Genomic DNA, 55,692 nt, shown 5'->3' on the forward strand with positions numbered 1-55,692 from the left:
GCGCCGCCTTGATCAGCGCCTCCATGTCCAGCTGCGGCAACGCGGCCGTGGCCGGGCCAGCAAGCGGTACGGCGCCGACCACCGCCGCACCGGCGGCGACCAGCAGGTTCCTTCTCGTGAGCACGCTTCCTCCGCAAGATATTAACGAATCGACATGACGGAATGAAGCTAGTCTTCAATGTGGGAGCTGAGTTGTCACCCCCGCTGGGGCCTGCGAACGTCCTCGGGATTGCCTCTCGCCGGTCGACACGGATGGTCGGGGCCGGCCGGCCCCGACCATCCGTGTCAGCTAGCTGCCGGAGCCCTGCTGGGTCGGCTCGGGTGCCTGCCCGACCGCCTCGTCGGCCAGGTGCCAGACCTCCCGCATCGGGGCCCACCAGTCCCCCGATCCGGGCTCGGCGATCGACTCCTGACACGGGTCGGTCACCTTCCACCACTCCTGCGTCTGCGGGTCCGCCGCGATCAGCCGCAGGTCGGCCTCGTAGTCGTCGCCCACGTACTCGTAGTAGCCGAAGAGCAGATCGTCGTGGAGGAAGATGGTGTAGTTGCGGAAGTTCGCCTCGCGCAGCGTCTTCTCCACGCTCGGCCAGACGGCGGCGTGCAACCGCAGGTAGGTTTCCCGCTGCTCGGGGCGGAGTCGGATCACGCAGCCATGACGTTTCACGTCGTGCCCTTTCGTGTGAGCTGGTTCAGGGGTGCCGAAGGCACCTGACCGTAGCGGTCGGACCGTGCCTGGAGGGGGCCAGCCGGCCCCCGATGTCGACCGTTCTGCCAGGACTACGCACTGTGGCGCCGGGTCTACCCTCGGGTGATGGAGGGCCGCGTGCTGGTGGTCGAGGACGACTTCTCGATCCGGGAGGTCACCGCCCTCGGTCTGCGCCGCGCCGGTTTCCGTGTCGACACCGCAGTCGACGGACGGCAGGCCCTGGCCGCGTTCCGCGCCCACCCGGTCGACCTCATCGTGCTCGACATCATGCTGCCGGGCCTGGATGGTCTGGAGGTCTGCCGGGAGATCCGGCGGACCAGCCAGGTACCGATCCTGATGCTGACCGCGCGCACCGACACCATCGACGTGGTGGTCGGGCTGGAGTGCGGCGCGGACGACTATCTGCGCAAGCCCTTCGACCTGCCCGAGCTGGTGGCCCGGGTTCGCTCGGTGCTGCGCCGGGTGAGCGTGCCAACCCCCTCGACCGTCATCGAGGTCGGCGGCCTGGAGATCGACCCGGGCGGCTTCGTGGTCCGCCGGCACGGCCGAGAGGTGGCGCTCACCGCCACCGAGTTCCGCCTGTTACTGGAGCTGGCCCGCCGGCCCGGTCAGGTCTTCACCCGGGAGCTGCTGCTGGACCTGGTCTGGAACCACGACTTCCTCGGCGACTCCCGACTGGTCGACGTGGCGGTGCAGCGGTTACGCGCGAAGGTCGAGGACGACCCGGCGCAGCCACGGCTGATCCGGACCGTTCGCGGCGCGGGCTACAAACTGTCGACGGGCTGACGGGGGGGCGGCGATGGCCGGACGCGCGGTGTTCCCCGGACGCCTGCGGCGCCGGCTGACGATCGCGTTCGTCCTGGTCGCCGGCGTCTCGGCCGGGCTGCTCGCCGGCGGGACCGGGCTGCTGCTGCGGCAGTCCTGGTTGGACGCGTCGCTGCACGAGGCCGCCGCCGACGCCCGCTACCAACTCGTTCTCGCTGGGCAGTTCCTGCCGCTGACCGAGCAGCGCGGCACCGAACTGCTCACCAGCTTCGAGGCCAGCGGTCGGCACGTGCTGCTCGTCGACGGCCCGACCCACGCCTCGCACCCCGCGTACGCCCCGGTGCTGGGGACCCGGTTGCGGGCCGTCGTCGCGGACGGGCGGCTCGGCTATCAGCGCTCCGCGCCGGAGGAGCGTCCTCGGCTGCTGGTGATCGGTGGGCGGATTCCCGGCTCGACCGCCGAGCTGTACGTCCTCACCGTGGAGGACGACGTCGCCACCGACCTGGGTCAGCTACGCACAGCGCTGGTGGCCGGCTGGGTGCTCGTGGTGTTGCTCGCCGCCGCAGTGGGTCACGCGTTGGCCCGCCGCACGTTGGAGCCGGTGGGCCGGGCCAGCCGGGCCGCCCGGGCACTGACCGAGGGCCTGCTCGCCACCCGCCTGCCGGTACGCGGGCGCGACGAGTTCAGCGTCTGGGCGGCGACGTTCAACGAGATGGCCGAGGCCCTGGAGTCGAAGATCGCGGCGCTGTCGGCCGCGCAGGCCCGCGAGCGGCGGTTCACCGCCGACGTCGCGCACGAGCTGCGTACCCCGGTGACCGCGTTGGTGGCCGCGGCGTCGCTGCTGCGCGAGCACCTCGACCAGCTGCCCGACGACGCCCGGCCGGCGGCCCGGCTGCTGGTCGGCGACGTGGTCCGGTTGCGCCGGTTGGTCGAGGATCTGATGGAGATCTCCCGGCTGGACGCCGGGCGGGAGCAGTTGGCCATCGGGCCGGTCGACGCGTTGGCGCTGTTGCACGGCATCGTCGCGGCGCGCGGCTGGTCGCCGCGGGTGCGGGTCAGCGGCGAGCCGGTCGTGGCGCGCACCGACAGGCGTCGGCTGGAGCGCGTGCTGGCCAACCTGGTCGCGAACGCGGTCGAGCACGGGGGTGGCGAGATCACGGCCAGCGTGGCGGGCGCGGGCCCGCTGGTCGTCTTCGAGGTCACCGACGAGGGGCCGGGCATCCCGGCCGAACATCTGCCCCGCGTGTTCGACCGGTTCCACCAGGTCGATCCGTCCCGCTCCGGGCCGGGCAGTGGGCTCGGGCTGGCCATCGCCCGGGAGCACGCCGAGCTGCTCGGCGGCGCGCTGAGCGTGCGCAGCGAACCGGGCGAGGGCACGCGGTTCCGGCTGGAGCTGCCCGCTGACGGTCCCGCCGGCCCGCACGGTGACGTGCCGCACCCGGACGACCGCGCCCAGCCGGGTCCGGTTGGGCGTACCGCCGGCACGCCGGGCGGTGTGGGATGACCGGCCGCGGCACGGTCGGGTTGGGCGCGTCGGCGCTGGTCGCGGCGCTCCTGCTCGGCGGCTGCGGCACTCCCCGCTCCGGTGACCTGGGCCCGGCGCCCACCGCGCCGCCGCCGAGCGTCGCACCCACCGACCGCCCGGAACCCACCCCGACCCGGGCCGCGGCACCGACGCCACCACCCACGAATCGGCCGCCGGCTCCGTCGACACCGGCGTCCACCGGTACGCGCCGGGCGGGGCCGGTGACCATCGAGCTGTGGTACGTCCGCGCCGGGATGCTCGTGCCGACCCGGCGCACCCGGCCGGCCACGCTCGCGACGTCCCGGCTGGCGCTGACCGAACTGGCCACCGGGCCGAGCCCGGCCGAGGCCGCCACCGGAATGACCACCCTGCTTCCGGCCGGCATCGAGGTCACCCGCATCGCCGACGGCGTGGCGACGCTGCGGGTGCCGTCCGTCGGCGACCCGGCCACCCGTCGGCTGCGCGAGGCGCAGGTGGTGTGGACGCTCACCCAGTTTCCCAGCGTGCGTCAGGTCCGCCTCGACGGCGCGGCCCCGGTCGACCGGGCGGACTACGCGGACCTGCTGCCACCGATCGTGGTCACCGGCCCGATCCCCGGCGAGCGCGTCTCCGCCCCGCTCGTCGTCACCGGCACCGCCACCGTGTTCGAGGCCACGGTGAGTGTCCGGGTGCTGGACGCCGCCGGCCGGGAGGTGGCCACCGGTTTCGGCACCGCCAGTTGCGGCAGCGGCTGCCGGGGCGGCTACCGGGTCGTGGTCGGCTGGCGCCCGGTCCGCGAGCAGAAGGGCACGGTCGAGGTGTACGAGGTGTCCGCCGAGAACGGCGCGCGGATCAACACGATGGCCGTGCCGGTGGTCCTCGCCCCCGGCGGCTGACCACCCGTTCATCCGCCGGACTCCCGCTGGAAACGCAATCGTTTCGTCGGCTGGGTGCGAGGCAACTCACGAAAGCCTGCACGATCAGCCAACCGCGAACTAGGGTCAGTACGACATCGTTTCGCGGGGGGTCGGGATGCTGGGTGGTCAGCAGGTGGGCGCGGGTGCCGGGGTGCCGGCAGCCCGGGCTCCGCGCTGCACCGACAGCGACCTGTTCACCGTCGTCATCGACACCCTGCGCGAGGTCGGCTTCGACCGGATGACGATCGACGCCGTCGCCGCTCGCGCCCACGTCAGCAAGGCCACCATCTACCGACGTTGGGACGGCAAGGCCGAGCTGGTCGTCGCCGCCCTGCGCGACCGGCAGGTGGGTGTGCACAACCCGCCGGACACCGGCTCCCTCCGCGGCGACCTGATCGAGTTGCTGCGGGCCACGGCCGCGATCTGCACGGCCGACTGCGACCTCATGCAGGCGTTGACCTTCGCCATGCGGACCAACCCCGAGCTGGAACGGCTGGTGCGTCACCAGGTGCTGCCGGCCGGGCGGGTGGCCAGCACCGCCATCCTGGTCCGGGCCGCCGCCCGCGGGGAGATCCCGCCGGAGGCCGGCGAGCGGGAGCTGTTCCATGATCTGGCGCCCGCGCTCACCATGTCCCGCATCGTCGCGCACGGCCTACCCGCCGATGACGCGTTCCTCACCCAGGTCGTCGACCAGGTGCTGATTCCGGTACTCCGCTATCAGCACGACCGTCCGTCGCCGGCCTGATTCACCGAATATTCGCAACACGGAAGGCTTCACCATGCCCGGAACCACCTCGACCGCGCCCGGCGCGCCCAACGCCGGGGCGTCGACAGGCGCACCGCACCCGCGGCGCTGGATCGCGCTGGCGGTCATCGCGGTCTCACAGCTGATGGTCGTCCTGGACGCCACGATCGTGAACATCGCGCTGCCGCAGGCCCAGGCCGACCTGGGGATCACCGACGCGAACCGGCAGTGGGTGATCACCGCCTACACGCTGGCCTTCGGTGGTCTGCTGCTGCTCGGCGGTCGCATCGCCGACTACTGGGGGCGCAAGCGCACCTTCCTGGTCGGCATGACCGGTTTCGCGCTCGCCTCCGCCCTGGGCGGTCTGGCCACCACCGGTGAGATGCTCTTCGCCGCCCGCGCGTTGCAGGGCGCCTTCGGCGCGCTGCTCGCCCCGGCCGCGCTGGCGCTGCTCACCGTCCTGTTCACCGAGGCCACCGAGCGGGCCAAGGCCTTCGCGGTGTACGGCGCGATCGCCGGCGGTGGGTCGGCGGTCGGACTGCTGCTCGGCGGGGTGCTCACCGAGTACGCCGACTGGCGCTGGTGCCTGCTGGTCAACATCCCGGTCGCCGCCATCGCCATCGCCTTCGCGCTGCCGCTGGTGCCGGAGAGCCGGGCCCACGGCAACACCCGCTACGACGTGCCCGGTGCGATCGTGGTGACCGCCGGCCTGGTCTCCCTGGTCTACGGCTTCACCAAGGCGGCCGAGGACGGCTGGGACGCCACCGCGACGCTCGGTTTCATCGCCGCGGGCGTGGTGCTGCTCGCCGTCTTCGTGGTGATCGAGCTGCGCTCCAGCCACCCGCTGCTGCCGCTGCGGATCCTGCTGGACCGCAACCGGGGCGGGGCGTTCCTCACCTCGACGCTGATCGGCGCCGGCCTGTTCGGGGCGTTCCTCTTCCTGACCTTCTACTTCCAGGTGGTGTTGCAGTACAAGCCCCTCGAAGCCGGTCTCGCGTCCCTGCCGGTCACCGCCGGTGTGCTGATCGCCGCGGGTGGCGCCAGCCAGCTGATGCCTCGGCTGGGTGCCAAGCCGCTGATGGTCGCCGGTTCGGCGCTCGCCGCCCTGGGCATGCTGGTGCTCACCCAGATCGACGTGAACACCTCGTTCCTCACCCACCTGCTGCCCGCGCAGGTCGTCCTGGGCCTGGGGCTGGGCTTCACCTTCGTCCCGCTGTCCAGCCTCGCCCTGGTCGGGGTGCCGGAGCACGACGCCGGCGCGGCCAGCGCGACGCTCAACGCCACCCAGCAGATCGGTGGCTCGCTCGGCACCGCGCTGCTGAACACCTTCTACACCAGCGCGGTCGCCGCCTATCTGGTCGGACGGGCGCCGAACCCGGTCAACCAGGTCGAGGCGCTGGTGCACGGCTACCGGGTGGCCTTCGCCTGGGGCGCGGCGCTGATCGTGCTCGCCGGACTGGCCACCCTGGTCCTGGTGAAGGTCCGCAAGGAGGACATCCCGACCGGCAACACCGTGCACATGGGTTGAGCCTGACCACCGTGGCCGCCGTCCGGAGCGCCCCTACCCCGGGGCGGGCCGGCCGGCGGCCACGTCCGGTAGCGTCCCGATCATCGTCGAAAATCTCGTTTGAGGAGATCCATGTCGACCCCTGCTGACCAGATCATCACAGCTCTGCGCGCGGGCCACGAGGAGCTCGCCGCGCTCGTACGGGACCTCAAGGAGGACGACCTGCTCCGGCCGTCGGGGGCCAGCGAGTGGCAGGTCTCCCAGGTGCTGAGCCACCTGGGCAGCGGCGCCGAGATCAACCTGGCGACGCTGGACGCCGCCCGTTCCGGCGCGCCCGGCCCGGACGGGGACTTCAACCGGGGCGTGTGGGCACGCTGGGACGCGATGTCCCCGGCCGAGCACGCCGCCGGGTTCCTCGCCACCAACGAACGGCTGGTCGAGGCGTACGAGGCGCTGGACGCCGAGACCCGGGCCTCGATGCGGATCGACCTCGGCTTCCTGCCGGAGCCCGTCGACGTGGCCACCGCGGCCCGGTTCCGGCTCAGCGAGTTCGCCCTGCACCAGTGGGACGCCGAGGTGGCGTTCAACAGTTTCGCGGCGGTGACGCCGGGTGCGGTGGCGCTGCTGCTCGACCAGATCGGCGGCATGCTGGCCTGGACCAGCCGACCCCAGGAACTGGCCGGCCGGGAGGCCACAGTGCTGGTCCGGCTGCACGCGCCCGAGCGGACGTTCGGGCTGCGGCTGGGCGAGAAGGTCGAGATCGTCGACGCGCCGGAGCGCCCCGACGGGGAGCTGGTGGCCCCGGCCGAGGCGTGGCTGCGGCTGGCCACCGGACGGCTGGGCCCCCAGCACACCCCCGACGGGGTGCAGGTGACCGGCTCGGTGACCCTCGACGACCTGCGCCGAGTCTTCGTCGGCTTCTGACCAGCGGCCGTGCGGGCCGGTCTCCCCGGCCCGCACGGCGCGTCAGCCCTTCACGCAGACCACCTGCTTGAGGTGCGCGACCACCTCGACCAGGTCCTCCTGCTGGGCCATCACCTCGGTGATGTCCTTGTACGCGCCGGGGATCTCGTCGACCACCCCGGCGTCCTTGCGGCACTCCACCCCGGCGGTCTGCGCGGCCAGGTCCTCCGTGCTGAACGTCCGCTTGGCCTGCCCCCGGGACATCCGACGCCCCGCCCCGTGCGACGCCGAGCAGTACGCGTCAGTGTTTCCCCGCCCCCGCACGATGTACGACCCGGTGCCCATCGACCCGGGGATGATGCCCAGGTCACCCCGGCCGGCCCGGATGGCGCCCTTGCGGGTCACCAGCACGTCCACCCCGTCGTAGCTCTCCTCGGAGACGTAGTTGTGGTGGCAGCTGATCGGCTCGTCGTAGCCGACCTGCGGGAAGTGCTTGCGCACCACACCGCAGAGCAGGGCCAGCATGACCGCCCGGTTGCGCCGCGCGTACTCCTGCGCCCACCAGAGATCCCGCCGGTACGCGTCCATCTCCGGCGTCCCGGCGAGGAACACGGCCAGGTCCCGGTCCGGAAGGTCAGCGTTGTGCGGCAGCCCCCGGGCCACCCCGATGTGCCGCTCGGCCAGCTCCTTGCCGATGTTGCGGGACCCGGAGTGCAGCATCAGCCAGACCCGCCCCTCGTCGGCGCCGCCCTGCTCCAGGCAGACCTCGATGAAGTGGTTGCCCCCGCCGAGGGTGCCGATCTGCCGCTGCGCCCGCGTCTCCAGCTGCGCCACCCGCCGGTCCAGGCTGGCGAACCGGCCCCAGAAGTCGTCCCAGCCGGCCTGCTCCAGGCCCCGGATCCGACGCGTGTCGACCGAGTCCTTGCGCTGGGCAAAGCCGACCGGGATGGTGGCCTCGATCGCGGAGCGCAGCCCGGCCAGGTCGTCCGGCAGGTCGGCGGCGGTCAGCGAGGTACGGACCGCCGACATCCCGCAGCCGATGTCGACGCCGACCGCGGCCGGCGAGACGGCCTGCCGCATCGCGATCACCGAGCCGACCGTGGCGCCCTTGCCGAAGTGCACGTCGGGCATCACGGCGACACCCTGCACCCAGGGCAGCGCACCGATGTTGCGCAGCTGCTTGGCGGCCTGCGGCTCGATGGCGTACGGGTCGGTCCAGACCCGGACCGGTGCCCGGGTACCGGCGAGAGGGGTGAATCCCATGGTGGACTCCTTCAGTCGTGCCGTGACCGGTAATGATCAGATTTTGGTCGCCAGCGGCGGTGCGCGGATACGAAAGGGCCGCCCGATCCCGGTGGGATGGGCGGCCGGCGGACGCGTCAGCGTCGGCGTCAGTCGCGCCACCCCGGCTCGTTGCGCCGCGATGGGCAGTAGGCACGGGTATTGGCGGTGAGCTGCAAAGGGGTGTTGGCAGGGAGCAGGCACCAGCGGGCGTCGGTGCGGACGCGTCGCGACATGGCGTACTCCCTCCGGGTTGCTCGGTTGACGGTGCACCGACGACAGTAGGAGGGCTGCGGGGCGTCCGCAATGGATATCGCCGCTACCGGCCGCCGACCCGGCGCGCGACCGCCAGCAGATACTCCTTGCGATCCAGCGGATTGTTGTCCCAGCGGGTCCGCACGGGAGCGGGGCCACGCACCGGCCGGTAGCAGTCGAACTCGGTCTCCAGCACACTCTCCCCTCGGGTCAGCGCAGGCAGGCGACGCTCCAGCGCGTGCACCAGACCGGCCGGGATCTCACCCTGCACCAGGTAGGACGCGCCCTGCCCGGTGGTGTCGGTCGGCACCGCGTCCAGCCGGGTGAGCGCGGGCAGCAGCGTGCCGAGGACGTCACCCGGCACCTCCAGCCGGAAGCGGTGTACCGGCTCGTGGACCCGGGTGCCGGCACGGGCGAGTGCGGCCATCAGCACCAACGGGGTGAGATTGCGGAAGTCCCCCGCCGTGCTGGACATGCTCTTGTCGAAGGTGCCGTGGGAATGGCTCTGCCGTGCCCAGTAACCGGCGTGGGTCATCGTCACCTCGCAGTCGGGGACCTGCCACCCGTGAAGGCCCTGGCGCAGGGTTCGGCGCACGGTCTCCTCCACGGCGGTGAAGAAGGCCGGTGGCATCGAACCCAGCTCGACGCCGAGCCGAAAGGTCACGCCGGCACCGGTCGGCGCCGGCGCGATCCGCAGCCCGACGGTGGCCAGGAACGGGTTGGGCGCCACCGCGATCACCTCGACCGCCTCACCGACGCCGCACACCCGCTCCACGTGCACCGTGCTGGTCTCCCGGAACGTCACCCCCACGCCGAAGTCGTCGACAAGGGTGGCCTGGATGACCTCCTTCTGCACCTCGCCGTAGAGCGACACGGTGATCTCGTGCTGCCGGTCGTCCTGCCGCAGGTTGATGAGCGGGTCCTGCTCAGCGAGCTGGATCAGCGCGGCGTGCAGCGCGACCCGGTCGGCGGGGCGCGTCGGCACCACCACGGTCTCCAGGGTGGGTGGCGCGAAGTGGCGGTCAGTGCCGGCACGTTCGGGTGGTACGCCCACCGGGTCGCCGATCCGAGCGTGCTTGAGGCCCCACAACCGGGCGATGTGGCCGGCTTCGACCGCCGACGCCATCACGTCGGCCCCATGGGCGACGACTCGCACGGCAGTGACCAGCTCCGCGTCGACCGCGCCGACGCGGACCCGGTCGCGAATCCGGATCGTGCCGGCGAAGAGCCGGACCAGGGCGATCTTCTCTCCGGCTGGACCCCGTTCGATGGCGAACACGGTGCCGGAGACCGGGGCGTCGGCGTCACCCTGGACGGTGGGCAGCAGCTCGGTGATCCCGGCGATCAGCGCGTCCACCCCGGCACCTGTGATCGCCGAGCCGGCGTAGACGGGCTGCACCAGCGCGCGGCCGGTCCGCGTCGCCAACGCAGCGCGTAGCCGTGAGTACGGCAGCGAGGACGTGTCCGCCACCCAGTCGGCGAGCAGCACGTCGTCCTGGCCGGTGAGCAGGTCGAGCAGCCGGTCGGTGAAGGCGAGGTCGGTGGGGCCGTACGTCGTGCAGTGGGCGCCACGGGTCCCCGGCATCGCCACCGCGCCCATCGCCACGACGGTCGGCGTGAGCTTCTCCGCGACCGCCTGGAAGACCCTCTCGGGGTCCGCTCCGGCCCGGTCGACCTTGTTGATGAAGATCAGCGTCGGGATGCGCAGCCGGCACAGAGTCCGCATCAGCACCCGGGTCTGCGGCTGCACCCCCTCCACAGCGGAGACCACCAGCACCGCGCCGTCGAGCACACCGAGCACCCGCTCGACCTCGGCGATGAAGTCCGGGTGACCGGGCGTGTCGATCAGGTTGACGGTCACGTCGTCCAGCACGAAGGAGACGACAGCCGAGCGGATGGTGATCCCGCGTTGCCGTTCCAGTGCCAGGGTGTCGGTCTGGGTGCTGCCCGCGTCGACCCGGCCGAGCTGGTCGGTCACACCAACGTCGTGCAACAGCCGCTCGGTCAGGCTGGTCTTACCGGCATCGACGTGAGCCAAAATGCCGAGGTTCAGGGTTTTCACGCAGCGTCAGGTCCTTCAGGTAGGCGACAGATCCCTTCTGGTCGGACATCGACGCAGCGCGCATTGTTGCTCCCTGGAGGTTGGTGGCGGTTTCGGGTAGTTCAGCAGGCCGTCGTCGGGTCGGGCAACCGAATAACCGGCGCTCCCAGACCCCATCGGTGGTCGCTGGCAGACTTACCGGGATGGTGGAGACCTCGGTGCGGCTGCTGCGGTTGCTGACTCTCCTGCAGGTGCGCCGGGAGTGGTCCGGCGCGGAGCTGGCCGAACGGCTCGCGGTCACCACCCGCACGGTACGCACGGATGTGGAGCGGCTGCGGGTGCTGGGCTACCAGATCGAGTCACACCCAGGGGTCGCCGGCGGCTACCGGCTCGGTGCCGGGTCGGCGCTGCCACCGCTGCTGCTCGACGACGACGAGGCCGTGGCGGTGGCCGTCGGGCTGCGGGCCGCGGCGGGCGGCTCGGTGACCGGCATCGAGGAGACCTCGCTGCGGGCGTTGGCCAAGCTGGAGCAGTCGCTGCCGTCACGGCTGCGGCACCGGGTGGACGCCCTGCGCTCGGCGACGGTCTCCGCCGCCGGCGGTGGCCCGACAGTGGACGCCGACACGCTCACCGCCGTCTCCACGGCCGCGCACCGCCGGGAGCGGCTGCGGTTCGACTACGCCGGCCATGACGGCACGGTCAGCGTGCGCGACGTCGAGCCGTACCGTCTGGTCTACACCGGGCGGCGGTGGTACCTGCTGGGGTGGGACACCGACCGGGCCGACTGGCGGACGTTCCGCGCCGACCGGATCCAACCCCGGGTGCCGACCGGCCCACGCTTCGCCCCGCGGGAGCCGCCAGGTGGCGACGCGGTCGCGCACGTGCTGCGCGGCGTCGGCTCCGCGGCCTGGCCACACCCCGCCCGGGTACGCCTGCACGCCTCGGCCGAGACCATGGCGCAGCGGATCCCCACCACGGCGGGCCTGCTGGAGGCGATCGACGAGCGGGCCTGCCTCCTGCACACGGGCGGCGAGTCGCTGGGCAATCTCGCCGCCTTCCTCGGCACCCTGGCTGTCGATTTCGACGTGCTCGACCCACCGGAGCTGCGCGCCGTCATCCGGGACGTCGCCGCCCGGTTCGCTCGCGCCGCTCAGGTGTCGTAGAGGCCGTCCCAGGGCGGATCGAAGCCCAGTTCGTCCGGAACGAACTCGGCGTGGTCCTCGCCGTCGTAGTCCGCTGAACCGTCTACCAGCCCGAAGACGTGCCCGTCGACCTCGACGTGGAACAGCCCGATCGAGATGTCGCCGAAGACCCGGCCGGGCAGCGCGTCGAGCCATTCGACGAGGCGAGCCTCGGCCCGATCGACCGAGGCTTCCTCGTCTTCGCTGGTGCCGGCGAACCAGATGTCCGAGTCGGTGTGCACGCCGTCGGCGTCGAACCGGTGCAGCACCGCGTACCAGCGCTTGTGGCGATACCAGTCGTCTTCGGCTCCGGCACCATCCTCCAGCGTGGCGGTGACGGAGCCGAAGAACTGACCCTTGTCGTACCGGCCGATGTTGCGAGTGTGGTAGTCGGGCTCGTACGCGATCGGCACGCGGTCGGGAATCGCCATGGCGGGAGGCTACCGGGACGGATCTAGGACTGCGGCACCAGCCGGAAGGACTGCGCCGCGGTGCCGTTGCAGGTGTACTGGACGAGCTGGACGCTGTCCGCCGTGGACGCTCCCGGCACGTCGAGACACTTTCCGCTGGACCGGTTGACCAGGCGGTAGTAGCCGCCGCCCTCGGGCTCGGCCCGCCACTGCTGGTTGTTTCCGCCGCTGTAGGACCAGAGCTGGATCGGCGCCGAGTCGGCGGTCGACCGGTTCGTCACGTCGAGCACCTGGGCGCTGTTGTTGCGGTTGTTGACCCGCAGGTACCCGCCGCTGGTCGGCGCGAACTGGTACTGCTGCGCGGTGCTGCTGTTGCACGCGTACTGCTGGATGGCGGTGCCGTTCGCGCTGGCCGCGGCCCGGGCGTCCACGCACTTGCCGCTGCCCCGGTTGACCACTGTGTGCCAGGCGGTCGGCGAGATGCCGTCGGACGGCGGGGGCGTGGTCGGTGGGACGGTGCCGACGCCCGCCAGCCAGTGCAGCCCGTCGATCAGCAGCTGGTTCTGTTGCGCGCTGTCGAAGGTGGAGGACAGCCCGGTGTTGGTGCTGTAGTTCATCGCGTTGTGGCCGAAGTTGGCGTAGAGCATCTTGTACTGCCGGTTGCTCCAGACCAGCGGGTAGTAGCCGCCGTACCAGGACTGGTTGGGGTCCGTGCCGACCGGGAAGCTGGACGGGTCGACCGAGGCGAGGATGTCGATGTTGGGGTTCTGCCGCAGGTCGTTGCTCCAGGAGTACCACTCGCTGATCGACGACGGGAACGTCGCCGGGAGGTTCCGGGTGGCGGCGTGGGTGCGGTTGTCGGCGCGCATCGTGACCCGGGTGGGTCCCCAGGTGTTCGTCTGGAACGAGCCGGTGCCGAGGAAGGTGTTGTAGTACCAGCTCCAGCTCGACGGGTTGTCGGTCCACGCGCTGACGTGGAAGCCCAGCCACGCCCCGCCGTTCTGCATGTACTGCTGGAACGCGGCCCGCTGCGCGGTGGGCGGCGCGTCGTCCAGGAACATGACGACCTTGTACTGGGCCAGGTTGGCGGTGTTCAGCAGGCCCCAGTTGTTTGTGGCCTCCCAGGAGAAACCGTGCTGGGCGGCGGCCTGCGGGAACCAGGCCCGGGCGTCCTTGACGAAGTCGATGTGCGCGGCGTCCCAGGTGCCGTTGTAGAAGGCCAGCACCTTGAACGTCGGCGCGGCCTGCGCACTGCGCGAGGCGTTGACCGCGAGACCGGCGGTCAACGCGACGACCAGGGCGACGAATGCCGACAGGATCCGTCTGGTACGGGAGGAGAGTTCTGCGATCACCTGATCGTCCCTTCGGTCGGGACGCGCGCCGCCGCGTCGATGTGCATCTGTTCACAAGGTTTACAGATAGATGGAAGGTTATGCGCTCCGGTTGGGCGGCGTCAATCGTGGGGCGGCCGATCGGGTGGGATTCCTACGGCAACGGGTACCCCGGCCGGATGACCAGCCCGGACGCCGTCGACGTCGACCAGCCGCTCGCCGTGGACGTACCCGCCGCGCCGCACGACGCCAGCGGAGAACGGGTGCCGACCCGCGACCTGGCCGACCTCGCGCCGCCGGCCCGGCCGGCGCGCCGCTGGACCCCGAGCAGGGTGGTGGCCACCCCCGCCGCGCTCGACCACCCGCACGGCCAACAGATCGTCGAGCGGGTGCGGGCGCTCGGCATCGAGGTGGAACACCTGCGCGCCAACCGGCTCACCGGGGTACGCGGGCAGACCGACCGGGAGACCTACGCCCGGGCCAAGTCGACAATGGCGATCGTGGTGAGCCCACCCTCGCGGCGCGTCCTGCAACCCATCGCGCCCAGCGCGGACTGGCGGGTCGACCTGGCCGAGGGCTGCCCTGCACACTGCCAGTACTGCTACCTCGCCGGATCCCTGTCCGGCCCACCGGTGACCCGGGTGTACGCGGACCTCGACGACATCCTCGCCGGGCTGGCCGCGTACGCCGGGCGCGGCACGGTGACCAGCCGCAACGCGCGACGCGCCGACGAGGGCACCACCTTCGAGGCGTCCTGTTACACCGACCCGCTCGCCCTGGAGCACCTGACCGGCAGTTGGCGGCGCGCGGTGCAGCACTTCGCCGACTGGGACGCCCCCGTGCAACTGCGCTGGACCACCAAGTACGCCGACGTGGACACCTTCGTGGGGCTGCCGCACGCCGGCCGGACCCGGGTCCGCTTCAGCGTCAACTGCGCCCCGGTAAGCGTTCGGTTCGAGGGTGGCACCGCCCGGGTGCCGGACCGGCTGGCCGCGCTGCGCCGGCTCGCCCTCGACGGCTACCCGGTCGGGCTGACCATCGCGCCGATCATCGCGCTGCCGGACTGGCGGGAGCGCTACGGCGAACTGCTCGACGAGGTCCGCGCGGCGGTCGACGGGGTGCCGGACCTCGACCTGACCGCCGAGCTGATCACCCACCGGTTCACGCCGGGCAGCAAGGAGGTGCTGCTCGGCTGGTACCCGCGCACCCGGCTGGAGATGGACGAGGAGTCCCGCACCCGCAAGCACGGCAAGTTCGGCGCGGTGAAGTACGTCTACCCTCGTGAGCAGATGGCCGAGCTGCGCGACTGGTTCACCGCCGAACTCACCGCCCGCGTGCCCGCCTGCCGAATCCTCTACTGGACCTGACGCGTCCCTTTCGCGGGCTAGACGCCGACGGTGCCGTCGACGCCCTCACGGAGAAGATCGGCGTGGCCGTTGTGCCGGGCGTACTCGTGAATCAGGTGCAGCATCACCAGCCGCAGTGACACGGTCTCTCCGGAGCGGGCGTTGAGGCCGGTCACGTCGAGCGACTCGGCCGCCCGCTCGATCCGGCGGGCATGCGCGACCTCACGCTCCCAGGCGTCGAACGCCTCTGCCCGGGTGGCCGAGGTGGCGTCGTACGCCTGCTGGAAGTCGCCGGTCTCCGACCAGACCAACCCGATGTCCTCGCCGTCGATGACCCGCCGGAACCAGGCGCGCTCCACCTCGGCCAGGTGTCGCACCAGGCCGAGCAGGGACAGCGCGGAGGGCGGCATCGACTGCCGACGCAGGTCCTCGTCGGACAAACCCGCGCACTTGAGGGCCAGCGTGGCGCGGTGGAAGTCGAGGAACGCGCGCAGCGTCTCCCGCTCGTCGCCGGTAACCGGGGGGCCGATCCGTTCAGTGGTCATTGAAACGATCATGCCGGATGGCACGGGCGGCCGCGGTGCCGGGACGCGGGTCAGGGCCGCGGGGCTGGACCTGACGGTCAGCCGACCGACGAGCGGGCGACGGGCGCGGCGAAGAAGGTGTCCGGGTACGGCTCGCCGCGCAGGCTGTAGTGCCACCACTCGCGGTCGTAGTTGACGAACCCGGCGTCGGTCATCAGACGCTGCAACAACCGACGGTTGTCCCGCGCCGTCCCGGTGATGCGGGGGTCGGCGGTGTGCGCCCGCGAGTCGAAACAGTCGAAGCCCGTACCCATGTCGATGCTGTTGTCCGGGAAGCGTTGCCCGCGCGGCGCGGTGCAGGCGACCAGCGGTTGCCCGACCCGGTAGGGAGGTTGGCTGGCGGCGGGCTCGTCGACCAGTGTCAGGTCCACTGTGCTGCCGCGGCTGTGCGCGGTGGGCGCGCCGATGTAACCGTCGGCGAAGAGCCGGTTCTTGGCCAGGTCCGGGTAGAACTCGGCCTTGGTCTGCTGCTCACCGGGGTGCTTCGACCAGGCGACGAAGTCGTCCACCGCCGGCTGCGGGCGGTAGCAGTCGTACACCTTGAGACTGTGCCCACCGGCCAGCGCGGCGTCCTGTACGCGGCGCAACGCCTCGGCCGCCTGCCGGGCGAGCAGGCACAGCGGCTCGCGGTAGCCGGTGATCGGTCGGCCGACGAAGTTGTGCGGTGTGGCGTACCGGATGTCGGCGTGGATGCGCGGGTCGAGGTCGGTCAGCACCACGAACCCCGGCAGGGGGGCTGCCACTGAGGTGGACGGGGTCGGCGCGGGTGTGGGGCTCGCCGACGTCGGCTGCGGCGTGGCCGGCGGGGGGCGGGGCTCCGGCCGCGAGCAGCCGCCGAGCAGCGCGGCGAGCGCGAGCACGACGGCCAGGCGGTAGCGCACGAGTCCTGTCTATCAGCCCGGTTGGGGTAACCATCCCAGGATCGATGTGGTCCGCAGACCGAAAGTAACCGGAAAAACTCCGGAACTTTTCCGCAACTCAAGCGAACCTTCGAACGACCTGGCATGTCGTCAACCCCCATCGGTGAGGCAAGATGGCGCGTGGAACGGGCACGCCGTTTCGGGACACACGGTGGGCGACGCCTGACGGTCGTTCTTCCGGCTCGGTGAAGGAGACGCGGGTGGGCGCGGACGACGGACGCAGGGTGACCATCACCGCGATCGCACGGGAGGCCGGGGTGTCGGTGCCGACCGTGTCACGGGTGCTCAACGGGCGCTCCGATGTGGCCCCGGACACCCGGGAGCGGGTCGAGGAGTTGTTGCGCCACCACGGCTACCGGCGTCGCACCAGCCGCAGCGTTCGCCGTGCCGGTCTCGTCGACCTGGTCTTCAACGACCTGGACAGCCCGTGGGCCGTGGAGATCATCCGGGGTGTGGAGGATGTCGGGCACGGCGCGGGCGTCGGCACTGTGGTCTCCGCGATTCACCGGCAGCCCACCGCGGCCCGGCAGTGGTTGCAGAACCTGCGCACCCGGGCCACCGACGGCGTCATTTTCGTGACCTCGCACCTGAGCCCGCCGCTGCACGCGCAGCTGCGTCGCCTCAACGTGCCGGTGGTGGTCGTGGACCCGGCCGGGGTGCCGGCCATGGACGTGCCGACGATCGGCGCCACCAACTGGGCCGGCGGGCTCGCCGCGACCGAACACCTGCTCGCGATCGGGCACCGGCGCATCGGTTTCGTGGCCGGGCCGACGCACCTGCTGTGCAGCCGGGCCCGGCTCGACGGTTACCGGGCCGGGCTGGAGGCCGCCGGGGTGCCGGTGGACGACGCGTTGATCTACCCGGGCGACTTCTACCACGCCTCCGGGTTCTCCGGCGGGACGGCTCTGCTCGACCTCGCCGACCCGCCGACCGGCATCTTCGCCTCCAGCGACCAGATGGCCTTCGGCGTCTACGAGGCCATCCGGCGCCGGGGGCTCCGCGTGCCGGACGACGTGAGCGTGGTGGGGTTCGACGACCTGCCGGAAGCCCGCTGGGCCTCACCGCCACTGACCACCGTGCGCCAACCGTTGGTCGAGATGGGACGGTTGGCCGCCCGGACCGTGCTGCGCCTGGCCCAGGGCGAGGGCATCGACTCGCCCCGGGTGGAACTCGCCACCGAATTGGTCGTTCGGGACAGCACCGCCGCCCCGCTGACCGGGTCGCCTGCCTCGGCGTGACGGCCGGAACTGCGTCGGAAACCGGTTGGACCGGTTCCGGTCCGTTCCCGAAAATTCCGACGAGGCCGGGCCCGACCGAGAGTCACCGACGGTGGACGCGGTGAGCGACCGACGGTCACCCACCGCGCCGCACGGTCAGTGGTGGTGGTGCCAGCGGACGGCCTTGCGGATGGTCACCGGCAGTGCGGGCGCGCCGTCGACCGGTGCCGGGTCCTCGGCGGTCGGTGCCACTCCCCCGGCGGCGATCCGGTCCAGCGTGGCCAGGCCGGCCCCGTCGACCTCGCCGAAGATCGTGTAGTTGGGGCGCAGCGCGGAGTTGGCGTAGACCAGGAAGAACTGGCTGCCGTTGGTGTCCGGCCCGGCGTTGGCCATGGCCAGCACACCCCGGGCGTACACCCGGCGCTCCCCGGTCGGGTCGGTGGGCGCGGGCGGCAGGTCGGTCGGCAACTCGTCGCGGTACCGGTAGCCCGGGCCGCCCTCACCGGTGCCGGACGGGTCACCGCACTGCAGCACGCTCAGCGTCGGGTACGCGGTGAGCCGGTGGCACGGGGTGCGGTCGTAGAACCGCTTGTTCACCAGGTGCAGGAAGCTCTGCACAGTGCACGGCGCGGCGGCCCGGTCCAGTGTCAGCCCGATCGGCCCGTGGTTGGTCGCCAGTGTCACCCGGACGCTGCCCCGGGCCGGGGTGCGCCGCGGGTCGGGCGGCAGCGGCACCGGCCGGGCCGCTGGCTCGTCCGGGGTCTCGGTGTACGCGCACGGACCGTGGGTGGTGCGCGGTGGTCGGGTGGCGGCGTCGGCAGCGGCGGGCGGCGCGGCGGAGACGCGCACCGTGTCGGCTGACGGGCCCGGGGCGGCGAGCGCGGTGGCGGACGAGCCGACCACCAGCGCCCCGGCGAGCGCTGTCACCCCCGCGAGGCGGGTCAGGGCGCGCACCGGCCGGCGGGGTGCCGCCACTGCGGGGCGCGGTTCGAGTTCACTCGGCACAGGGATCCTCCTGGACTGGTGGTGCCAGAAAGACCGGAGTCTATGGAGGGTAGCGCCCGATGTCGATCCGTCAGGGCATCCGGCGGCGACGCCGCCACAGCAGGCCGCCCAACAACGCCACCACCGTCGCGCCGCTCACCGCGGTCACCGACCAGAGCCACTCCGAGCTGGTACGCGCGGGCCCGCTGGCCGCCGCCGGTCGGGGCGCGCCGGGTGCCGCCAGCACGGACGGCGCCGCCGACGGGGTGGCGGTCAGCTCGCCGGGCTCGACCAGTCGACCCACGGCGGCGTCCCGGGGCAGCGTGAAGCCCCAGTCCAGGAGGGCCGCGCCCTGCTGCCAGCCGCGCACCGGTGCCGATTCGGCGCCCAGCAGGGTCACCACCAACCGCCGTCCGCCGCGTTCCGCCGCCCCCACGTAGGTGTGCCGGGCCAGGTCGGTGAAGCCGGTCTTGCCGCCGAGCGCCCCCGGATACCGGTAGATGAGCTGGTTCTCGTTCTGGATCTCGAAGCCCTTGGTGCGTTGCGCCGGCTGGGCCGGAATCGACGTCTGCTCGGTCAGCGCGTACCGGCGGAAGGTCGGCTCGGCGAAGCAGGCCCGGGCGATCAGCGCCAGGTCGTACGCGCTGGTGAACTGCCCCTTGCCGTCCAGCCCGGACGCGGTGACCGCGTGCGTCTGGAGCGCGCCTAGGTGGTGCGCCTGCTCGTTCATGGCGCGCACGCCCGCAGCGCTGTCCGTCCCGCTGCCCAGTCGGGCCAGCGCGTTGGCGGCCTCGTTGCCGGAGTTGAGCAGCAACCCGAGCCAGATGGTCTCGATGGTGTACCGGCCGCCCGCGACCAGGCCCACGGCCGAGGAGCCGGGTTCGATGTTCATGTCCGCCTCGGTGACGGTGACCGTCTGCTTCGGGTCGAGCTTGGGCAGCATCGTGGCCGCCAGCAGGAGCTTCTGCACGCTCGCCGGTGTGCCGTACTCGTGGGGGCCGCACCCGCCGAGCACCTGGCCGCTGTCCAGGTCGGCGACCAGCCACGACGTGGCGGTGACCCTCGGCAGCGCGGCGACGCCGGCCGGCACGACCAGGCCGGCCGTGTCCAGCGCCGCGCCGCCGACCACCCGTTGTTCGGGGACGGCGGGTGGGGGCGACGGCCGGGGTGGACGGGACGCCGCCGGCACCGGGACCCGGGGGCAGCGCACCGTCGGCGCGGCGGACGCTCCCGTCGCACCGACCGGCACCGGAGCGAGCAGGACGGCGCACGTCGTGGCCGCCAGCAGCGCAGCTCTCATGTGCCCGACCCTAGTCAGGAGGATCGCCCCGCGGGACGGGATGCCGGTCAACCCGCGTCGCCGCGACCGCGCAGGTAGTCGTGCAGCGCGGCGCTGCCCCGCAGCCGGCGCAGGCTGCGGGTGTGCAGCTCCTGCTCGCGGCGGGCCAGCTCAGCGCGGACCCGTTGGGCGCTGCCGGTGGTCCGCAGCTCGCCCAGCACCGCGGCGATGATCTCGAAGGGGTACGCGCCCCGGCGCAGTAACGCGATGACCTGCGCCGCGCGTAGCTCCGCCTCGTCGTACACCCGGTAGTTGGTGCCCGGGGTGCGGCCCGGCCGCAGCAGCTCGCGCTCCTCCCACAGCCGCAGCTGCGAGGTCCGGACCCCGACCAGGGCGGCGACCTCTCCGATGCGGGCGCGGTGGCGTGGCGCGGGTCGGGCCGCCGGTGGGCTGGCCAGCACGGTCTCGAAGGCGCCGAGCACCCGGCGGATCTCGGCGCGTTCCCGGTCCAGCTCGGCATGGCCGCCGTCGAGCGCCGCCAGGGCCGCCGGCAGGTCACCCGTGTGCACCGCCGCCATGATCTCCCGGGTACGGCTCCAGCCGTGCCCCTCGGCCAACCGCCGCGCGACGGTCAGCGCCCGGGCGTGCTCACTGGTGAAGATCCGGTAGCCGCTGGCGGTGCGGCGCACCGGGGGCAGCACCCCCAACTCGACGTAGTTGCGCACCTGCTGCACCGAGATCCCGACGGTGGCCGCCAGGTCCACGGCGCGCAGCCGATCCTTCGAGGCGACGTCCACGCGAGTCACCGTACCGCTTACGACGTGATTTGAGACTTTCCTGGACGTGCTGCTGAGCCCTGCGCTGGGATCTCGGCGAAACTCTCTACATGGGGATGAATGAGACAATGGAACCCGCCAGTGCTCGGCGGGGCGAGGTCCCGCCACGATTCCGTGAAGGGTTCGTATGTCGCAGCCAGCATGGTCCGCCGCCGACAGCCACGACATGATCGAGGTACGCGGGGCGCGGGAGAACAATCTTGCCGACGTCTCGGTCGACATCCCCAAACGCCGGCTGACCGTCTTCACCGGTGTCTCCGGGTCGGGCAAGTCGTCGCTGGTCTTCGGCACCATCGCCGCCGAATCCCAGCGCATGATCAACGAGACCTACAGCGCGTTCCTCCAGTCGTTCATGCCGAACCTCAACCGTCCGGACGTCGACTCGCTGCGCAACCTCAGCGCGGCCATCGTCGTCGACCAGGAACGGATGGGGGTCAACTCCCGCTCCACCGTCGGCACCGCCACCGACGCGTACGCCATGCTGCGGATCCTCTTCAGCCGGCTCGGCCAGCCGTCCGTCGGCAGTGCCGGGGCGTTCAGCTTCAACCTGCCCGAAGGCATGTGCCCCACCTGCGAAGGGCTGGGCCGCGTCTCCGACCTCGACGTCAACGAACTGGTCGACGTCGAGCGCTCCCTCAACGACGGCGCCATCACCGTGCCCAACTTCGCTGTCGACTCCTGGTACTGGCAGACCATCGTCGGCTCCGGCCTGTTCGACCCGGACGTCAAACTCCAGGACTTCACCCCGCAACAGTGGGAGGACTTCCTGCACAAGCCAGCCACCAAGATCAAGGTGGGCAGCAACAACTGGACGTACGAGGGTCTGGCCGTCAAGGTCAAGCGGCTCCTCCTGTCCAAGGACCGCGAGTCGATGCAACCGCACATCCGCGCCTTCGTCGACCGGGCGGTCACCTTCACCAGCTGCGGCGACTGCGGCGGCACCCGACTCAACGCGGCGGCGCTGTCGTCACGGATCGCCGGGCTCAACATCGCCGACTGCTCGGCCATGCAGATCAGCGACCTGGCCGCGTTCGTCCGCACCGTCGAGGACCCGGGGGCCGCGCCGCTCGTCGCCAACCTTCGCGACCTGCTGGACTCCCTGGTCGAGATCGGTCTGGGCTACCTCAGCCTGGACCGTGAGTCGGCGACCCTCTCCGGCGGCGAGGCGCAACGGGTGAAGATGGTCCGCCACCTCGGCTCCAGCCTCTCCGACGTCACGTACGTCTTCGACGAACCCACCGTCGGCCTGCACCCGCACGACATCGCCCGGATGAACGACCTGCTGCTGCGGCTGCGCGACAAGGGCAACACCGTGCTGGTGGTGGAACACAAACCGGAGACCATCGCCATCGCCGACCACGTGGTCGACCTCGGACCGGGCGCCGGCACCGACGGTGGTCGGATCTGCTTCACCGGCGACATCCCCGGCCTGCGCCGCTCCGACACGCTCACCGGGCGGCACCTGGACCACCGGGTGACAGTGCGCGAGGCGGTACGCCAACCCACCGGGCAGCTCGCCATCCGCCAGGCCGACCTGCACAACCTGCACGACGTGGACGTGGACATCCCGCTCGGGGTCCTCACCGTGGTCACCGGCGTGGCCGGCTCCGGCAAGAGTTCACTGATCCACGGGTCGCTGCGCGGCCGGTCCGGGGTCGTCATCGTCGACCAGTCCCCGATCCGTGGCTCACGACGCAGCAACCCGGCCACCTACAGCGGGCTGCTCGACCCGATCCGCACCGCCTTCGCCAAGGCCAACGGGGTCAAGGCCGCGCTGTTCAGCGCCAACTCCGAGGGCGCCTGCCCGACCTGCAAGGGAATCGGCCTCATCTACACCGACCTGGCGATGATGGCCGGCGTGGCGAGCGTCTGCGAACGGTGCGAGGGGCGGCGCTTCACCGACGAGGTGCTCACGTACACGCTGCGCGGCAAGAACATCCACGAGGTGCTGACCATGTCGGTCACCGAGGCGTACGCGTTCTTCCCCAGCGGGGCGGCGCACCTCATCCTCGGCCGGTTGGTCGACGTCGGGCTGGGCTACCTCAGCCTCGGCCAGCCGCTGACCACCCTGTCCGGCGGGGAGCGGCAACGACTCAAACTCGCCATCCACCTGGCCGAGAAGACCACCACCTACGTCCTGGACGAGCCGACCACGGGCCTGCACCTGGCCGACGTGGACCAACTGTTGGCCCTGCTCGACCGGATGGTCGACGCCGGAAACACGGTGATCGTCATCGAGCACCACCAGGCGGTCATGGCACACGCCGACTGGCTCATCGACCTCGGCCCCGGTGCCGGTCACGACGGTGGCCGCATCGTCTTCACCGGCACACCGGCCGAGCTGGTCGCCACCGGCGACACCCTCACCGCCAAGCACCTCCGCGAGTACGTCAACGACCCGGCGGTGATCGGCCAGGGCTGACACTGCCCCGCTACCTGCCGGAGCACAGCGGCGAGGTGCCGGCACGAGCGGCTGTGGTCCGGCGGTTCCAGCGGCGGCGGCCGGCCGACGCGGCGTCACGGGTGGCCCGCACGAGCACCGGCGGTCCGGCCGGCGGCGCTCCGACGGCAGTGTCAGGTGACGCGGCGCAGCCAGCGCCGCTGCCAGGGGGTCTCCACCGCCTTCGGGTGGTAGCCGGCCCGCACCCACGGCACCGCCCGCTCGACCGGCAGACCGTCGAGGATCGCCAGCGCGGCCAGGGCCGTTCCGGTACGGCCCACCCCACCCCGACAGGCCACCTCGACACGTTCACCGTCGTGGGCCCGTCGCAGCGCCTCCCGTAGGACGTCGAGGGCTTCGGCGCGGTCGAGCGGCACCCAGAAATCGGGCCACCGGATCCGCCGGTGCGGCCAGGCCGGCTCCGGACCGGGTGCCAGCAGCACGGCGAAGTCGGCGGGCGAGGTCGCGGCAGCGACGCGGCGTCCGCGGACCGTCGCCCCACTGGGGAGTACGAGTACGCCCGACTGCTCGGACCACGGCTGTGCGTCAGTCACCCGGCCATTGTGCCGCGACGCTCTTGACGGATGAGCACAGACAGCGCCGCCCCCGGCCGGTGGGCCGGGGGCGGCGCTGGTGTCGGTGTGCAGGTCGCCTCTCGGCGAGTGGCACGACGCGGCTCCAGCCGAACGGTATTCCGCGAGGGCGATATTAGGTGAGGCCCGGGGACACTGAGTCACACCGACACTGTCCACAACCAGCCCGCACCCGGCGTTGTTCCCGCACCCGCTTGGGCCGTCCCGCCGCCGGGTTCCCTCGCTGGCTGCACGCCGGTCGACTCGCGACCACGACACCCACCATCGCGGCGCGCTTCGGCCGCAACCCACGAGATCTTGGACAGTTTCCGTTCACGCGGAACGGAAACTGTCCAAGATCTGCTGGCAGCCACCAACCGGACCGCGCCATCCGCTTCCGGCGACCCGCCATCCGCTTCCGGCGACCCGCCAACTACCTCCGACGGGCACCTGCCGGCATCGCGGCATCCACCCCCGGCCGGCACCCGGCGCCACGGCATCCGCCCCGGCCGGCATCGCGACGTCCGCGACCAACGACCAACGACCAGCGACCGGCGACCGGCGACCGGCGACCGGCGACCAGCGACCAGCGACCAGGTGCCTACCGGACGGAAACGGCACCCGGCGCCGCAGCGTCCGCTCCCGGCCGGCGTCGCGACGTCCGCGACCAGCGACCTTGTCCCACGGAAACGGAAGTGCCGCTGGCCGGCACCCCGGGTTGGGGATGCCGGCCAGCGGTCGGTGTCGTGCGGTGGTGCTTAGTGCGCTGGTTCTGCGATGTGTCGCGGGTCAGCTGTTCCAGTGCTGGCCGACCAGGTCGGTGGCCTGCTGCTCCCACTGGGCGTAGGCGTCCGGGTAGGCCGACACCTGCACGGTCTGCGCGGCGTCGGTCAGCGGCATGTCCTGCCACCCGTCAACCTGCTTCAGGCCCTTGAGGAACGCGGTCGTCGAGTACTCCGGGTTCGTGATCTGCTCCGGCGTACCCCAACCACTGGACGGGCGCTGCTGGAACAGGCCCAGCGAGTCGTGGTCGTTCATGTCGCCCAGGTGGCCCAGGTTCTCCAGCTTCGACTCCTGCAGGCTCGTCGCGATCGAGATGACCGCGGCCCGCTCCGGGAGACCGGCCTTCTTCGTGGCGGCGATGATCGCCTTGACGTTGGCGGTCTGCTCGTCGTTGAGGCTGATGTGGGACTGCTCGCCCTGGGGCTTCGGCGCTGCCGACTGCACAGCTGCGGCGACGGGCTTGGCGTCGACCGGGTTGGCGTGGGCGGCGATCGGACCGGCGAAGACACCGCCGGCGAACGCGAGACCAGCAACAGACAGCATGCTCTTACGGAAGATCGTGTTCATGGGGGTAGCTCCTTCGGGGGTAGAACACCCGCACCGCCAAGGGGGGCGGCGGCAGGGTGTGAGCACCTCGTCCGGCGCTGCACTAACAAAGGGGAAAGTCTTGGGGTCGGCTGCCTACGAGCGTGGGGCTCGTGGCGCCGGGTCCTGTGTAACGACCGGCGGGCCGGGGTCATTCCGGGGTCGACCCATCTGCCGGGCACCGGCACCCTGATCGGGGCGGCACCAGGTGGTCGTTCGTGGGGACTGTAACGACCGGGGGGCCGGGGTCATTCCGGGGTTGGCCCACCCGTCGGCACCCTCATCAAGGCGGTGCCCGCAGTCGGTCGTTGATGGGGACTGTAACGACCGGGTGGAGGCTGGCATTCCGGCCTGCGCGACCAACCCTCAGGGGTCGGGCGGCGGGTCGGTGGTACTGCGATCGTCAGGGTATGTAACGACCCCGACCCAGCCATGATTCCAGCCCACGGGTGCGCCCAGTCACCACCCACACACCCCCACCAACGGACAAACCACCCACACAACACCGGGCCCAAGGCGTCGAATCGCCTCTCGCCCGCGTGATCCACTCGGGTTCACGGAAGTCGGGGCATCCCGGACGCCCGGACACCCCGACATCATGAAACCCGAGTCGATCATGCTGGGCCCGACCCGCGCACGCCGGGCCTCCGATCCTGCATGCCGTCCCGGCCCGCGCATGCCGGGCCTCCGATCCCGCACCCCGGCCTGGCCCACGGTCCGGCCTCCGATCCTGCACCCCGGCCTGGCCCGCGTGTCCGGCCTCCGATCCCCGCCGTCCCGGGCCCGGGAGGCCCGTGCACGGCCTCCGATCCCCCATGCCGGGGGCGGCCCGTATGCCGCCTACGAGCTCGGCGGGTCAGGTGCCCAGGTAGCGCAGGATTGCGAGGATTCGTCGGCTGTAGCCCGTTGTGTGCGCGAGGTCGAGTTTGTCGAAGATGGCGTTGACATGCTTCTCGACCGCGCTCTGCGATACATGCAGCCGCTGGGCGATGGCGAGATTCGTGTGCCCCTGGGCCATCTCGTGCAACACGTCCCGTTCCCGGGGCGTGAGCCGACCGAACGGGTCGGGCCGGTCCGAGCCGGCCACCACCTGACGGACCACCTCCGGGTCGAGGGCGGTTCCTCCGGCGGCGACCCGGTCAAGTGCGTCGAGGAAGTCGTCCACCTGGGCGACCCGGTCCTTGAGGAGGTAGCCGACTCCCTCGGGACGGTCCGCGAGCAGCCGCCCGGCGTAACGCCGCTCCACGTACTGGGAGAGCACGAGGACGCCGGTGTCGGGCCACCGACGACGGATCTCCAGGGCGGCCCGTAGCCCGTCATCGGTGTGGTTGGGTGGCATCCGGACGTCGGTGACGACCACGTTGGGACGGGATTGTTCGACCGCCTCGACAAGCTGGTCGGCGGTCCCGACCGCCGCGAGCACCTCGTGGTCCTCGTCGGCGAGCAGCCGCGTCAGGCCCTCCCGGAGCAGTGTCGAGTCTTCGGCGAGGACTAGTCGCACGGCAGCTGCGCCAGCACTGTCGTCGGACCGCCGGCCGGGCTGGTCACCAGCAGCCGGCCGTCCAGCGCGGCGACCCGTCGCGCGAGCCCGGACAACCCGCGTCCGGTCGGGTCCGCCCCGCCGACGCCGTCGTCATGTACGCGCATCCGGATCCACCCATCCCGTACTCCGATATCGACCGTGACCAGGGTAGCGGCGGCGTGTTTCGCGGCGTTGGTGAGCGCCTCGCAGGCCACGAAGTACAACACCGTCTCGACCTGCCGCTCGGGGCGGACCGGCAGCTCGCAGCGGATCCGCACCGGCACCTCGGATCCGCGGGCGACGATGGCCAGGACCTCGCCCAGATCGCTGTCGTCCAGCGCTGACGGGTAGACCCGCCACGCCACCTCGCGCAACTCTTCGATGGCCCGCTGCACATCCTCGTGGGCCTGGGCGAGCAGTGCGTGTGTGCGATCGGCGTCGCGGGCGCGCCGGGCCCGGCCGAGCAGCATGCCGAGGGCGACCAGCCGCTGTTGGAGTCCGTCATGCAGATCGCGTTCGATGCGCTGCCGTTCGGCGTCGACAGCGGCGATGACCCCGGCCCGACTGGTGGTCAGCTCATGGACGCGCCGCGTCAGCTCGGCCCGACTTCCCGGCCCGAGCAGTCGTCGCGCCAGCCGGATGTCCAGCGCGGCGATGCTGGCAACGGCCTGAACGTTGAGTAGTAGCAGCACCGCCCCGACGCCGACCTGGGACAGGGCGTCGAGGAGGGTCAGCTCTCCGCGCACCGCCGCGCGCAGCACGATCCCGGCCAGCACCAGGCCGACGCCGAGCACGGCGTACGCCAGCAGGCCGAGCGTGCCGGGTAACAGTCGGGCGGCCAGGTAGCCGAGCTGCCGCCGGGTCGCCACGGTGTTCGGCGCGGGCAGATCCTCCGCAGCGAGCAGCCCGGCGAGGCGGCGATGTTCCATCCGCACCAGCCGCTCCCCGTACCGGTCGGTCAGGCCAGCAACGCGACGGCCGGCCGCAGGCGCTACCGGGCGCACGCTGGATGCGACGGTCGCGACGGCGAGGAAGGCGAACTCGACGGCGGCCGTCACGATTCCGACGGCGACGCCGAGCGGCAGCCGGAGCCACCACCTGCCGGTTCGCCGTTCCGCCACCACCCCGCCCGCCTTCCGCATCACGCCTGTTCCCCCTTGCTCTGCGTCGTCTGACCCGCCCGCAAGCGACCCGGTGGCGCGTGGGGTGAAGTAGAAGACAAGGGCTGGCTAGCGCTCGTCGGAGGCCCACGATCCGCTTCGGTAGAGGGTGCCGCGACCGCCCGGGTCGGGCATCCCGTTCAGTGCGTTCTGCTCGGGTTCGGTCGGCTCGGGGTTGCGGGCGGCGCGGCGGGCCTTCAGCACGCGGGACCCGACGAACCAGGCGGCCGCCGCCACGCAGACCACGATCACCACTTTCTGGAGCGTGCCGACGTAGCCCTCGACGAGGTGCCAGTTGTCGCCCAGCAGGTAGCCCGCGAGCACGAAGGTGGTGTTCCAGATCAGGCTACCCAGCGTGGTGTAGAGCAGGAACGTGGTCACCGGCATCCGCTCCACGCCGGCCGGAATGGAGATCAGGCTGCGGAAGATCGGGATCATCCGGCCGAAGAAGACCGCCTTCACACCGTGCCGCAGGAACCACGCCTCGGTCCGGTCCACGTCGCTGAGCTTGACCAGCGGAAGCCGGGAGACGATGGCGCGCATCCGGTCGCGCCCCAGGGCCGCGCCGATCAGGTAGAGCGCGAGCGCGCCCACCACCGAACCCAGCGTGGTCCAGAAGATCGCACCGACCAGACTCATCCGTCCCTGCGCGGCGACGAACCCGGCCAGCGGCAGAATCACCTCACTGGGGATCGGCGGGAAGAGGTTCTCCAACGCCACTGCCAGACCGGCACCCGGCCCGCCGAGTCGTTCCACCAGGTCAGTGACGTAGCCGACGATCCCGTCCTGTGGTGGTTCCGCTGCGGCGGCGGGGGTTCCGGTGGCGAACACGGCGTGGGACGTTCGAATCATGCGCCCACGTTACGAAGTCATCCTGAGAGTCGACCATGGGGCCGACCGCCCGACCGCGCGGGTCGACCACACCGGTGGGGGTGTGGAAAGCCGCACCCCGCTGCGGCTCGCGGTGGTCCAGCCGCCGTGCGTACCCCTGGATGTCGCGGCAAACGCGCGGGCGCACGCCGCCGCGGTCCGCGCGGCGCGCGCCCGGGTGGTGGTCTTTCCGGAGCTGTCGCTGACCGGGTACGAGTTGGACGCGCCGGTCGTGTCGGTCGACGACCCGCGGTTGGCGCCCCTGGTCGAGGCGTGCGCCGAGGCGGGTGCGCTGGCCCTGGCCGGTGCGCCGGTCACCGGCGACCACATAGCGATGCTGGCGGTGACCGGCGGCGGTGCGACGGTGGCGTACCGGAAGATGTGGCTGGGGGACGCGGAGGCCCGCCGGTTCCGGCCGGGCGATGCCCCGGTCGTGCTCGATGTGGACGGTTGGCGGGTGGGGCTGGCGATCTGCAAGGACACTGGCGTGGCCGCGCACGCGGACCGGACGGCCGCGCTCGGGATCGACGTGTACGCGGCGGGCGTCCTGGAGTCGGCCCGCGACGCCGCCGTGATAGACCAGCGGGTGCACCGGATCACCACCGCGCACCAGGTCTGGGTGGCGGTGGCGAGCTTCGCCGGGTCGACCGGCGGTGGCTACACCGAGGCGGCGGGGCGGTCGGGCGTCTGGACGCCGGACGGCGAGGTGTACGCCCGCGCGGGCACCGACCCGGGCGAGTCGGTCAGTGCCAGCCTCACGTCGCCCGACCGGGGCGGCGGCGGGCGCGGTTAGGGTGACGGAATGATCTCCGGACGGGTCGTGCAGCTGCGGCGGTACCCGGTGAAGTCACTGCTCGGAGAGCGGACCTCGGCCGCCGACATCGGCGAGACCGGCGTCGCGGGTGACCGCGTGCTGGCGCTGCTGGATCGGGCCAGTGGACGGGTGGCCAGCGCCAAGCAACCCCATCGCTGGCGCGACCTGCTCACGCTACGAGCGACCGGCGGGGTGACCGATCCGGTACGGATCACAGTGCCCGACGGCCGACACCTGTCGGTCGAGGACCCCGACATCGACACGGCGCTCAGCGCTGCGGTCGGCCGCCCGGTGACCCTCGTCGACGCCGTACCGCCCGGCGCCACCCTGCTGCGCTCGCACCCGGAGGCGGTGCTCGCCGCCGGCCTCACCGACGAGGTCCCGGCCGACGAGAGCCGGCTCGGGTCGGTGCTGCCCGGCACCTTCTTCGACTTCGCTCCGATCCACCTGGTCACCACCGCGACCCTGGACCGGATCGCCGGGCAGCTGCCGCCCGGGGCGGGGACGCTGGAACGCTACCGGCCCAACCTGGTGCTCGACACGGGCACGGATGCCTTCGCCGAGAACGGCTGGGTCGGCCGGGAACTGCGCGTCGGCCCGGACCTGGTGCTTGCCGTGCTCGCCCCGACGCCGCGCTGCGCGGTGCCCACGCTCGCGCACGGCCCGCTGCCCCGCGAGACCGAGGCGCTGCGGGTGCCCGCCCGGCTCAACCGGATCGAACCCCTACCAGGAATGGGTCCCCAGCCGTGTGTCGGCGCGTACGCCACCGTGGTCCGGTCCGGGCGGGTGGCGGACGGCGACCAGGTTACGGTCGGCCCATGAGCACTGTCCCCTCCCGACTGTCCGTGGTCACCCTGGGAGCACGCGACGTCGCCGCGCTGCGGTCGTTCTACCGGTCGTTGGGTTGGCCCGAGCTGCCGGCCAGTGACGACGGCTGGTCGGCCTTTCTGCTCGGTGGTGTGCTGTTCGCGCTCTTCCCACTACCGGAGTTGGCCGCCGAGGCGGCGCCGGGCGTGCCCGCGCCGGCCGGTGGCTGGTCGGGGGTCACCCTGGCCTGCAACGTCGACAGCCGCGACGAGGTCGACACGGCGTTCGAAGCGGCGGTCGCGGCGGGCGCGACGGTGGTGGCGGAGCCGACCGACCGGTCCTGGGGTGGGCGCTCCGGCTACATCGCCGACCCGGAGGGCAACCGTTGGGAGATCGCGTGGGCGGGCACCGCCCGCTTCGACGAGCGCGGCGCTCTTCTCTCCTTCGGCTGAGCAATGGTGTTTGCGCGTCGACGATGACCTTGGAATGCTTCGGGCATGACCTCCTTTCCTCCGACCTTCGCCGATGATGTCGTCGGCCAGTCAGCGCAGGCACAGTTCGAGGCGTTCATCGACGAGCACCGCAAGGCGCTCAACGGCTACCTGGACGGGCTGACCGAGGAGCAGGCGCGCCGGTCGTTGGTGCCGTCCCGGACGACGCTGCTGGGTCTGGTGAAGCACGCCGCGTTCGTGGAGAAGGTCTGGTTCGACGAGGCCGTCACGTGCCGGTCACGCGCCGAGATCGGCATCCCGGCCACGCCGGACGAGTCGTTCATCCTCGACGACGGCGACACGATCGCCACCGTTCAGCGCGCGCACCGGGAAGCCTGCGAAGCCTCCCGCCGCGCCACGTCCAGCCTGGGCCTCGACGACCTGCTTCGCGGCAACCGGCGCGGCCCGCTGCCGCTGCGCTGGGTCTACCTGCACGTGCTGCGAGAGTTCGCCCAGCACTGCGGGCACGCGGAGATCCTGCGCGAGCAGATCCTGGCCGCCGACTAGCACCGCCGCATGCCCAAGCTGGTCGCGCCCGCCGTCCGCCTGCACGCCGCCTGGCTGGAGGCGCACGACGAGTGGGGTCCCGGCCTCCACGAGGACGGTTTCGGTCTGCAGTCGACCGATGAGGTGCGCTCGCCGGACGGGTTCGCGACCTGGGTTACCCGGCTGGCCGACCGGTCGGGTCCAGACGGGCCGCTGGAGGATAGTCGGGTGCGGTGCACGTACCGATGGATCGTCGAGGACGACCGGGTCCTCGGCGGAATCGCGCTGCGACACGAACTCGACGACTACCTGTTGCGGGTTGGCGGACACATCGGATACGGCATCCGCCCGTCCGCCCGCCGCCGCGGGCTGGCGACCTGGGCACTGGACCGGATGCTCGGCGAGGCCCGAGCGCTCGGGTTGGATCGGGTGCTGCTCGCCTGCGAGGCGGACAACACCGCGTCGGCGAAGACGATCGAACGCCTCGGCGGCGTCCTCGAGGACATCCGAGACACCGAACTCGGCCCAGCCCGGCGGTACTGGATCACGCTCTAGCCCACCCCCCGGTGTCGGCGAAGCGACGCAGCGTCCAGCGGGCCGGCGGCCAACCGCCGGGGTCGTGGTCGGTGGTCCATTCGGTGATCGAGGCCGGGGGCACGTCCAGGTCGAACGCCCGGAAGACCGGCTGCGCGGCCAGCGCGTGGAACGCGCCCTCGACTGTCTCGCTGTGGCCGACCAGGACCACTGTGGAGCCCCGGTGGCGGTGGGCGATCTCCATGATCGCGCGGCTGACGCGGACCACCAGTTCAGCCCAGCTCTCGTTGCCCTCCTCGAACGGTCGGAACACGCCGCCACCCGCCACCGCGTGGTCGGTGCGGAAGAGTGCGGTCGGCAGGCCGTCGGCGTACGGGGGTGTGTGCCAGGTGCAGAGACCACAGTCGGCCACGGGTCGGACGCCGAACGCCGCGCCGATCGGTTGCGCGGTCTCGACGGCCCTGCGCAGCACGGACGAGTAGACCGCCACCGGCCCGTCGGCGGCGACCTCGCCGGTGAGCCGGTTGGCCAGGTCGTGTGCCTGCTCGTGGCCGAGGGCGGTGAGGCCCCGACAGCCACGTGGCCCACCGACGATTCCTTCGAGCTGGTGGACCGACTCGCCGTGTCGCACGAAGATCAGACGTGTCCGCATCGGGACATCATGCCAGCGGTATCGACAGAGGTATCAGTCGTCCGTACGGCTGGTGGAGAAGCTGTCGGCCCGCGCGAGCAGAGCGTCCAGTTTCGCGCCCGTCTGCGCTGATAGGCGGCCCCGCCGCACCAGCTCGGCGATGTGGTCCCGTAGGTCGGCGACACGCTCGGCGCGGTCCCTGGTCCGGCGGTTGAGGTCGGCGAGGTCGTCGCGCAGATCTTCGGCGGTCTTCCGTTCGACGTCACCGCGGGCGACAGCTGTGGCGAGGACGGCGGCGAACTCGCTGCTCACCTCCCGGAAGCTGACCGGTAGCTGCTGCCCGACGGTCGAGGGCGCGGTGCTGGCGGCGGGGGGTGGCGAGGACGGTGCGGTCGGCGTCGGCGAGTGCGTCGTGGGCGCGGGGGCCGGTGCCGAGGTCGACGGCGCGGCGGCGATCTCGGCCGGGTCGGGTGTGCCCGGGTTGCCGAACGGATCCTCCGCGAGCAGGACGCCGACGCCGATCAGCATGGCGAGCACGGCCGCGACGAGCGCGGCGAGGGGCCGACGCGACCGACGTCGGGCCGCTGCGGCGGTTGCCGGGACGGGGCGGGCCACCACCGACCGGTCGATCAGTGTGGGCGGGTGGGCGGCCGGCCGGATGCGCAGCAGTTCGGTGGGCGGCTCGACCGGCTGACCGGCGCCGAAGCGGCGGGCCAGGTGCGCGGCGCTCGGCCGGTCGGCCGGGTTGGCGGCCAGGCAGGCGACGGTCAGCTCGGCGATGTCGGCGGGAAGGCCGGGCACCCGCAGCGGCGGCACCGGGGTGCCCCGCCGGTGCACCTCCAGCGCGTCCTCCCAGCTCTGCACGGGCAGTGGCGCCTGCCCGGTGAGGGTGCGGTAGAGCAGTGCGCCGAGGGCGTACACGTCGCTCGCCGGGTCGGGCGGGCCGGCCTTCAGCCGTTCCGGGGCGAAGTAGGCGGGGGTGCCCATCAGCGGTTCACCGGACTGGCTGTCGAGGCCGCCGAGCGCGGCGATGCCGAAGTCGAGCACCTTGGCGCCGGTATCGGTGAGCATGACGTTGCCGGGCTTGACGTCGCGGTGCACGACGCCGATGCGGTGCGCGGCGGCCAGCGCGGCGGCGATCTGCCCGGCCACCCGGACCGCCTCCGGCCAGGGCAGGGGCCCGGTCCGCAGCCGGTCGGCCAGGTTGTGACCGTCGACGAGCTCCATCACCAGGTACGGGACCACTACGCCGCCGGCCAGGGTCGCCTCGGCGTAGTCGTACACCTGGGTCACGTGTGGGTGGGTCAGCCGGGCGGCCGCGCGGGCCTCGCGTTGGATGGTGGCCCGCAACTGTGGGTCGGTGGCGAACTGCCCGGCGAGCACCTTGATCGCGACCGGCCGCCCGAGCACCTCATCGTCGCCTCGCCACACCTCGGACATGCCACCGAGACCGATCCGCTCATGCAGTACGTAGCGGTCGTGGAGGCGGAGAGTGGGCGTGAGCGGTGACATGGCTTCACCAGTCTGCCTGGTAACACCGCACTCGACCACTCTGCGTGCCCGGACCCACACTGTTCGTCCCGTGCGTACCGGAATGGGATTGGTGCGGGTCAGGAGCAGCGCGGGGTGCCGGGCAGCGGTCGCGGCTGGATGCGGTCGGCGAGCCGGCGCAGGGCGAGGGCGGTGGCCTGCCGGGTCGGGGCGAGCAGGGCCCGGCGGGGGTGTTCGACCTGGACCGGGGCGTTCGGTCGGGCCGAGTTGACGTGCCGGTTCATGACGTCGAGCGCGGTGATGTATCCGGTGGGAAGTTCCATGGTCAACTCCTCGGGACAGGTCCGGTGGAGCCCCGGACGACGAGTGCGGTGGGCAGCAACACGTGACCGGCCGCGGCGTCCGCGGGCGGGTCGAGCAGCAGTTCGGCGGCGATCCGGCCCTTCTCCTCAGCCGGTTGCCGGACGGTGGTGAGGCCGGCCGCGGCGGCCTCGGGGACGTCGTCGAAGCCGGTCACCGAGACGCTGGGACGATCATGGGCAGGCCGCGCGGCCAGGGCGTCCAGCACACCGAGCGCAAGGACGTCGGAGCCGGCCAGCACGGCGGTCGGCGGTGCGGGCTGGTCGAACAGCCCGGCGATGGCTGCGGCTGCCGCCGGGCGACTGTTGCCGGGGACGTTGACCAGTGTCAGCTCGGCCCAGTCGAGACCGACCTCGGCGAAGGCGTCGGCGAACCCGCTGAGCCGACCGCGGGTGGTCGGATGCGGCACCTGGTCGACCCCGGCCACTGTGAGCGGGCCGGCCGGCGCGTCGGGCAGCACGGAGTCGGCGAGCAGCGCCACCCGACGGTGCCCGAGCCCTGCGACGTGCGCGGCGACACTGCGTGCGGCAGCCCGCTCGTCGATGCCGACGAACCGTTCGTCGGCGCCGGCGTCGTCGCGGGCGGCCGTGCTGACGAACGGCAGCCCGCGTTGGCGGATCACGTCCAACGCCCATTCCTCGTCGGCGACGCAGTAGACGCAGAACCCGTCGACGGCGGCGTTCTCCACCGCCCGCCGGGCGTCGGTCACCGCCGGAGGCAGCGGCACCAGCAGCATGCTGGTGCCGTGCCGCTCGGCCGCCGCGCCGACACCGGCGAGGAAGCGGACCGCGAACGGGTCGGTGAAGGCGTACGACAGTTGCGAGGTGAACAGCACCCCGATCGACCCGACGAAACCTCGGCGCAGGGAGCGCGCGGTGGGGTTGGGGCCCGGGTACCCGAGTTGCCGTGCGGCGTCCAGGATCCGCTCGCGAAGGGTGGCGGAGAGCTGGTCGGGGCGGCTGTAGGCGTTGGACACGGTGCTGCGCGAGACGCCGACGGCGTCGGCCACGGCTTGCAGTGTTGGCTTCACCCGGCACCTCTCTGTATCGATCCAGTCTGTATCGATACAGAGACTAGCCCGGCCGGTCGGCATCGGTCAATACGTGGGCTGGAAGTCCCCCATCGGGGCCTCAGCGGTCAGGGCAGGCGGGCTGACGCCGGTCCACTGTCCAGGGTCGTGGACCAGGCCAGGGCCGACGCGGCCGGGAGTCAGGCCGGGTAGAGGTCGTCCAGCAGGCCGCCGAGGATCTCCGCCGTACGCTCCGGCGGCTCGGCCTCGACGCAGAGCCGCTCCATGGCCACCGCGTAGTAATCCAGATCGTCGCGCTTGTCCAGGTAGATGGCGCTGGTGAGCTGTTCGATGTAGACGATGTCCGGAAGCTCCTGGTCACCGAAGCGCAGGATGGTGAAGGCGCCCCCGGCGGCGGCGTGGCCACCGGCGGCGAACGGGATGACCTGCAATCGGATGTGGGGCGACTTGGTCGCCTCGATGAGCGCGGTGAGCTGACCGCGCATGACCTCGGCGCCGCCGATCGGCCGGCGCAGCGCCGCCTCGTCCACCACGGCCCAGAGCTGCGGCGGGTTCTGCCGCTGGAGCAACTGCTGGCGCTGCATCCGCAGCGAGACGCGCCTGTCGATCTCACCCGGACCGGCCGCGCCGTGCCCGAGCAGCACTACCGCCCGGGCGTACTCCCGGGTCTGTAGGAGGCCGGGCACGAACTGGACCTCGTAGCTGCGGATCAGCGCGGCGGCGGCCTCCAGGCCCAGGTACGACTGGAACCAGGACGGCAGAACGTCGCCGTAGCGGTGCCACCAGCCGGGGCTGTTCGCGTCGCGCGCGAGCTTGAGCAGCGCGTCGCGTTCGTGGTCCTCGGTGACGCCGTAGAGGGTCAACAGGTCGGCGACGTCGCGCTCCTTGAAGCCGACCCGACCCAGCTCCATCCGACTGATCTTGGATTCGGAGGAGCGGATCTCCCAGCCGGCGCCCTCCCGGGTCACCCCGCTGGACTCCCGCAGACGGCGCAGTTGGGCGCCGAGCAGAATGCGCAGCACGGTCGGCCCGGTTGTCGGGCCACCCTCGGCGGGAACCATCGTCACGTGCGGACCTCCGGACACCGACCCACGACAGCCGGGCGCCCCGGCCCGGCCGACGTGTAAGCATGCCATGGACCGACAGTGAGGTGAACTCCTCCGCGCCGGTGAATCAGTCCCGTCATCGGGACGACCCACCCCCGGACGGTCAGTTGATCAGGTGGTCGAAATCTCCGTCCCGCGCACCGAGAACGAAGGCGGCGATCTCATCGACGGTGTAGATCAGTGCCGGCCCTTCCGGGTGTCGTGAGTTGCGGACCGCGATGCCCGCTCCCTCGGGCAGTTCGGCCAGTTCGACGCAGTTGCCGCTGGGGTTGCTGCGGCGACTCTTCTGCCAGCTCAGCGGAGGCAACTGGTGGATCGGTACGCCATTGGGTGGCTGCTGCATGGGGGCGTCTTTCTGTTACGAGCCCGCCGGTGGCCGTGGGAGGAGCGGTGACGGCGAGGGGGTGCGGTATCGACATTGGACGGTTCTGCACGTGCATCTGCTATTGCATCTGCATCCGACGGCGAGCATGATAACGCACATGATCGGTGCCCATCCGTTCACTTTGAGTTACCCCCACACGGGCAACGATCAGGCAAAACTGGGCCCGACGCGGCGCGCCGCGTCAACCGAAGGCTGGAGGCGGTCGCGGCGATGGGAGGGTTCGTGCCGGATCCGATGAGTGTCGCCTCCGGCGTCTGCGCTGCGGGCGCGCTGCTCTCCTCCTGGCAACTACGCCGCCGGGCGGTGCGCGCCGAGGCCGAGATCGGTCACCTCCAGGCTGAGCTGGCCGCCGAACGGCACGCCGCCAGTCACGACCCGCTCACCGGGCTGCCCAATCGGCGCGCCTTCTACCGCCTGGCAGCCGCCCTGCTCACCGACGCCGCCGGCCAGCCGCTGATCGCCGTGGTGCTCGACCTGGACGACTTCAAGCAGATCAACGACCGGTACGGGCACGCCGCCGGCGACCAGGTGCTGATCAGCGTGGCCGAACGGCTCGCCGGCTTCGCCGGGGACAACCTCGTGGCCCGCCTCGGCGGCGACGAGTTCGCCGGACTGCTCTCCAGTCCCACCGTCGACCGGCGCTGGATCGAGCACTCGACCCGCCGGCTCAGTGAGACGGTCGCCGCGCCGATCCGGCTGAGCGGGTGCAGCGTCCGGGTCACCGCGTCCGTCGGGCTCGCCCCGGTGACCGGCCCGGCCCAGCTCACCGACGCGCTCAGCCGCGCCGACGCGGCCATGTACCAGGCGAAGAGCCTCGGTGGCGCCCGATCGCCCCGCCAACTGGTCGACAGCGCGTTCCTCGGCGAGCGCTGACCGTTCAGGTGACGGGCGCGCCGAACCACCTGGGCAGTTGGCTGAGCAGGTCGGTCTGATCGTCGCCGACCCACGCCACGTGACCGTCGGGTCGTAGCAGCACGGCGGGCACGTCCAACTCCTCGCTGACGTCGACGACGTGGTCGACCCGCTCCGCCCAGCCGGCGACCGAGAGCCGGCCGGTCTGGTCGAGCAGCAGGCCGCGGCCGCCGTGCATCAGCTCGTAGAGGCGCCCCCGCTTCAGCCGTACGTCACGCATGTGGCGCCCGAGCATGTCGTGGCCCGCGCCGAAGTCGTAGCGGACCCCGATCGCGGTGATCTTCTCGATCAGGTACCGGTTGACGTCCTCGAAGTCCAACAGCTCCGACAACAGTTGGCGCACAGACCGCGGCCCCGGCTCGGGTGAGAGCAGCAGCATCTGCGCCCGGGTGTTGTTCAGCACGTCCGCGGCCACCGGATGCCGTTCGCTGTGGTAGCTGTCCAGCAGCCCCTCCGGCGCCCAGCCGTTGAGCTCGGCGGCCAGTTTCCAGCCGAGATTGAACGCGTCCTGGATGCCGAGGTTGAGCCCCTGCCCGCCGGTCGGCGGGTGGATGTGCGCCGCGTCGCCGGCCAGCAGCACCCGGCCGACCCGGTAACGCTCGGCCAGCCGGGTGGCGTCCCCGAAGCGGGAGAGCCAGCGCGGTGAGTGGACACCGAAGTCGGTGCCCGCGTACACCCGCAGTTGGTGTTTGAAGTCGTCGATGGTCGGTGGGACCGTGCGGTCCTCGACCACCCCCTCGGCCGGGACGAGGACGCGGTACACCCCGTCTCCGAGGGGCCCGAGACCGAATCGGAGTTGGGTCCTGCGGACCTCGGCCACCACGTCGGCCACCGTCTCCGGCGGCACGCCCACCTCCATCTCGCCCAGCAGCGTCTCGACGCTGCTGGGCTCGCCGGGAAAGCCGACACCGAGCAGCCCGCGTACGGTGCTGCGACCGCCGTCGCAGCCGACGAGATAGCGCGTACGCAACTGCGTGCCATCGGCCAATCGCACGGTCACCCCGTGGTCGTCCTGGCTCAGCCCGACGAGTTCGCTGCCGCGCCGGATCTCGACGCCGACCTCGCTGGCGTGCTCGCTCAGGAGACGGTCGGTGGTGGTCTGCGGAATGCCGAGGACGTACGCGTGTGCGGTGTCCAGGCCGCCCGGCGACGGCTTGGGAATCGCGGCGAAGAAACCCCCGACCGGGTGCTGCTGTCCGAGGGCGAGGAACCGCTCCAGCAGACCTCGCTGGTCCATCACCTCGATGCTGCGTGCGTGCAGGCCGAGCGCACGGACGTAGCTGGTCGGCTCGGTTTCCTTCTCAAGCACGAGCGCGTGCAGACCGTGCAGCCGCAACTCACTGGCCACCATCAAGCCGGTCGGTCCGCCGCCAGCAATGATGACATCGATCATGGAATCCCCCGATTTTCCCAGATTTGGGCGTCGGGTGGAGATTCTGCGGCACCACCCGGGTCTTGCCGCAAGGCCCCCGGTGCGATATATGTTGGAAGTGGCAGAGAGCGAATCCGCTCTTTGCCTTACTTTTTGTCAGGCGTAGACGACGTGGTCGCCGCTCAGGGCCGCCGGTCACTGTCGCGCAACGCCGCGTGGGCGAGAGTGACCAGACCCGCCGGTGACACCAGCCCCCGCACGATCCGCGCCGCCCGATCCCGGTCGGCCGCCTCAGCGTCGAGGTCCAATGCCTGACGGGTCCAGTCGCTGAGGTCGTCGAGCGCGCGGACCGCGAGGAACCAGGCCAGGCGCACCCTGTCGACGTCGGGTTTGCCGTAGCCGGCGAGCACCGCCTGCTGCTGCTCGGCGGTGATCGGCGCGAAGGCGAGCACCCCACCGAGGACGAACATGAGGTCGCACTCGGGAGGGGCGAGCACCGCGTCGTCCCAGTCGATCAACCACACCTGCCCGTCCGCGCCGAGCAGCAGGTTGCCCAGGTGCGGGTCGCCGTGGCAGACGACGTTCGCACCGGGCCGGTCGCGCTGGTCGACGGCGCGGCGCTCGACCTCGCGGGTCAGCACCCCCAGCCGGTCGGCCACCGCTGACCACACCCCTGCCAGCTCCACGACCAGCGGATCCGCGAGGTCGAGCGGGTCCGGGTCGCGCAGCCGCGCGGCCATCGCGCGGGTCGCGGTCACGATCGAGGGGTACGCGGCACCACCCGCCGGTAGCAGCCGGCTCAGCTCGTCGGTCACCGGCACCTCGTGCACGGCGGCCAGCACCTCGCCGTACGCACGCCAGTGCGCGCCGGTCATCGGACCGTCGAGCGCCCGCTGGTCGGAGACCCACGGCACCACCGAGAGGCGGCGGCCGTCGCGGTCGATCGACAGCCGCCCGTCGTCGGCCCGCAGCGGCGCGGCGATGCCCGGCACCCCCTGCTCGGCCAGGTACGCCGTCACCACCAGCCCGGCCGGGGTGCCGCCACCGCTCAGCTTGACCGCGTACCGAGAGCCGTCGGCGGCCTGAGCGAGCCACAGTCGGGCGTGCTGGTCCGCGCCGAAGGTGATCGACTCCATCGTGGACAGCCGTAGGCCGAAGCCCGTCCGTACCTGGTCGGCCACCTGCCGTGCGATGTCCTGCGCCATCCGGACACCATGCCAGCGCTCCGGCCACCGACCCAGCGGTTTTGCCGGTCGCCGGGGTGTTCTGAGACGTCCTGTCCGGGTATGAAAAGGCAGTAATCGCATCACGACCGCCGAGAGGACCCGACGTGGCGACCATCCGCGCCCTCGTACTCAACTGCACCCTCAAGCCGTCGCCTGGGCCATCGAGCGCCGAGCAGCTCGGTCAGGAAGTGCTCGCCGAGCTGGCCGCGCAGGGCGTGGAGGGCGAAATGATCCGGGTCGTCGATCACGACGTGCGTTTCGGGGTGTCCACTGACGAGGGCGACGGCGACGGTTGGCCGGCGATCCGCGCCAAGCTGATGGCAGCCCAGGTGCTGATCATCGCCACGCCGATCTGGCTCGGTCAGCCCTCCAGCGTCTGCAAGATGGTCCTCGAACGCCTCGACGCCGAGCTCTCCGAGACCGACGCCGAGGGACGACTCCGCACCTACGGCAAGGTGGCCGGTGTCGCCGTGGTCGGCAACGAGGACGGCGCCCACCACACCATCGGCGAGGTGCAGCAGGCACTCAACGAGGTCGGGTTCACCATCGCCGCCGCCGCCGCGACCTACTGGGTCGGTGAGGCGCTGCACACCGTGGACTACCGCGACGCCGGCCCCAAGCCCGACACCACAGGCCGCACCACGAAGGCCCTGGCGCTCAACACCGCGCACCTGGCCCGACTCCTCGCCGACCAGCCGTACCCGCCGCCGGACGCGAAGGGCGCCGCGGTCGGCCCGAGCCGCGAATAGACCTCACCGCCAGGTGCGTCACTGCCTGGGCTGCCCCACTGGAGCCCGACGCGGCTCGCTACCGGTCAGCGCCAGCCGTAGCCGGCGCGCAACGCCTGCCCGACCCGGTCGAACCGGGGCCGGTCCAACACGGCGCCCTCCCGGCGGATGCTGTCCTCGCGCATGGTGAGCACCCGGTCCAGCCGGACCCAGCTCGGCCGGTTGTCGCGGTCCCACTCCCCCGGCCCGAGCGCGAACCAGTGCCGCTGCCCGTCCCGCTCGCTCTGGCTGGACAGCATCAACCCGAACAGGGTCCGGCTGTGCCGCCCGACGACCAGCACCGGCCGGTCCTTGCCCTGGCGGGGGTCGTCCTCGTACGGCACCCACGTCCAGACGATCTCGCCCGGGTCGGCCTGACCGTCCCGCTCCGGAGCGTAGGTCAGCTCCCGACGCTGCAACGCGCTCACCTGACGGCGGCGGGCCACCTGCGCGGGCGCCGGCCCGGTACGCCGGGGCGACGGGATCACCGCACCGACCCGGGAGATACGCGCCGCGACATTCCTCAACAGACCAGCCACGGCGGGCAGCCTACCCGCCGCCGGAGCGGGCGGTACGACAGACTGGCCCGATGAACGAGCTGCCCCGTGACCTGCCGATCCTGGAGCGCCGCGCGGTGCGGGTCGTGGTCACCGACGGCACCGACCGGGTGTTGCTGTTCCACACCCGCGACCCGGACCACCCCCGGCTGGGCACCTGGTGGGAGCTGCCCGGCGGTGGCATGGACCCCGGTGAGACCTATCGCGACACGGCGGTGCGGGAGCTGCGGGAAGAGACCTGCATCGTGATCACCGCCGACCAGGTTGGTGCGCCGAACTGGCGGCGGCGGGCGAGCTTCCTGCACCGCCAGTTGCGGCACGTCCAGGACGAGGTTGTCGTCGCCGTACGGCTGGCCGGCCCTGGTCCGGACGTGGACGAGGCGCACCGGCTCGACTACGAGCGGGAGGACTACTTCGGCTTCCGCTGGTGGCCGTTGCCGGAGGTGGTGGCCAGTCGGGAACGGTTCTATCCCGGGCAGCTCCCCCGGCTGATCACCCCGTTTCTCGCCGGCACGGAGATCGACGAGCCGTTCGAGCTGTGGTCGTGAGCCGGGCCGGCGGGCAGAGTGGGGGTATGAGGACCGATCTGCACGGGCCGCTCTCCGCGTACGCCGCGCGGCTGCACGCCACGGCCGGCGACGGACACCACGTCGCCTCCCCGCTCGGCGCCTGGCTGCTGCTCGCGGTCACTGCCACGACGGCCGACCCGGCCACCGCGGAGGGAGCCACCGCGGAGCTTGCGCAGGCGCTGGGCACCGACCTGCCGAGCGCGGCCGAGGTGGCCCGAACACTGTTGGACGCGCCGCACCCGCTGGTCGGGTCCGCCACCGCGCTCTGGCACCGAGCGGGGCAGGGCGACGGCGGGCCGGCGGCGTGGCAGGCCGCGCTGCCCAGCACGACCGCTGTCGGCGCACTGCCCGATCAGGCCGGGTTGGACGCCTGGGCGCGCGAGCACACCCTCGGCCTGATCGAGAAGTTTCCCCTGAAGGTCGATTGGGACGTGGCGTTCATCCTGGCCAGCGCGTTGGCCACCCGGGTGTCCTGGGCGACCCCGTTCGACGTCGCCGACGCACGCGCGCTCGGCGCCAACAGCCCGTGGGCCGGTCGACTGCGGCGAGCGCTGCGCAGCCCGAGCCGGGGCCACCGCTGCGCCATCGTGTCCACCGCGCGGGCCGGTGATGTGATCGTGCACGCCGCACCCGCCCAGACGACCGACGGCGCGGGGCTGGTCGTCCTCTCGGTGGCCGCCGCGCCGCAGGTGCCACCGGCCGAGGTGCTGGCCATCGCGTACGACCTGAGCGCCGGCGCGGCCGACGGCGCGCCACCGGCGAGCAGCCGCTCGCTGTTCGACCTGCCGCTCGGTGAGACTCCGCTGTGGACGCTGACCGAGGAACGGGTACACACCTGGGCCCGCGATGGCCGCGAAGAGCGGCACAATGCCGTCCTGCCCTGCTGGTCCGCTCGGAACGACCATGACCTGACCGCCCCGGCGCTCGGCTTCGGGGCCGCGGTGACCACGCTCGCGACGGCGCTCGCGCTGCCGGTCGAGCGCTTCGAGGCACGGCAGACGGCGGTGGCCCGGTTCGACAGGTACGGCTTCGAGGCGGCGGCGGTGACCGGCATGGCCGGGGTGACCAGCATGCCGCCGGAGGGCGTCGCCCGCACCGCCGAGCTGCGCTTCGGCCACCCGTACGCGGTGGTGGCCGTCGCCACCGACGCCGGGGCCGACGGCACCACCGGCCCGTGGCACGGGGTGCCGGTCTTCTCCGCCTGGGTCGCCGAGCCTGAGGAGGTGTCCGAGGCATGAGTCATTTTGCGGAGGAGCAGGCCAGAGGAGCTGCCGGTGGCCGACGTCGCCGACGGGCGACCCAGGCCGAGGAGTCCTAGCCCGATCAGTCCTGCGAGTGGATCTCGCCGCGGCCGCCGGGTCAGGGCATGTAGGGGCCTGGAGGTGTGGGCGCGGCCCCACCTCCGCCGTCGCGCGGCAGTCGCGCGACCATCTCCCGGAACTCCCGTACCGTCATCGCCGTCCGCAACGTCGCGAAGACGGCGCCGGTTCCGGCCCGGGCGGTGGCCGGGTCCACCCCGGCACGCTGTTCCACCCGACGAAGGAACTCCGTCGGACCGGCCCCCATCGGGGTCGCGCCGGCACCGCCGACCTCCAGGCCCACCCCGCTGGTCAAGCCTTCGGCGCCGGCATCCGGGCCGACGGCCCCGGCCGGATCCGGGGCTGGGAGGGCCGTCCCGGCCGCATCCGAGGCAGGACCGGAGGCCCCGGCCGGATCCGGGGCCGGGCCGGTCAGGTAGCCGTCGACCTCGTTCGGAAGGTGCCCGACGAGGTCGCCGGGCGCGTCGCTGGTCACCCGCTCGGCCAACGTCTGGAGCACTGCGCGGGCGAGCACGGCGGCCTCCTCGGCCGGCAGGCCGGACCGTTGGGACACCGCGTCGATGAAGTACGGGAACCCGTCGCCGTCGGTCACGCTCGGCCGGTTACCCCTGGCCGGCCGCGACAAACTGCTGCTAGGCCAGCAGACCCTCGGCCAGCAGGTGGTCGAAGATGATCTGGTCGACCGGCGAGGTGCGGTGTCGGTCCGCGTACCCGAGCCAGGCCATCTCGGCGATCTCGCTGGCCGGGCGCAGTTGTCCTCGATAGCCGGCCCGGTAACAGGTCATCCGCACGCTGATGCCGGTCGTGTGACCGTGCGCCTGAGCGGTGAAGGTGCCCAGGTGCACGGCACCGGGCACGTCGACCTCGACGCTCAACTCCTCGTCGATCTCCCGACGCAGGGTCTCCAGGTCGGTTTCGCCCGGCTCGCGCTTTCCGCCCGGCAGGTACCAGACGTCCTTGCCCACCGACCGGGTGCTCAGCACCCGACCGTCCTCGACGAGGATCCAGGCCACCTTGTCGATCTCGCGCACGTTGCTCCTTACGGCCGCCGGGATCGGGGACGCTACCACCCGGCGGCGCGCTCAGTCGGCGAGCAGGTCGAGCAGCAGCGCGGCGGTCCAACTGAATGCCGGTGAGCCCAGACCGGCGCCGGTGTCCGGGTGGAAGTACTCGTGGCAGCCGGCCCCGGCGACCAGACCGATCATCGAGCGGCGCAGCCCGGCGGCCAGCTCCGGGTGCCCGTGCCCGAGCAGCCCACGCCGGACCAGCCAGCCGATGTTGAGCCAGCTCGGCCCACGCCAGTAACGCAGCGGCTCGAAGTCGGGTGCGGTGCGGTCGTAGGTGGGCAGCGGCCGGTCCATGAGACTGGCCACCCCAAAACGCGCCGACCGGGCCTCGACGACCAGCGCGTCGGCCTGCCGGGTCGGCAGGTCGGGCAGGATCAGGGGGGTCAGCCCGAGCACGGTACGGGCGCTCACCAGGCGGTCAGTGCGCAGGTCACGGGGCTGGAACGTGCCGGTGTGCCTGTCGTACAACCGGCGCAGGAGAGCTTCGGTGATGCGGGCCGCGCGGGCCCGATGCGGCCCGGGGTCGTCGCCGACGAGCGCGGCGATCTCGGCGAGGGCGTGTTCGGCGGCCCCGAACGCCGCGTTGAACAGCGGGCACTCCATCAGGAACGGGTGCCCGGCGGCCAGGTCGCGGTCGGAGTAGCCGTGGTCGCGGTAGGCGGCGACGATCGCCAGGTAGCGCGCGTAGTCCAGGTCCGTGGGGCGGTGCGCGGCGTCGGCGTGCGTGGTGTCGTGCCGACGGTACGCCCGCATCACTGCCGCCTCGGCCGGCACCGCGGCCATCGGCTGGTCCCACGCCGGGCTGTTGTCCAACCCGGACTCCCACGGGTGCACGATGCAGACCAGCCCGTCACCGGCCACGTCCCGCCGGTCGGCAAGGTAGCGCTGTTGGGCGACCAGCGCGGGGTAGAGCCGGCGCAGCGCGGCCAGGGCGGTGGGGTCGGGCGCCCGCCGGTACGCCAGCAACGCGGCGAGCGCGTGCACCGGCGGCTGGACCAGGCCGGAGGTGGCCACCATCGGCGCGCCCGGCACGTCGGCGGAACGCCACATCTCCGGCCCCGGAAAGTACGCGCCGACCCGCAGCGCCGGGTTGAACACGATGTGCGGCACCCGTCCGTCCGCCCACTGCGCCCGGAACAGGCTGGCCAGCTCCCGCCAGGCGCGGTCGGGACGGACCTGGGCCAACCCGATCGCGATGAACGCGGAGTCCCAGCTCCACTGGTGCGGGTAGAGCGTGCGCGAGGGCACCGTGTGATCGTGCTCCCAGTTGGCGTCGAGCGTGTCGACAGCGAGTCGACGCAGCCCGGCCGCGTCAGCCGGGCCACCCGTGCCGGCGGCGTCGGCGCGCTTCGCTCCGGCGTCGGCGGGCGCACCAACGCTGGTCGGCTCGGCGTCGGCGGGCGCACCAACGCTGGTCGGCTCGGCGTCAGCGGGCGCACCAACGCTGGTCAGCCTCGCGTCGGCGCTCACGCGGCGGCCCGCCGGGGCAGCGCGTGTCGCAGCACGGTGGCGGCCTGTTGCAGGGCCCGGACCGGGTCGCCGCGGAGCCGGCACTCCAGTGCCAGCCAGCCCCGGTAGTCCAGCTCCAGCAGGGTCCGCACCAGCGCCGGCCAGTCCAGGTGCCCGGCGCCGGGCTGGTAGCGGTTGGAGTCGCTGACCTGTACGTGCCCGAGATACGGCGCGGCGGCGCGCAGCGCGCGGTGCACGTCGTCCTCCTCGATGTTCATGTGGAAGGTGTCGGCGACCACCCGGACCGACGGCAACCCGAGCGCGGCGCAGAGCGCCACCGCCTCGTCGAGACGGTTGACCATGTGGTCCTCGTACCGGTTGAGCGGTTCCAGGAAGAGGGTGACACCCTCGGCCCGGGCGTGTTCGCCCAGCTCGCCGAGGGCGTCGAGGAGCACCTGCCGGTCGCCGTCCGGGGCCCGGGGCGGCTCGAACGGCGGCAGTCGTCGGGAGAACATCCCCCAGGCGGCCGGGGTCATCACCCCGACGCCGCCCAGTTCGGCGATCACCGAGAGTTGGGAGCGCAGGTTGCGGACGGCGTCGGCGGACCGGGCGGGGTCGAAGTCGCCGATGAAGTGGTCCATCTCGACGCAGACGGTGGGCATCACCACCCCGGCGGCGCGGGCCCGGCGCAGCTCGGGCAGCCGGCGAGCGAACGCCAGGTCGCCCCGGCCGCGTAGCTCGATGCCCTGGTAGCCGAGGGCGGCCGCGAGGGCGTACTTCTGGATCAGGTTGGTGCCTGGCAGGAGTTGTTCCTGACAGGCCAGCGCGATGGTGGTCATGAGAACCTCAGCACGACTTGGAGGACGTCACCGGCGCCGCGGTCGAGCAGCGCGAGGGCGTCGGCGACCGCGCTGGCGTCGACGATGTGGCTGACCAGTGGCAGCGGGTCGACGCTGCGGTCGGCCACCAGGTCCATGAAGGTCTGCGCGACCCGGTCTCCGGTCCACCGGCCGGCCATGCTCGGCGCGGGGGTGGGCCCGGAGACCTGGGCGGCCACCAACTGGATGCGGTTGTGGTGGAACTCCTCGCCGAGGCCGAGCGCGTCGGCCTGGCCCTGGTAGAAGCCGGCGGCCACGACCCGGCCGGCGTGGGCGGTGGAGCGGATCGCCTCGTGCAGCGCCGGGTACGCGCCGGACAACTCCAGACAGACGTCGGCCCCCCGACCGCCGGTTGCCTGGCGCAGCACGGCCGCGGCGGAGGTGACAGTGGCGTCCACGGTGGAGTACGCGCCGTACCGGGCGGCGTACTCCAGCCGGTCGGGAACCGGGTCGACGGCCACCACCCGGGCCCCGGAGAGCACCGCGAGCCGGGTGGCGAGCAGCCCGATGACGCCCTGGCCGAAGACGCCGACCCAGTCGCCGAGGTGCAGGTCACCGGCGAGCACGGCGGTCAGCGCGATGGCGCCGGGGCGGGCGAAGACCGCGGCGAGCGGATCCAGCCCGGTGGGGAGCGCGCGGACCGCGTCGGCGGCGAGCACGGCCTCGGCCCGGTGCCCCCAGATGCCCCAGACGAGCTGCCCCGGATGCCGGTCGGTGACCTCCGGCGCGACCTCGATGACCTCCCCGACCTCTTCGTAGCCGAAGCCGATCAACGGGTAGGGCACCGGCGTCTGTCGGGGGACGAACATCCGGGCGGCGTCGTCCCAGTCCTTGCTGAGCCGGGGATTGCTGCCCCGGTAGAGGGTCAGCTCGGTGCCGGCGGAGATGCCCGAGTAACAGGTGCGGACTCGGACCTGGCCGGGGCCGAGCGGATCCGGCGGGCAGGGCTCGAGGCTGATCCGTCGAGGCCCGGCGAGAGAGACCACCCAGTTGCCCATGTGTCACATCCCGGTAGCACTGGGCTCCAGGATAGCAAAAAATCGCGATATGTCTTGCTATTGATCAATCGAAGGTGTTGGATCCTTGATGTACCCTTCGAGAGGAGTGCCATCGATGTCTGCACCTCCGAGGCGGATACTCGCCACCACCCTGATCCTGGCACTGACCACGTCCACCCTGCTGGCCTGCGGCGACGACGAACCAGACAGCAACAGCAAGAAGATCACCGTCTGGAGCCTGGAAGACGTGGCCGACCGGGTCACCGCCACCAAGGCGATCATCGCCGACTTCACCGCCAAGACCGGGATCCAGGTCGATCTCGTGACCGTCAACGAGGACCAGTTCCCCTCCCTGATCGCCGCCAACGCCGCCGCCGGCGACCTGCCCGACGTGGTCGGGTCGGTCTCCCTCGCCGGCATCCGTACGCTCGCCGGCAACGAGCTGCTGCACACCTCGGCGAACGCGGAGGTCGTCGACAAGCTGGGCAAGCAGACGTTCTCCCCGCGAGCGCTGGAGCTCACCTCCGACGACGGCAAACAGCTGTCCGTGCCCAGCGACGGCTGGGGGCAACTGCTCGTCTACCGCAAGGACCTGTTCGCCGCGGCCGGTCTGCCCGCCCCCGACACGTACGAGCGGATCACCGCCGCCGCGGCCCGACTGAACACCGGCGGCGTCGCCGGCATCACCGCGGCGACCGCCCCCAGCGACGTGTTCACCCAGCAGACCTTCGAGCACCTGGCGTTGGCCAACGGCTGCCAGCTCACCGACGACTCGGGGAAGGTGACACTGGATTCGCCCCAGTGCGTCGAGGCGTTCCGCTTCTACGGTGACCTGATCCGCACCAGCTCGGTGAAGGGCGCGCAGGACGTGGACACCACCCGGGCCACCTACTTCGCGGGCAAGGCCGCCATGGTGATCTGGTCGCCGTTCATCCTCGACGAGCTGGCCGGGCTGCGCAACGACGCCAAGCCGACCTGCCCGCAGTGCCAGGCGGACCCGGCGTTTCTGGCCAAGAACAGCGGGTTCGTCACCGCGATCAAGGGCCCCAACGGCGCCGAACCGGCCCAGTACGGCGAGATCAGCTCGTGGGCGGTTCTCGACGGCGCGGTGAGCGACCCGGCGAAGTCCTTCGTGGAGTACATGCTCGGTGACGGCTACCCGCGCTGGTTCGGCATGTCGCCCGAGGGCCGCTTCCCGGTGCGCAAGGGCACCCCCGCCGAGCCGGAGGCGTACCTGACCGCCTGGAACACCAGCCAGGCGGGCGTGGACGCGAAGAAGCCCCTCACCGACGTGTACGGCGACGAGGTGCTGGCCACGCTGCGCCGCAGCCCGGACACCTTCGGGCGCTGGGGCCTCAGTCAGGGGCAGGGCAAACTCGTCGGCGCCATGCTCGGCGAGTTGCCGGTGCCCAAGGTCCTGGGCGACCTCGTCTCCGGCAAGTCCGACGCGGCGGCCACCGCCGACCGCGCCACGAAGGACGTGGACGCCATCAAGGCGGGCGTCAATTGACCACCACCGCGCCCGGCCCCGGCCGCTCCCCCACCAGGGAGCGGCCGGCACCACCCCGGCGCCGACCGTTGACCCTGCGCCGCCGCGAGTCCCGGGCCGGGCTCGCGCTGGTCGCACCGACCCTGCTCGTCACCATCGCGGTCATCGGCATCCCGATCGTGTGGACAGTGGTGCTCGCCTTCCAGCGGGTCCGGCTGGCCACGCTGCGCAAGACCGGCCTGTTCGGCGAGTTCACCATGGACAACATCGACCGGGTGCTGCACACCCCCGGCTTCGCCGAGACGCTGTGGGTCACGCTGATCTACAGCATCGGCGGCACCGTCGGGTCGATCCTGCTCGGCCTGGTGGCCGCACTGGTCGTCCGCCGGCCGTTCCGGGGTCGCACCCTGGTCCGGGCGTCCATGCTGCTGCCGTACGTGGCACCGGTGGTCGCCGTGACGTTCGTCTGGCAGGTGATGCTCGACCCCCAGCTCGGCATCGTCAACGCGTGGGGTCAACGCCTGCTCGGCTGGGACGCCCCGGTGCCGTTCCTCACCCAGGAGTCGACGGCGCTGGCCACGGTGATCGTCTTCGAGGCGTGGCGGTACTTCCCGTTCGCCTTCCTGTTCCTGCTGGCCCGGCTCCAGGCGGTGCCCGGCGAGTTGGAGGAGGCCGCCCGGGTCGACGGCGCCACCCCCACCCAGCGGTTCCGGCACATCCTGCTGCCGCAACTGCTGCCGGTGATCGCCCTGCTGGGCGTGCTGCGCTTCATCATGACGTTCAACAAGTTCGACGACGTCTACCTGCTCACCGGCGGTGCGGCCGGCACCGAGGTGGTCAGCGTGAGGGTGTACGAGTTCCTCACCGCCCGTACCGACATCGGGGCCGCGGCCGCGCAGGCGGTCGTGCTGGCCGTCGTACTCATCGTGTTCGTGCTGATCTATCTGCGCTTCTTCGGACGGAGGGTGAGCTGATGGACCGGGACGTGGTCGAGACGGTGAGCCTGCGTTGGCTGCGCCGCCTGGTGATCGCCGTGTTCCTGGTGATCACGGTCTTCCCCTTCTACTACATGCTGGTGCTCTCGGTGCGCCCCATCGAGCGGCTGCTGCTCGACCCCGGGGCGCTGGTGGTCGGCTTCGGTGAGCTGACAGTGGCCACGTACGCGGAGGTGCTCAAGGCCACCGACGACGGCGGCCAGGGTTTCCTCACCTTCATCCGCAACAGCGGGCTGGTCGCCGTCGCGGCGACCGTGCTCACTCTCCTGGTCGCGATCCCCGGCGCGTACGCGGTGGCCCGGCTGCGGTTCTTCGGCCGGAGGCAGGTGGACTTCCTGTTCCTGGCGGTCTACCTGTTCCCGTCGATCGTCATCGCGATCCCGCTGTTCGTGGTCTTCACCCGGGCCGGGCTGCGCGGCTCGTTGTTCGGTCTGGTGCTGGTCTACATCTCGCAGACGTTGCCGGTGTCGGTCTACATGCTGAAGAACTACTTCGAGACCATCCCGGTCAGTCTGGAGGAGTCCGCCGCCATCGACGGCGCCGGCCGGCTCGGCATCATCCGCCGTGTCAGCCTGCCCCTGGCGATGCCGTCGATCATGGCGGTCGCGCTCTACGACTTCATGATCGCCTGGAACGAGTTCCTCTTCGCCCTGCTGTTCCTGGTCGACAAACCCAACCGGTGGACGGTGTCACTCGGGTTGTCCCTGCTCGCCGACGGGGTGGAGGTCCCCAAGACGGTGCTGATGGCCGGGTCGGTCGTGCTCACCCTGCCCATCGTGATCCTCTTCTTCGCCAGCGAACGGCTGCTCACCGAGGGGCTGACCAGCGGCGCGGAGAAGGGATGATCGTCTCGTCCGGGTCGCCCGCCAGGCCCCCACCAACCCGGATACGGTGGCCTCATGGCCAACCCGACCCGCTGGGCGACCGACACCGGTCCTGAGCACTCACAGTGGTATATCGACCGGTTCCGCAAGCTCGTGGCCGAGGGCGCGGACCTGGCCGGCGAGGCCCGACTGGTGGACGCCCTCGTCGCGCCCGGCTCCCGCATTCTCGACGCCGGCAGCGGCACCGGCCGCGTCGGTGCCGCGCTGGCCGAGCGCGGGCACACGGTGGTCGGGGTGGACGCCGACCCCGCGCTGGTGGATGCCGCCCGCGCCGACTATCCCGGCCCGACGTGGCTGGTTGCCGACCTCGCCGAGCTGGATCTACCGGCGCTGGGTGAGGCGGAACCGTTCGACGCGGCGGTGCTGGCCGGCAACGTGCTCGCCTTCGTCGCCGTCGGCACCGAACCGGAAGTGCTGCGCCGGGTGGCAGCGCACCTGCGACCCGATGGCGTGCTGACAGTGGGCTTCGGCACTGAGCGCGGCTACCCGCTGACCGCGTTCGACGCCGACGCGGTGGCCGCCGGTCTGCGCGTGGAGCAGCGCTTCGCCACCTGGGACCTGCGCCCGTGGCGCGACGACGCCCCGTTCGCGGTCACCGTCCTGCGCCGCCCGGCCGACTGAGCACCGCCCGCCGCGCATTGCTTCCCGGTGATCAAGAGCTTTGCGTCAGGCTCGCGCCACGTTCTGACGCAAACCTCTTGATCACCGCCGGCACGCCTAACCGCCGGCACGCCTCACCGCCGGCACGCCGGCACGCGGGTCGCCCTCAGTCCGGGGCGGCGACGGCGCGGGCGGCGGCCGGGTCGAGGGTGGCGCCGGCAGGCACCAGGCTGACCAGCCCGGCCGGCAGCCGCACCGGCCGCACGTCGCTGTAGCCCAGCATCGGGAGCACCTCCCGGTCGGCCAGCACGTACCGTCGGCCCAGGTCCGTGACCACGGAGACTGCGCCGCCGGTCGCGCCGGGCGCCGCGGCGGCCTCGACCACCGCGCCGCGGCCCGGCTCCACCACCACGTGGTCGGCCAGCACCGCTCCGCCGGTCGGCGCGGTGCGGGGCACGGCCGTCAGGTCCCGCAGCGGTACGCCCCAGCGCACCTCACCAACCCCGCCGTCGTCGCCGATGCGGGTGCAGAGCGCCCCGCCGTCGCCGGCCGCGAGCCGGGGCGGCGTCGGTGGCGGGGCGTTCGGGCCGGTCGGGGCGAGGTCGGGCACCGTGGGCAGCGCGGCGAACCGGCCCAACGTCATCGGCACCGGCTCGACCTGCCCGGTGCGGGCCAGCAACAGCCCCGCCTGCAACTCGGTGATGCCGGCCAGGCCGGCGTCGAGCGCCACCGCGTACTGTCTGCCGCCACCGGAGTTGCTCACCAGATAGACAGTGCCGATCGCCGCACCCGGCACCCGGGTGGCGGGCCGACCCAGCGCGGGCAGGTCGAGTGGGGCGAGGTCGGTGCCGGCGGGCAGCGAGTTGAGCAGTGCCGGCGCCACCCGGACCGCCTGGGCCCGGGTGGTGGCGAGCGCCGCCAGCACCCGGCTCGGATCACGGACGAGGTAGCGGCGCTGGTGCCAGACCAGGTGCAGCCCGCCGTCGGGGTGGCGCAGCAGCAGCGCGTCATCGCCCAACGGTCGACCGCCGTCGGGCTCGGTGCCGATCAGCAACGCGGAGCGGGGCGCCTCGACGCCCGTACCGGCCGGGACCGTCGAGCAGACCGTCCACGCCGTGGCGGCCAGCCGGCCCGGGGCGGGCAGCGAGTCGGGTGCGTCGGCGATGCCCAACGGCAGCCCGCGCGGCACCCCGTCGATCGTGCGTCGGGACACCAGGACGGTCTTCGAGCGGTCCGCACCGACGATGAGCAGCGCCGAGGCGTAGTTGAGCACCGGGTGCAGCTTCTGCTCGCGGTAGACGAACCGGGCGCCGGACTCCTTCTCCACGATCACCGCGCCCGGGTCACGCCACCCCTTCCCGCCGCCGGCGAACAGGCCGTAGAGGGCGAAACCGCCGAGCCCGATCGCCGCGACCAGGACGCTGGCCAGACCGGCGCCGGCCAGCCGCCGAAACGGCGACTGCGCGGGGTCGGTCTCCCGCATGACCAGGGCGGCGACTGCCCGTTGGACGCTGAACTGGTAGGAGTGCAGCTGGTCCTGCCGCGACGGCATGAGTCCCCTCCGGTGGATCGGCCGGGCACAGGATATGCGCTGCGTCGATGTCCCGTGGACCCTGCGTGGCCGCCCGTCGCGGGGCAACCGGTACCATCCGTGGACGAATCCGGCGGCGAGAGGGCACCCGTGGGCGCGCGTTTCGAAGAGCTGGCCTGGCGGGAGACCCCGATCGGCGCGATCAGCCTGCGCCGACGCCGGGACCCGGCACTCCAGGTCGAGGTGTACGAGGTCAAGCTCGACGACGAGTACCTGATGTCTAGCCTCTTCCCGGTCGCGGAGATCGAGCTGGCCCGGCTCGGCCTCGCCGAGGTGGCCGGTGACTCGCTCGACGTGGTGGTCGGCGGTCTCGGGCTGGGCTACACCGCCTGCGCGGCGCTGGGCGACCCCCGGGTGCGCTCACTGTTCGTGGTGGAGGCGATCGAGGACGTGATCGACTGGCACCAACGAGGGCTGCTGCCGTTCGCGGCGGGGCTCGCCGAGGACCCCCGGACCCGCTTCGTGCAGGCCGACTTCTTCGCGGCGGTGGCCGGTGACACCGGCTTCGACACCGAGGTGCCCGGCCGGCGGTTCGACGCGGTGCTGCTCGACGTCGACCACTCCCCGCGCAACGTCCTGCACCCCAGCCACGCGGCGTTCTACCCGCCGGCCGGGTTGCGTCGCCTGGCCGCCCTGCTGCGCCCCGAGGGCGTCTTCGCGCTCTGGTCGGACGACCCGCCGGACGCCGAGTTCACCGCCGCGCTCACCGAGGTGTTCGCGAGCGTACGCGCGCATGTCGTGCCGTTCGCCAACCCGCTGACCGGCGGGGAGTCGGCCAACACCGTCTACGTGGCGCGTACCGGCCCCTGATCGACTCCGGTAGGCCGATCGCGCATGGTGTCGGCCGGACGGGGAACCAGGAGCCGGGCCGGCCGCACCAGGCGCGGCCGGTTACGGGAGGTCGACATGCGTGCACTGCTCTGGGTTGTCGGCGTGGTCGCCGGCGTGCTGATCCTGCTCGGGTTGATTCTCGAGGCGGCCCGCTGGCTGATCATCATCGGTGTGATCGCGCTGGTGATCGTGATCGTCTGGGGCGTCGTCAAGGGGCGGCAGGCAATGAACCACCAGTCCCGCCGACGGTGACGGGCGGCGCGGCCGGTCAGAACCAGTCCGGGCGCATGTCGAGCGTGGTTCGGTCCCGGCTCTCCAACAGGTCGAACTGCGGGCCGGTCCGGGGCAACTCGACGGTGAAGAAGTAGCGGGCGGCTTGCCGCTTGCCGGCGTGGAACGCGTCGCCGGCGCTCTCCGCCGGCAGCGCCAGCACCTGCTCCAACCACATCCACGCGATCACCACGTGCCCGACGGCCTCCAGGTAGGCGCTGGCGTTGGCCAGCGCGAGCACCGGGTCACCGTCGGCCCACAGTCGACGGGTGACAGCGGTGACCCGGTCCACCGCGGCGGCCAGCCGGTCGGCCAACTCGGACGCCTCTCCCCCGACCTTGCGGGCCCGCTCGACCGTGTCACCGATCGTCGTGGTCAGCAGGGTGAGACCAGCGCCGCCCTGCATGATCATCTTTCGCCCCAGCAGATCCAGTGCCTGGATGCCGTGGGTGCCCTCGTGGATCGGGTTGAGCCGGTTGTCCCGGTAGTGCTGCTCCACCTCGTGGTCGCGGGTGTAGCCGGCACCTCCGAGCACCTGGATCGCCAGGTCGTTGGCGGCGAGGCACCACTGCGACGGCCAACTCTTCGTGATCGGCGTGAGCACGTCCAGCAGCAGGTGCGCGCGCTCGCGGTCGGCCTCGGCCGGTGCGGTCTTCTGCTCGTCGAGCAACCGCGCGCAGTAGAGCACCAGCGCCAGTGCCCCCTCCACGTAGCTCTTCTGGGCCAGCAGCATCCGTCGTACGTCGGGGTGGTCGATGATCGGCACCTGCGCGGCGGCCGGGTCCTTCGCGCCGACCGGCCGGCCCTGCGGCCTCTCCTTCGCGTACGCCAGGCTCTTGAGATAGCCGGTGTAACCCAGCGCGGTGGCGCCCGCCCCGACCCCGATCCGGGCCTCGTTCATCATGTGGAACATCTGCGCCAGGCCCTGATGCGGCGCGCCGACCAGGTGACCGACCGCTCCGGCGCGGCCGGCCGGGGTGTGCGCGCCGTCGCCGAAGCTGAGCAGGGTGTTTGTGGTGCCCCGGAACCCCATTTTGTGGTTGAGCCCGGCCAACGCCACGTCGTTGCGCTCACCGAGCGACCCGTCCAGGCCGACCAGCACCTTCGGCACGATGAACAGCGAGATGCCCTTGACGCCG

Annotated in this window: 58 protein-coding genes (2 of these 58 running past the window's edge); 25 read left to right on the top strand and 33 right to left on the bottom strand. The window is 72.0% G+C overall.

Features of this window, described 5'->3' with window-relative positions:
* Both MED15_RS32560 and MED15_RS32565 read right to left on the bottom strand, forming a co-directional pair.
* A protein-coding gene (locus tag MED15_RS32560; protein WP_208646761.1) for a peptidoglycan-binding domain-containing protein crosses the window boundary here: on the bottom strand, window positions 1–124 show its beginning. 704 nt of this gene lie to the left of the window's left edge; the window shows 124 of its 828 coding nt (coding positions 1–124); the start codon lies at window positions 122–124; its stop codon lies off the left edge, out of view.
* Between the two features lie 165 nt (window positions 125–289).
* Window positions 290–646: an L-rhamnose mutarotase gene (locus tag MED15_RS32565; protein ID WP_244220655.1), complete on the bottom strand. Its 357-nt coding sequence runs from the start codon at window positions 644–646 to the stop codon at window positions 290–292.
* Between the two features lie 165 nt (window positions 647–811).
* Between MED15_RS32565 and MED15_RS32570 the strand changes: the two genes are divergently transcribed.
* From MED15_RS32570 to MED15_RS32595, 6 genes are all read left to right on the top strand, one after another.
* Window positions 812–1,492, top strand: coding sequence for a response regulator transcription factor (locus MED15_RS32570; protein ID WP_112587780.1), 681 nt, complete (start codon window positions 812–814; stop codon window positions 1,490–1,492).
* Between the two features lie 13 nt (window positions 1,493–1,505).
* Entirely contained in the window at window positions 1,506–2,975 is a 1,470-nt protein-coding gene (locus MED15_RS32575) for a sensor histidine kinase (protein WP_112737836.1), read from the top strand.
* Entirely contained in the window at window positions 2,972–3,871 is a 900-nt protein-coding gene (locus MED15_RS32580) for a Gmad2 immunoglobulin-like domain-containing protein (RefSeq protein WP_112737838.1), read from the top strand. Before MED15_RS32575 ends, MED15_RS32580 begins: the two co-directional genes overlap by 4 nt.
* A gap of 136 nt (window positions 3,872–4,007) precedes the next feature.
* Window positions 4,008–4,637 (top strand): TetR/AcrR family transcriptional regulator, encoded by a 630-nt coding sequence (locus tag MED15_RS32585; RefSeq protein WP_112587786.1) that lies wholly within the window; start codon window positions 4,008–4,010, stop codon window positions 4,635–4,637.
* Between the two features lie 34 nt (window positions 4,638–4,671).
* Complete coding sequence (locus MED15_RS32590; protein WP_112737840.1) at window positions 4,672–6,165, top strand: MFS transporter; 1,494 nt, start codon at window positions 4,672–4,674, stop codon at window positions 6,163–6,165.
* Between the two features lie 111 nt (window positions 6,166–6,276).
* Window positions 6,277–7,068, top strand: a complete 792-nt coding sequence (locus MED15_RS32595; protein WP_112676427.1) for a maleylpyruvate isomerase family mycothiol-dependent enzyme — start codon at window positions 6,277–6,279, stop codon at window positions 7,066–7,068.
* Between the two features lie 42 nt (window positions 7,069–7,110).
* On the opposite strand, the gene MED15_RS32600 is transcribed toward MED15_RS32595, so the two are convergent.
* The 3 genes from MED15_RS32600 to MED15_RS32605 form a co-directional block, all read right to left on the bottom strand.
* A complete protein-coding gene (locus MED15_RS32600; protein ID WP_112737842.1) occupies window positions 7,111–8,310 on the bottom strand; it encodes an RtcB family protein in 1,200 nt (399 codons plus the stop codon).
* A gap of 128 nt (window positions 8,311–8,438) precedes the next feature.
* On the bottom strand, window positions 8,439–8,564 hold the full coding sequence (locus MED15_RS34605; protein ID WP_258400474.1) for a hypothetical protein: 126 nt from the start codon (window positions 8,562–8,564) through the stop codon (window positions 8,439–8,441).
* An 83-nt stretch (window positions 8,565–8,647) separates the two neighbouring features.
* The gene (locus MED15_RS32605; protein ID WP_112737844.1) at window positions 8,648–10,645 is read right to left on the bottom strand and encodes an elongation factor G; all 1,998 of its coding nucleotides are present in this window, start codon (window positions 10,643–10,645) and stop codon (window positions 8,648–8,650) included.
* 182 nt (window positions 10,646–10,827) lie between these two features.
* Between MED15_RS32605 and MED15_RS32610 the strand changes: the two genes are divergently transcribed.
* Window positions 10,828–11,787: a helix-turn-helix transcriptional regulator gene (locus MED15_RS32610; RefSeq protein WP_112602511.1), complete on the top strand. Its 960-nt coding sequence runs from the start codon at window positions 10,828–10,830 to the stop codon at window positions 11,785–11,787.
* Here the strand turns inward: MED15_RS32610 and MED15_RS32615 are convergent.
* Window positions 11,775–12,236 carry a hypothetical protein gene (locus MED15_RS32615; RefSeq protein WP_112587798.1) on the bottom strand — a complete coding sequence of 154 codons (462 nt, stop codon included), beginning with the start codon at window positions 12,234–12,236 and terminating at the stop codon, window positions 11,775–11,777. The genes MED15_RS32610 and MED15_RS32615 overlap by 13 nt on opposite strands.
* Window positions 12,237–12,259: 23 nt before the next feature.
* The gene (locus tag MED15_RS32620; RefSeq protein ID WP_225855079.1) at window positions 12,260–13,567 is read right to left on the bottom strand and encodes an RICIN domain-containing protein; all 1,308 of its coding nucleotides are present in this window, start codon (window positions 13,565–13,567) and stop codon (window positions 12,260–12,262) included.
* 158 nt (window positions 13,568–13,725) lie between these two features.
* Between MED15_RS32620 and MED15_RS32625 the strand changes: the two genes are divergently transcribed.
* Window positions 13,726–14,913: a spore photoproduct lyase family protein gene (locus MED15_RS32625; protein WP_181518546.1), complete on the top strand. Its 1,188-nt coding sequence runs from the start codon at window positions 13,726–13,728 to the stop codon at window positions 14,911–14,913.
* Between the two features lie 17 nt (window positions 14,914–14,930).
* Here MED15_RS32625 and MED15_RS32630 read toward each other — a convergent pair whose 3' ends face one another.
* Together MED15_RS32630 and MED15_RS32635 are read right to left on the bottom strand one after the other, a co-directional pair.
* Entirely contained in the window at window positions 14,931–15,437 is a 507-nt protein-coding gene (locus MED15_RS32630) for a DinB family protein (protein ID WP_112737846.1), read from the bottom strand.
* A 77-nt stretch (window positions 15,438–15,514) separates the two neighbouring features.
* Window positions 15,515–16,357 carry a M15 family metallopeptidase gene (locus MED15_RS32635; RefSeq protein ID WP_244220656.1) on the bottom strand — a complete coding sequence of 281 codons (843 nt, stop codon included), beginning with the start codon at window positions 16,355–16,357 and terminating at the stop codon, window positions 15,515–15,517.
* Between the two features lie 239 nt (window positions 16,358–16,596).
* Here MED15_RS32635 and MED15_RS32640 point away from each other — a divergent pair, with 239 nt between their 5' ends.
* Entirely contained in the window at window positions 16,597–17,634 is a 1,038-nt protein-coding gene (locus MED15_RS32640; RefSeq protein WP_112587802.1) for a LacI family DNA-binding transcriptional regulator, read from the top strand.
* 135 nt (window positions 17,635–17,769) lie between these two features.
* Here MED15_RS32640 and MED15_RS32645 read toward each other — a convergent pair whose 3' ends face one another.
* The 3 genes from MED15_RS32645 to MED15_RS32655 all read right to left on the bottom strand — a co-directional run bounded on the left by MED15_RS32645 (window position 17,770) and on the right by MED15_RS32655 (window position 20,673).
* Entirely contained in the window at window positions 17,770–18,618 is an 849-nt protein-coding gene (locus tag MED15_RS32645) for a peptidylprolyl isomerase (protein ID WP_225855077.1), read from the bottom strand.
* 70 nt (window positions 18,619–18,688) lie between these two features.
* Window positions 18,689–19,897 (bottom strand): D-alanyl-D-alanine carboxypeptidase family protein, encoded by a 1,209-nt coding sequence (locus tag MED15_RS32650; RefSeq protein WP_112737848.1) that lies wholly within the window; start codon window positions 19,895–19,897, stop codon window positions 18,689–18,691.
* A gap of 47 nt (window positions 19,898–19,944) precedes the next feature.
* Entirely contained in the window at window positions 19,945–20,673 is a 729-nt protein-coding gene (locus tag MED15_RS32655; protein WP_208646762.1) for a MerR family transcriptional regulator, read from the bottom strand.
* Window positions 20,674–20,839: 166 nt separating this feature from the next.
* Between MED15_RS32655 and MED15_RS32660 the strand changes: the two genes are divergently transcribed.
* Window positions 20,840–23,134 carry an ATP-binding cassette domain-containing protein gene (locus MED15_RS32660; protein ID WP_112737850.1) on the top strand — a complete coding sequence of 765 codons (2,295 nt, stop codon included), beginning with the start codon at window positions 20,840–20,842 and terminating at the stop codon, window positions 23,132–23,134.
* Window positions 23,135–23,286: 152 nt separating this feature from the next.
* Here the strand turns inward: MED15_RS32660 and MED15_RS32665 are convergent, their stop codons facing one another.
* The 5 genes from MED15_RS32665 to MED15_RS32690 form a co-directional block, all read right to left on the bottom strand.
* Window positions 23,287–23,706, bottom strand: coding sequence for a protein-tyrosine phosphatase family protein (locus MED15_RS32665; RefSeq protein WP_091406692.1), 420 nt, complete (start codon window positions 23,704–23,706; stop codon window positions 23,287–23,289).
* Window positions 23,707–24,513: 807 nt separating this feature from the next.
* The gene (locus MED15_RS32675; RefSeq protein WP_112589210.1) at window positions 24,514–25,074 is read right to left on the bottom strand and encodes a hypothetical protein; all 561 of its coding nucleotides are present in this window, start codon (window positions 25,072–25,074) and stop codon (window positions 24,514–24,516) included.
* A gap of 874 nt (window positions 25,075–25,948) precedes the next feature.
* Window positions 25,949–26,593, bottom strand: coding sequence for a response regulator (locus MED15_RS32680; RefSeq protein WP_112737852.1), 645 nt, complete (start codon window positions 26,591–26,593; stop codon window positions 25,949–25,951).
* Window positions 26,584–27,756 (bottom strand): sensor histidine kinase, encoded by a 1,173-nt coding sequence (locus MED15_RS32685; RefSeq protein WP_225855404.1) that lies wholly within the window; start codon window positions 27,754–27,756, stop codon window positions 26,584–26,586. Before MED15_RS32685 ends, MED15_RS32680 begins: the two co-directional genes overlap by 10 nt.
* 87 nt (window positions 27,757–27,843) lie before the next feature.
* Window positions 27,844–28,626 carry a DedA family protein gene (locus MED15_RS32690; protein ID WP_112589661.1) on the bottom strand — a complete coding sequence of 261 codons (783 nt, stop codon included), beginning with the start codon at window positions 28,624–28,626 and terminating at the stop codon, window positions 27,844–27,846.
* An 82-nt stretch (window positions 28,627–28,708) separates the two neighbouring features.
* Between MED15_RS32690 and MED15_RS32695 the strand changes: the two genes are divergently transcribed.
* The 5 genes from MED15_RS32695 to MED15_RS32715 are packed head-to-tail and all read left to right on the top strand — an operon-like array spanning window position 28,709 to window position 31,797.
* Entirely contained in the window at window positions 28,709–29,437 is a 729-nt protein-coding gene (locus tag MED15_RS32695) for a carbon-nitrogen hydrolase family protein (protein ID WP_112589842.1), read from the top strand.
* A 9-nt stretch (window positions 29,438–29,446) separates the two neighbouring features.
* On the top strand, window positions 29,447–30,280 hold the full coding sequence (locus tag MED15_RS32700; protein ID WP_112589664.1) for an MOSC domain-containing protein: 834 nt from the start codon (window positions 29,447–29,449) through the stop codon (window positions 30,278–30,280).
* Window positions 30,277–30,717 (top strand): VOC family protein, encoded by a 441-nt coding sequence (locus MED15_RS32705; protein WP_112589668.1) that lies wholly within the window; start codon window positions 30,277–30,279, stop codon window positions 30,715–30,717. Before MED15_RS32700 ends, MED15_RS32705 begins: the two co-directional genes overlap by 4 nt.
* A 45-nt stretch (window positions 30,718–30,762) precedes the next feature.
* Window positions 30,763–31,263 carry a DinB family protein gene (locus MED15_RS32710; protein WP_112589671.1) on the top strand — a complete coding sequence of 167 codons (501 nt, stop codon included), beginning with the start codon at window positions 30,763–30,765 and terminating at the stop codon, window positions 31,261–31,263.
* Window positions 31,264–31,272: 9 nt separating this feature from the next.
* Window positions 31,273–31,797, top strand: a complete 525-nt coding sequence (locus MED15_RS32715; protein WP_112589674.1) for a GNAT family N-acetyltransferase — start codon at window positions 31,273–31,275, stop codon at window positions 31,795–31,797.
* Here the strand turns inward: MED15_RS32715 and MED15_RS32720 are convergent.
* The 6 genes from MED15_RS32720 to MED15_RS32745 form a co-directional block, all read right to left on the bottom strand.
* Window positions 31,787–32,428 carry a histidine phosphatase family protein gene (locus MED15_RS32720; protein WP_112589677.1) on the bottom strand — a complete coding sequence of 214 codons (642 nt, stop codon included), beginning with the start codon at window positions 32,426–32,428 and terminating at the stop codon, window positions 31,787–31,789. The genes MED15_RS32715 and MED15_RS32720 overlap by 11 nt on opposite strands.
* Before the next feature lie 33 nt (window positions 32,429–32,461).
* The gene (locus MED15_RS32725; protein WP_112589679.1) at window positions 32,462–33,919 is read right to left on the bottom strand and encodes a serine/threonine-protein kinase; all 1,458 of its coding nucleotides are present in this window, start codon (window positions 33,917–33,919) and stop codon (window positions 32,462–32,464) included.
* Window positions 33,920–34,017: 98 nt separating this feature from the next.
* Window positions 34,018–34,221, bottom strand: a complete 204-nt coding sequence (locus tag MED15_RS32730; protein WP_244220657.1) for a hypothetical protein — start codon at window positions 34,219–34,221, stop codon at window positions 34,018–34,020.
* Between the two features lie 2 nt (window positions 34,222–34,223).
* Window positions 34,224–35,267 carry a LacI family DNA-binding transcriptional regulator gene (locus MED15_RS32735; protein ID WP_244220658.1) on the bottom strand — a complete coding sequence of 348 codons (1,044 nt, stop codon included), beginning with the start codon at window positions 35,265–35,267 and terminating at the stop codon, window positions 34,224–34,226.
* 200 nt (window positions 35,268–35,467) lie between these two features.
* Complete coding sequence (locus MED15_RS32740; RefSeq protein WP_373861112.1) at window positions 35,468–36,349, bottom strand: helix-turn-helix domain-containing protein; 882 nt, start codon at window positions 36,347–36,349, stop codon at window positions 35,468–35,470.
* Window positions 36,350–36,497: 148 nt separating this feature from the next.
* Window positions 36,498–36,737: a DUF397 domain-containing protein gene (locus tag MED15_RS32745; RefSeq protein WP_091406718.1), complete on the bottom strand. Its 240-nt coding sequence runs from the start codon at window positions 36,735–36,737 to the stop codon at window positions 36,498–36,500.
* Between the two features lie 264 nt (window positions 36,738–37,001).
* On the opposite strand from MED15_RS32745, the gene MED15_RS32750 reads away from it, so the two are divergent.
* Window positions 37,002–37,652: a GGDEF domain-containing protein gene (locus tag MED15_RS32750; RefSeq protein ID WP_091407349.1), complete on the top strand. Its 651-nt coding sequence runs from the start codon at window positions 37,002–37,004 to the stop codon at window positions 37,650–37,652.
* Window positions 37,653–37,656: 4 nt separating this feature from the next.
* Here the strand turns inward: MED15_RS32750 and rox are convergent, their stop codons facing one another.
* Together rox and MED15_RS32760 are read right to left on the bottom strand one after the other, a co-directional pair.
* Window positions 37,657–39,084 (bottom strand): rifampin monooxygenase, encoded by a 1,428-nt coding sequence (gene rox / locus MED15_RS32755; RefSeq protein ID WP_112589690.1) that lies wholly within the window; start codon window positions 39,082–39,084, stop codon window positions 37,657–37,659.
* 161 nt (window positions 39,085–39,245) lie between these two features.
* Window positions 39,246–40,268 (bottom strand): phosphotransferase enzyme family protein, encoded by a 1,023-nt coding sequence (locus MED15_RS32760; RefSeq protein WP_167457780.1) that lies wholly within the window; start codon window positions 40,266–40,268, stop codon window positions 39,246–39,248.
* Window positions 40,269–40,393: 125 nt separating this feature from the next.
* Between MED15_RS32760 and MED15_RS32765 the strand changes: the two genes are divergently transcribed.
* Window positions 40,394–41,038: a flavodoxin family protein gene (locus tag MED15_RS32765; RefSeq protein ID WP_112589695.1), complete on the top strand. Its 645-nt coding sequence runs from the start codon at window positions 40,394–40,396 to the stop codon at window positions 41,036–41,038.
* 65 nt (window positions 41,039–41,103) lie between these two features.
* Here MED15_RS32765 and MED15_RS32770 read toward each other — a convergent pair whose 3' ends face one another.
* Window positions 41,104–41,595 carry a type II toxin-antitoxin system PemK/MazF family toxin gene (locus MED15_RS32770; RefSeq protein WP_030336385.1) on the bottom strand — a complete coding sequence of 164 codons (492 nt, stop codon included), beginning with the start codon at window positions 41,593–41,595 and terminating at the stop codon, window positions 41,104–41,106.
* Window positions 41,596–41,645: 50 nt separating this feature from the next.
* Between MED15_RS32770 and MED15_RS32775 the strand changes: the two genes are divergently transcribed.
* Window positions 41,646–42,161: an NUDIX hydrolase gene (locus MED15_RS32775; protein ID WP_112589697.1), complete on the top strand. Its 516-nt coding sequence runs from the start codon at window positions 41,646–41,648 to the stop codon at window positions 42,159–42,161.
* A 26-nt stretch (window positions 42,162–42,187) separates the two neighbouring features.
* Window positions 42,188–43,420 carry a hypothetical protein gene (locus MED15_RS32780; protein ID WP_112737854.1) on the top strand — a complete coding sequence of 411 codons (1,233 nt, stop codon included), beginning with the start codon at window positions 42,188–42,190 and terminating at the stop codon, window positions 43,418–43,420.
* A gap of 121 nt (window positions 43,421–43,541) precedes the next feature.
* On the opposite strand, the gene MED15_RS32785 is transcribed toward MED15_RS32780, so the two are convergent.
* The 5 genes from MED15_RS32785 to MED15_RS32805 form a co-directional block, all read right to left on the bottom strand.
* A complete protein-coding gene (locus MED15_RS32785) occupies window positions 43,542–44,093 on the bottom strand; it encodes a DUF2267 domain-containing protein (protein ID WP_112589702.1) in 552 nt (183 codons plus the stop codon).
* A gap of 40 nt (window positions 44,094–44,133) precedes the next feature.
* Window positions 44,134–44,532 (bottom strand): NUDIX hydrolase, encoded by a 399-nt coding sequence (locus MED15_RS32790; RefSeq protein ID WP_112589704.1) that lies wholly within the window; start codon window positions 44,530–44,532, stop codon window positions 44,134–44,136.
* Window positions 44,533–44,583: 51 nt separating this feature from the next.
* Entirely contained in the window at window positions 44,584–45,870 is a 1,287-nt protein-coding gene (locus MED15_RS32795; RefSeq protein ID WP_112589845.1) for an MGH1-like glycoside hydrolase domain-containing protein, read from the bottom strand.
* Between the two features lie 164 nt (window positions 45,871–46,034).
* Window positions 46,035–46,856 (bottom strand): sugar phosphate isomerase/epimerase family protein, encoded by an 822-nt coding sequence (locus MED15_RS32800; RefSeq protein ID WP_112589707.1) that lies wholly within the window; start codon window positions 46,854–46,856, stop codon window positions 46,035–46,037.
* Complete coding sequence (locus MED15_RS32805; RefSeq protein ID WP_112589710.1) at window positions 46,853–47,893, bottom strand: zinc-dependent alcohol dehydrogenase; 1,041 nt, start codon at window positions 47,891–47,893, stop codon at window positions 46,853–46,855. Before MED15_RS32805 ends, MED15_RS32800 begins: the two co-directional genes overlap by 4 nt.
* A gap of 115 nt (window positions 47,894–48,008) precedes the next feature.
* Here MED15_RS32805 and MED15_RS32810 point away from each other — a divergent pair, with 115 nt between their 5' ends.
* From MED15_RS32810 to MED15_RS32825, 4 genes are read left to right on the top strand one after another with little or no spacing between them, the layout of a single operon-like run.
* Window positions 48,009–49,403 (top strand): ABC transporter substrate-binding protein, encoded by a 1,395-nt coding sequence (locus tag MED15_RS32810; RefSeq protein WP_112589712.1) that lies wholly within the window; start codon window positions 48,009–48,011, stop codon window positions 49,401–49,403.
* Window positions 49,400–50,356, top strand: coding sequence for a carbohydrate ABC transporter permease (locus MED15_RS32815; protein WP_091406737.1), 957 nt, complete (start codon window positions 49,400–49,402; stop codon window positions 50,354–50,356). The genes MED15_RS32810 and MED15_RS32815 overlap by 4 nt, the downstream gene beginning before the upstream one ends.
* Window positions 50,356–51,222: a carbohydrate ABC transporter permease gene (locus tag MED15_RS32820; protein ID WP_091406739.1), complete on the top strand. Its 867-nt coding sequence runs from the start codon at window positions 50,356–50,358 to the stop codon at window positions 51,220–51,222. The genes MED15_RS32815 and MED15_RS32820 overlap by 1 nt, the downstream gene beginning before the upstream one ends.
* A gap of 54 nt (window positions 51,223–51,276) precedes the next feature.
* Window positions 51,277–51,882 carry a class I SAM-dependent methyltransferase gene (locus tag MED15_RS32825; RefSeq protein ID WP_112602530.1) on the top strand — a complete coding sequence of 202 codons (606 nt, stop codon included), beginning with the start codon at window positions 51,277–51,279 and terminating at the stop codon, window positions 51,880–51,882.
* Window positions 51,883–52,027: 145 nt separating this feature from the next.
* On the opposite strand, the gene eccB is transcribed toward MED15_RS32825, so the two are convergent.
* Window positions 52,028–53,413, bottom strand: a complete 1,386-nt coding sequence (eccB, locus tag MED15_RS32830; protein ID WP_112602531.1) for a type VII secretion protein EccB — start codon at window positions 53,411–53,413, stop codon at window positions 52,028–52,030.
* A gap of 129 nt (window positions 53,414–53,542) precedes the next feature.
* Between eccB and MED15_RS32835 the strand changes: the two genes are divergently transcribed.
* Window positions 53,543–54,262 carry a polyamine aminopropyltransferase gene (locus MED15_RS32835; RefSeq protein ID WP_112697686.1) on the top strand — a complete coding sequence of 240 codons (720 nt, stop codon included), beginning with the start codon at window positions 53,543–53,545 and terminating at the stop codon, window positions 54,260–54,262.
* Window positions 54,263–54,358: 96 nt separating this feature from the next.
* Window positions 54,359–54,535: a hypothetical protein gene (locus tag MED15_RS33730; RefSeq protein WP_167457781.1), complete on the top strand. Its 177-nt coding sequence runs from the start codon at window positions 54,359–54,361 to the stop codon at window positions 54,533–54,535.
* A gap of 16 nt (window positions 54,536–54,551) precedes the next feature.
* On the opposite strand, the gene MED15_RS32840 is transcribed toward MED15_RS33730, so the two are convergent.
* Window positions 54,552–55,692 carry the 3' portion of an acyl-CoA dehydrogenase gene (locus MED15_RS32840; RefSeq protein WP_112737856.1) on the bottom strand. 662 nt of this gene lie beyond the right edge of the window, so 1,141 of the gene's 1,803 nt are visible here — the last part of the coding sequence; its start codon lies beyond the right edge, outside the window; it ends in the stop codon at window positions 54,552–54,554.

The sequence above is a fragment of the Micromonospora noduli genome, assembly GCF_003264475.1.
GTDB classification, from domain to species: Bacteria; Actinomycetota; Actinomycetes; order Mycobacteriales; family Micromonosporaceae; genus Micromonospora; species Micromonospora noduli.

Coding starts and splice junctions, on each gene's coding strand:
- MED15_RS32780 (WP_112737854.1), top strand. CDS start 42,188: ATGAGGACCGATCTGCACGGGCCGCTCTCCGCGTACGCCGCGCGGCTG.
- MED15_RS33730 (WP_167457781.1), top strand. CDS start 54,359: ATGCGTGCACTGCTCTGGGTTGTCGGCGTGGTCGCCGGCGTGCTGATC.
- MED15_RS32585 (WP_112587786.1), top strand. CDS start 4,008: ATGCTGGGTGGTCAGCAGGTGGGCGCGGGTGCCGGGGTGCCGGCAGCC.
- MED15_RS32745 (WP_091406718.1), bottom strand. CDS start 36,737: ATGCAGCAGCCACCCAATGGCGTACCGATCCACCAGTTGCCTCCGCTG.
- MED15_RS32630 (WP_112737846.1), bottom strand. CDS start 15,437: ATGACCACTGAACGGATCGGCCCCCCGGTTACCGGCGACGAGCGGGAG.
- MED15_RS32570 (WP_112587780.1), top strand. CDS start 812: ATGGAGGGCCGCGTGCTGGTGGTCGAGGACGACTTCTCGATCCGGGAG.
- MED15_RS32595 (WP_112676427.1), top strand. CDS start 6,277: ATGTCGACCCCTGCTGACCAGATCATCACAGCTCTGCGCGCGGGCCAC.
- MED15_RS32730 (WP_244220657.1), bottom strand. CDS start 34,221: ATGGAACTTCCCACCGGATACATCACCGCGCTCGACGTCATGAACCGG.
- MED15_RS32700 (WP_112589664.1), top strand. CDS start 29,447: ATGATCTCCGGACGGGTCGTGCAGCTGCGGCGGTACCCGGTGAAGTCA.
- MED15_RS32600 (WP_112737842.1), bottom strand. CDS start 8,310: ATGGGATTCACCCCTCTCGCCGGTACCCGGGCACCGGTCCGGGTCTGG.
- MED15_RS32650 (WP_112737848.1), bottom strand. CDS start 19,897: ATGAGAGCTGCGCTGCTGGCGGCCACGACGTGCGCCGTCCTGCTCGCT.
- MED15_RS32705 (WP_112589668.1), top strand. CDS start 30,277: ATGAGCACTGTCCCCTCCCGACTGTCCGTGGTCACCCTGGGAGCACGC.
- MED15_RS32775 (WP_112589697.1), top strand. CDS start 41,646: ATGAACGAGCTGCCCCGTGACCTGCCGATCCTGGAGCGCCGCGCGGTG.
- MED15_RS32800 (WP_112589707.1), bottom strand. CDS start 46,856: ATGACCACCATCGCGCTGGCCTGTCAGGAACAACTCCTGCCAGGCACC.
- MED15_RS32690 (WP_112589661.1), bottom strand. CDS start 28,626: ATGATTCGAACGTCCCACGCCGTGTTCGCCACCGGAACCCCCGCCGCC.
- MED15_RS32625 (WP_181518546.1), top strand. CDS start 13,726: ATGACCAGCCCGGACGCCGTCGACGTCGACCAGCCGCTCGCCGTGGAC.
- eccB (WP_112602531.1), bottom strand. CDS start 53,413: ATGCCGTCGCGGCAGGACCAGCTGCACTCCTACCAGTTCAGCGTCCAA.
- MED15_RS32725 (WP_112589679.1), bottom strand. CDS start 33,919: ATGTCACCGCTCACGCCCACTCTCCGCCTCCACGACCGCTACGTACTG.
- MED15_RS32810 (WP_112589712.1), top strand. CDS start 48,009: ATGTCTGCACCTCCGAGGCGGATACTCGCCACCACCCTGATCCTGGCA.
- MED15_RS32575 (WP_112737836.1), top strand. CDS start 1,506: ATGGCCGGACGCGCGGTGTTCCCCGGACGCCTGCGGCGCCGGCTGACG.
- MED15_RS32710 (WP_112589671.1), top strand. CDS start 30,763: ATGACCTCCTTTCCTCCGACCTTCGCCGATGATGTCGTCGGCCAGTCA.
- MED15_RS34605 (WP_258400474.1), bottom strand. CDS start 8,564: ATGTCGCGACGCGTCCGCACCGACGCCCGCTGGTGCCTGCTCCCTGCC.
- MED15_RS32715 (WP_112589674.1), top strand. CDS start 31,273: ATGCCCAAGCTGGTCGCGCCCGCCGTCCGCCTGCACGCCGCCTGGCTG.
- MED15_RS32825 (WP_112602530.1), top strand. CDS start 51,277: ATGGCCAACCCGACCCGCTGGGCGACCGACACCGGTCCTGAGCACTCA.
- MED15_RS32760 (WP_167457780.1), bottom strand. CDS start 40,268: ATGGCGCAGGACATCGCACGGCAGGTGGCCGACCAGGTACGGACGGGC.
- MED15_RS32590 (WP_112737840.1), top strand. CDS start 4,672: ATGCCCGGAACCACCTCGACCGCGCCCGGCGCGCCCAACGCCGGGGCG.
- MED15_RS32740 (WP_373861112.1), bottom strand. CDS start 36,349: ATGGTTCCCGCCGAGGGTGGCCCGACAACCGGGCCGACCGTGCTGCGC.
- MED15_RS32805 (WP_112589710.1), bottom strand. CDS start 47,893: ATGGGCAACTGGGTGGTCTCTCTCGCCGGGCCTCGACGGATCAGCCTC.
- MED15_RS32660 (WP_112737850.1), top strand. CDS start 20,840: ATGTCGCAGCCAGCATGGTCCGCCGCCGACAGCCACGACATGATCGAG.
- MED15_RS32685 (WP_225855404.1), bottom strand. CDS start 27,756: ATGCGGAAGGCGGGCGGGGTGGTGGCGGAACGGCGAACCGGCAGGTGG.
- MED15_RS32615 (WP_112587798.1), bottom strand. CDS start 12,236: ATGGCGATTCCCGACCGCGTGCCGATCGCGTACGAGCCCGACTACCAC.
- MED15_RS32820 (WP_091406739.1), top strand. CDS start 50,356: ATGGACCGGGACGTGGTCGAGACGGTGAGCCTGCGTTGGCTGCGCCGC.
- MED15_RS32720 (WP_112589677.1), bottom strand. CDS start 32,428: ATGCGGACACGTCTGATCTTCGTGCGACACGGCGAGTCGGTCCACCAG.
- rox (WP_112589690.1), bottom strand. CDS start 39,084: ATGATCGATGTCATCATTGCTGGCGGCGGACCGACCGGCTTGATGGTG.
- MED15_RS32580 (WP_112737838.1), top strand. CDS start 2,972: ATGACCGGCCGCGGCACGGTCGGGTTGGGCGCGTCGGCGCTGGTCGCG.
- MED15_RS32610 (WP_112602511.1), top strand. CDS start 10,828: ATGGTGGAGACCTCGGTGCGGCTGCTGCGGTTGCTGACTCTCCTGCAG.
- MED15_RS32675 (WP_112589210.1), bottom strand. CDS start 25,074: ATGAACACGATCTTCCGTAAGAGCATGCTGTCTGTTGCTGGTCTCGCG.